The 45,976-nt window shown below is 72.1% G+C and carries 34 protein-coding genes and 1 pseudogene; 18 read left to right on the top strand and 17 right to left on the bottom strand.

The genetic code is table 11. The annotated features are described in order from the left end of the window. Positions 1–292: 292 nt before the first annotated feature. From ACZ5C2_RS36475 to ACZ5C2_RS36510, 8 genes are all read left to right on the top strand, one after another. Entirely contained in the window at positions 293–1,723 is a 1,431-nt protein-coding gene (locus ACZ5C2_RS36475) for a glycoside hydrolase family 16 protein (protein ID WP_468800965.1), read from the top strand. A 453-nt stretch (positions 1,724–2,176) separates the two neighbouring features. Continuing rightward, positions 2,177–3,325 carry a transaldolase gene (gene tal / locus ACZ5C2_RS36480; RefSeq protein WP_468800967.1) on the top strand — a complete coding sequence of 383 codons (1,149 nt, stop codon included), beginning with the start codon at positions 2,177–2,179 and terminating at the stop codon, positions 3,323–3,325. Next, positions 3,322–5,235, top strand: a complete 1,914-nt coding sequence (zwf, locus tag ACZ5C2_RS36485; RefSeq protein ID WP_468800969.1) for a glucose-6-phosphate dehydrogenase — start codon at positions 3,322–3,324, stop codon at positions 5,233–5,235. The genes tal and zwf overlap by 4 nt, the downstream gene beginning before the upstream one ends. After that, entirely contained in the window at positions 5,232–6,167 is a 936-nt protein-coding gene (gene opcA, locus ACZ5C2_RS36490; RefSeq protein WP_468800971.1) for a glucose-6-phosphate dehydrogenase assembly protein OpcA, read from the top strand. Before zwf ends, opcA begins: the two co-directional genes overlap by 4 nt. Beyond that, complete coding sequence (gene pgi / locus ACZ5C2_RS36495; RefSeq protein ID WP_468800973.1) at positions 6,160–7,803, top strand: glucose-6-phosphate isomerase; 1,644 nt, start codon at positions 6,160–6,162, stop codon at positions 7,801–7,803. The genes opcA and pgi overlap by 8 nt, the downstream gene beginning before the upstream one ends. A gap of 6 nt (positions 7,804–7,809) precedes the next feature. Continuing rightward, positions 7,810–8,694, top strand: a complete 885-nt coding sequence (gene gnd / locus ACZ5C2_RS36500) for a phosphogluconate dehydrogenase (NAD(+)-dependent, decarboxylating) (protein ID WP_468800974.1) — start codon at positions 7,810–7,812, stop codon at positions 8,692–8,694. A gap of 4 nt (positions 8,695–8,698) precedes the next feature. Beyond that, complete coding sequence (locus ACZ5C2_RS36505) at positions 8,699–9,283, top strand: histidine phosphatase family protein (protein ID WP_468800975.1); 585 nt, start codon at positions 8,699–8,701, stop codon at positions 9,281–9,283. Positions 9,284–9,689: 406 nt separating this feature from the next. Further along, positions 9,690–12,083, top strand: coding sequence for an ATP-binding cassette domain-containing protein (locus ACZ5C2_RS36510; RefSeq protein ID WP_468800977.1), 2,394 nt, complete (start codon positions 9,690–9,692; stop codon positions 12,081–12,083). Between the two features lie 26 nt (positions 12,084–12,109). On the opposite strand, the gene ACZ5C2_RS36515 is transcribed toward ACZ5C2_RS36510, so the two are convergent. Continuing rightward, the gene (locus ACZ5C2_RS36515) at positions 12,110–12,556 is read right to left on the bottom strand and encodes a PPOX class F420-dependent oxidoreductase (RefSeq protein ID WP_468800979.1); all 447 of its coding nucleotides are present in this window, start codon (positions 12,554–12,556) and stop codon (positions 12,110–12,112) included. 46 nt (positions 12,557–12,602) lie between these two features. Between ACZ5C2_RS36515 and ACZ5C2_RS36520 the strand changes: the two genes are divergently transcribed. Further along, positions 12,603–13,832 (top strand): serine hydrolase domain-containing protein, encoded by a 1,230-nt coding sequence (locus ACZ5C2_RS36520; protein WP_468800981.1) that lies wholly within the window; start codon positions 12,603–12,605, stop codon positions 13,830–13,832. An 11-nt stretch (positions 13,833–13,843) separates the two neighbouring features. On the opposite strand, the gene ribA is transcribed toward ACZ5C2_RS36520, so the two are convergent. Then, complete coding sequence (ribA, locus tag ACZ5C2_RS36525) at positions 13,844–14,503, bottom strand: GTP cyclohydrolase II (RefSeq protein WP_468800982.1); 660 nt, start codon at positions 14,501–14,503, stop codon at positions 13,844–13,846. A 41-nt stretch (positions 14,504–14,544) separates the two neighbouring features. On the opposite strand from ribA, the gene ACZ5C2_RS36530 reads away from it, so the two are divergent. Beyond that, a complete protein-coding gene (locus ACZ5C2_RS36530) occupies positions 14,545–15,333 on the top strand; it encodes a creatininase family protein (RefSeq protein ID WP_468800984.1) in 789 nt (262 codons plus the stop codon). Between the two features lie 242 nt (positions 15,334–15,575). Here the strand turns inward: ACZ5C2_RS36530 and ACZ5C2_RS36535 are convergent. The 5 genes and pseudogenes from ACZ5C2_RS36535 to ACZ5C2_RS36555 all read right to left on the bottom strand — a co-directional run. Next, a pseudogene (locus tag ACZ5C2_RS36535) lies at positions 15,576–16,481 on the bottom strand (lysylphosphatidylglycerol synthase transmembrane domain-containing protein); the annotation flags it as partial. Next, the gene (locus tag ACZ5C2_RS36540) at positions 16,478–17,527 is read right to left on the bottom strand and encodes a trans-aconitate methyltransferase (RefSeq protein WP_468800985.1); all 1,050 of its coding nucleotides are present in this window, start codon (positions 17,525–17,527) and stop codon (positions 16,478–16,480) included. The pseudogene ACZ5C2_RS36535 and the gene ACZ5C2_RS36540, both read right to left, overlap by 4 nt. Then, the gene (locus tag ACZ5C2_RS36545; protein WP_468801016.1) at positions 17,524–18,726 is read right to left on the bottom strand and encodes a glycosyltransferase family 4 protein; all 1,203 of its coding nucleotides are present in this window, start codon (positions 18,724–18,726) and stop codon (positions 17,524–17,526) included. The genes ACZ5C2_RS36540 and ACZ5C2_RS36545 overlap by 4 nt, the downstream gene beginning before the upstream one ends. Before the next feature lie 53 nt (positions 18,727–18,779). Beyond that, on the bottom strand, positions 18,780–19,178 hold the full coding sequence (locus ACZ5C2_RS36550) for a 6-pyruvoyl trahydropterin synthase family protein (protein WP_468800987.1): 399 nt from the start codon (positions 19,176–19,178) through the stop codon (positions 18,780–18,782). 115 nt (positions 19,179–19,293) lie between these two features. Next, positions 19,294–20,289 carry a zinc-dependent alcohol dehydrogenase gene (locus ACZ5C2_RS36555; RefSeq protein WP_468800988.1) on the bottom strand — a complete coding sequence of 332 codons (996 nt, stop codon included), beginning with the start codon at positions 20,287–20,289 and terminating at the stop codon, positions 19,294–19,296. 108 nt (positions 20,290–20,397) lie between these two features. Between ACZ5C2_RS36555 and ACZ5C2_RS36560 the strand changes: the two genes are divergently transcribed. The 3 genes from ACZ5C2_RS36560 to ACZ5C2_RS36570 all read left to right on the top strand — a co-directional run bounded on the left by ACZ5C2_RS36560 (position 20,398) and on the right by ACZ5C2_RS36570 (position 22,748). Then, positions 20,398–21,162: a CDP-alcohol phosphatidyltransferase family protein gene (locus tag ACZ5C2_RS36560; RefSeq protein ID WP_468800989.1), complete on the top strand. Its 765-nt coding sequence runs from the start codon at positions 20,398–20,400 to the stop codon at positions 21,160–21,162. Between the two features lie 180 nt (positions 21,163–21,342). Further along, entirely contained in the window at positions 21,343–22,308 is a 966-nt protein-coding gene (locus tag ACZ5C2_RS36565; protein ID WP_468800990.1) for an ATP-binding protein, read from the top strand. A gap of 47 nt (positions 22,309–22,355) precedes the next feature. Further along, positions 22,356–22,748 carry an SCO5389 family protein gene (locus ACZ5C2_RS36570; protein ID WP_468800992.1) on the top strand — a complete coding sequence of 131 codons (393 nt, stop codon included), beginning with the start codon at positions 22,356–22,358 and terminating at the stop codon, positions 22,746–22,748. 21 nt (positions 22,749–22,769) lie between these two features. Here the strand turns inward: ACZ5C2_RS36570 and ACZ5C2_RS36575 are convergent, their stop codons facing one another. Then, positions 22,770–22,997, bottom strand: a complete 228-nt coding sequence (locus ACZ5C2_RS36575; protein WP_468800994.1) for a hypothetical protein — start codon at positions 22,995–22,997, stop codon at positions 22,770–22,772. Positions 22,998–23,333: 336 nt separating this feature from the next. Here ACZ5C2_RS36575 and ACZ5C2_RS36580 point away from each other — a divergent pair, with 336 nt between their 5' ends. Both ACZ5C2_RS36580 and ACZ5C2_RS36585 read left to right on the top strand, forming a co-directional pair. Beyond that, entirely contained in the window at positions 23,334–26,189 is a 2,856-nt protein-coding gene (locus tag ACZ5C2_RS36580) for a type 1 periplasmic-binding domain-containing protein (RefSeq protein ID WP_468800995.1), read from the top strand. Positions 26,190–26,204: 15 nt separating this feature from the next. Then, positions 26,205–26,411 (top strand): hypothetical protein, encoded by a 207-nt coding sequence (locus ACZ5C2_RS36585; protein WP_468800997.1) that lies wholly within the window; start codon positions 26,205–26,207, stop codon positions 26,409–26,411. A 19-nt stretch (positions 26,412–26,430) separates the two neighbouring features. On the opposite strand, the gene ACZ5C2_RS36590 is transcribed toward ACZ5C2_RS36585, so the two are convergent. The 6 genes from ACZ5C2_RS36590 to ACZ5C2_RS36615 form a co-directional block, all read right to left on the bottom strand. Then, complete coding sequence (locus ACZ5C2_RS36590; RefSeq protein WP_468800999.1) at positions 26,431–26,871, bottom strand: hypothetical protein; 441 nt, start codon at positions 26,869–26,871, stop codon at positions 26,431–26,433. Between the two features lie 43 nt (positions 26,872–26,914). After that, entirely contained in the window at positions 26,915–29,041 is a 2,127-nt protein-coding gene (gene betT / locus ACZ5C2_RS36595; RefSeq protein ID WP_468801000.1) for a choline BCCT transporter BetT, read from the bottom strand. A 278-nt stretch (positions 29,042–29,319) separates the two neighbouring features. Continuing rightward, positions 29,320–30,891, bottom strand: coding sequence for a GMC family oxidoreductase (locus ACZ5C2_RS36600; protein WP_468801002.1), 1,572 nt, complete (start codon positions 30,889–30,891; stop codon positions 29,320–29,322). Positions 30,892–30,957: 66 nt separating this feature from the next. Further along, positions 30,958–32,424: an aldehyde dehydrogenase family protein gene (locus ACZ5C2_RS36605; protein WP_468801003.1), complete on the bottom strand. Its 1,467-nt coding sequence runs from the start codon at positions 32,422–32,424 to the stop codon at positions 30,958–30,960. Positions 32,425–32,932: 508 nt separating this feature from the next. Continuing rightward, positions 32,933–33,988, bottom strand: coding sequence for a tetratricopeptide repeat protein (locus tag ACZ5C2_RS36610; protein ID WP_468801004.1), 1,056 nt, complete (start codon positions 33,986–33,988; stop codon positions 32,933–32,935). Positions 33,989–34,235: 247 nt separating this feature from the next. Beyond that, complete coding sequence (locus ACZ5C2_RS36615; protein ID WP_468801005.1) at positions 34,236–37,721, bottom strand: CHAT domain-containing protein; 3,486 nt, start codon at positions 37,719–37,721, stop codon at positions 34,236–34,238. Positions 37,722–37,856: 135 nt separating this feature from the next. Between ACZ5C2_RS36615 and ACZ5C2_RS36620 the strand changes: the two genes are divergently transcribed. The 3 genes from ACZ5C2_RS36620 to ACZ5C2_RS36630 all read left to right on the top strand — a co-directional run bounded on the left by ACZ5C2_RS36620 (position 37,857) and on the right by ACZ5C2_RS36630 (position 39,986). Further along, on the top strand, positions 37,857–38,294 hold the full coding sequence (locus ACZ5C2_RS36620) for a hypothetical protein (protein ID WP_468801007.1): 438 nt from the start codon (positions 37,857–37,859) through the stop codon (positions 38,292–38,294). Beyond that, positions 38,291–39,211: a hypothetical protein gene (locus ACZ5C2_RS36625; RefSeq protein ID WP_468801008.1), complete on the top strand. Its 921-nt coding sequence runs from the start codon at positions 38,291–38,293 to the stop codon at positions 39,209–39,211. Before ACZ5C2_RS36620 ends, ACZ5C2_RS36625 begins: the two co-directional genes overlap by 4 nt. A gap of 400 nt (positions 39,212–39,611) precedes the next feature. Next, positions 39,612–39,986, top strand: a complete 375-nt coding sequence (locus ACZ5C2_RS36630; protein WP_468801009.1) for a hypothetical protein — start codon at positions 39,612–39,614, stop codon at positions 39,984–39,986. 290 nt (positions 39,987–40,276) lie between these two features. Here ACZ5C2_RS36630 and ACZ5C2_RS36635 read toward each other — a convergent pair whose 3' ends face one another. The 3 genes from ACZ5C2_RS36635 to ACZ5C2_RS36645 all read right to left on the bottom strand — a co-directional run bounded on the left by ACZ5C2_RS36635 (position 40,277) and on the right by ACZ5C2_RS36645 (position 45,835). Continuing rightward, positions 40,277–41,158, bottom strand: coding sequence for an NlpC/P60 family protein (locus ACZ5C2_RS36635; protein ID WP_468801011.1), 882 nt, complete (start codon positions 41,156–41,158; stop codon positions 40,277–40,279). A 153-nt stretch (positions 41,159–41,311) separates the two neighbouring features. Beyond that, positions 41,312–45,235 carry an nSTAND1 domain-containing NTPase gene (locus tag ACZ5C2_RS36640; protein WP_468801012.1) on the bottom strand — a complete coding sequence of 1,308 codons (3,924 nt, stop codon included), beginning with the start codon at positions 45,233–45,235 and terminating at the stop codon, positions 41,312–41,314. A 153-nt stretch (positions 45,236–45,388) separates the two neighbouring features. After that, a complete protein-coding gene (locus tag ACZ5C2_RS36645) occupies positions 45,389–45,835 on the bottom strand; it encodes a peptidase inhibitor family I36 protein (protein ID WP_468801014.1) in 447 nt (148 codons plus the stop codon). Between the last annotated feature and the right edge of the window lie 141 nt (positions 45,836–45,976).

The raw sequence follows: 45,976 nt of genomic DNA on the forward strand, positions 1-45,976 counted from the left end.
CCCCCCCCCCCCCCCCCCCCCCCCCCCCCCCCCCCCCCCCCCCCCCCCCCCCCCCCCCCCCCCCCCCCCCCCCCCCCCCCCCCCCCCCCCCCGGGCTGGCTCGCTTGCACCGATTCGCGTCATTCGGGATGTGAACTCTGTACGCCCGTAAGGACTTTATCGGTTACACCTCTTGACGGCCGAAGGGCCGCAGAGCACATTGGCGTCACTCTGAGAGCGCTCTCACACGCTGTTCCGGGCTCTCGAACGCACTCCCCCGCACCAACGATCCGTACCGAGAGGGCATCCCCACATGAGTGTCACCTCCGGCATGTACCGCACCCTCCGCAGACCCCGTCCGATGCGGCGGGCACTGCTCGCCGTCGTCAGTACGCTCGCTCTCGCGGCGGGCGCGGCGACCGTCTCGAGCACGTCCGCGAGCGCCTCCGTGCCGCCTCCGCCGTCGGGCTGGACCCAGGTCTTCGCCGACGACTTCGACGGCCCCGCGGGCAGCGGTGTCAACACCGCCAACTGGCGCTACTCCACCGGCACGGGCTACCCGGGCGGCCCGGCCAACTGGGGCACCGGCGAGATCGAGACGATGACGTCCAGCGCGGACAACGTCTCTCTCGACGGCAACGGCAATCTGCGCATCACCCCGCGGCGCGATGCCTCCGGCAACTGGACCTCGGGCCGCATCGAGACCAACCGCGCCGACTTCCAGCCCCCGGCCGGGGGCATACTGCGCGTCGAGGGCCGTATCCGGACGCCGGACGTCACCGGTGCCGCCGCCAAGGGCTACTGGCCGGCCTTCTGGATGCTGGGCGCCCCCTACCGGGGCAACTACTGGAACTGGCCCGCCGTCGGCGAGCTGGACATCATGGAGAACACCCAGGGCAACAACACGGTGTTCGCCACGATGCACTGCGGCACCGCGCCGGGCGGTCCGTGCAACGAGCACAGCGGCATCGGCAGTTCGACGACCTGCCAGGGCACGACCTGCCAGGGCGGCTTCCACACCTACCGGACGGAGTGGGACCGCTCGTCGAGCGTGGAGGAGATCCGCTTCTACCTCGACGGCAACAACTTCCACACCGTTCGGGAGAACCAGGTCGACGCGACGACCTGGACCAACGCGACGAACCACGGCTACTTCGTCATCCTCAACGTGGCGATGGGCGGCGGCTTCCCCGACGCGTTCGGCGGCGGTCCGGACGCGGGCACCCAGCCCGGGCACTCGATGCTCGTCGACTACGTGCAGGTGCTGACCTCCGGTGGCGGCGGCGACCCCGGCGACCCGGGTGAGCCCGGCGACCCGGGTGAGCCCGGCAGCCGCGACGCCTACGGCACCATCCAGGCCGAGTCCTACGACGGCCAGTCCGGCACGATGAAGGAGTCGACCTCGGACTCGGGTGGCGGCCAGAACGTGGGCGCGCTCGCGGGCGGTGACTGGCTGCAGTTCAAGGGCGTCGAGTTCGGCTCCCATCCGGCCCGGCAGTTCTCCGCGCGGGTGGCCAGCGGTGCGGGGTCCGGCGTGAGCGGGCTCGTGGAAGTACGCCTGGACAGCAGGAGCAACGCACCCATCGGCAGCTTCGCGGTGGGCAACACGGGTGGCTGGCAGTCCTGGCGGACGATCCCGGCGAACATCAGCAACGTGACGGGCACGCACGACGTCTATCTGACCTTCACCAGCGGTCAGCCCGCGGACTTCGTGAACGTCAACTGGTTCACCTTCGGCCACTGATCCCACCCCCCACACCGGCCCGCGCGGCCGGGCGGGCGAAGAGGGCTCCACACATGTGTGGGGCCCCTTTTCGCGTGTCCGGCCCCGCGCCCGGCGGGCGGGCCGCATGACCGGCACGGTTCCGCGGTACCCGCCGCCGCACGAGCGGGCCGTCAGACGTGCGCGGACCCACCCACGTAAAAGTCATACTTTTAATGGGTGTACGCCGGTTCAGACAGCGATACGGACCGACCCGGACGGCCCGGACGGCCCGGACAGACCAACGCTCACCCGTCGGGGCGTACCGACCTGCGAGCCGTGCTGCCGCCGTCCGTGCGGGCCCGCGTTGCGTTCGAGTCCGGAGGAGGCTGACGTGGTACCGGTTCACGCGAGTACGGATTTCCCCTGCCGACGACGCCGCCACCGGGGAATCACCTGCCGACGCACGCGGTTGACGCCATCGCGAGAAAGAAGATGATCACTGTGAGCGAAGCGACCGCGAGCGCGGGAGCACTGAAGCGACTGTCCGACGCGGGCGTGTCGGTCTGGCTGGACGGCCTGTCCCGGGAGCGTCTCACCTCCGGCGGTCTCACCGGACTCATCGAGGCCCGCGCCGTGACCGGTGTCATCAACGACCCCTCGGTCCTCCGGACCGCCATCCGCTCCGGGGCGGGCTACGAGGAGCAGCTCACCGATCTGGCCGTACAGGGCGTCACCGTCGACGAGGCCGTACGGATGATGACCACCGCCGACGTCCGGGCCGCCGCCGATGTGCTGCGGCCCGTGTACGAGGCGACCGGCGGCCGTGACGGCCGGGTCTCCCTCGAGGCCGACCCTCGTCTGGCGCACGACACGGCGGCCACCGTCGCCGAGGCGCGGCAGCTCGCCCGTCTGGTGGACCGGCCCAACCTGATGATCAGAATCCCGGCGACTGCGGCCGGCCTCCTCGCGATCACCGAAGTGATCGGCGCCGGCATCGGCGTCGACGCGACGCTGGTCTTCTCCCTGGAGCGCTACCGCGAGGTCATGGACGCCTACCTCGACGGTCTGGAGCGGGCACGGACCGCCGGGCTCGAGCTCGCGGCAATCCACTCCGTCGCCTCGTTCTGCGTCTCCCGCGTCGACACCGAGGTCGACAAGCGACTGACGGTGCTGGGCACGCGCGAGGCCCTCGCGCTCAGGGGCCGGGCGGCCCTGGCCAACGCGCGGCTCGCCTACGCGGCGTACGAGGAGGTGTTCGGCGGTGAGCGCTGGCTGGCGCTGGCCGGTGGGTCCCGGGCCAACAAGCAGCGGCCCCTGTGGGCGTCCACCGGGGTGAAGGACCCCGCGTACCGGGACACCCTGTATGTGGAGGAGCTGGTCGCGCCCGGCACCGTCACCACGATGTCCGAGGCCACGCTGAGCGCCACCGACGAGCACGGGGTGGTCCGTGGCGACACCGTCACCGGCGGTTACGCCCAGGCACGGGCCGATCTGGCCGCCGTGGAGCGGCTCGGGATCTCGTACGACGAGGTGGTGCGACAGCTCGAGAACGAGGGTGTCGCGAAGCTCGAGGACGCCTGGCAGGAGCTGCTGGACGCGGTGACGAAATCGCTCAACAGCAAGGGAGTTGACGCGGAATGACCGAGGAGACGACCGGACCGGGGACGGACACCCGCGACGGGACGGCCGATCGGGGGACAGGCGCCCCGGACGGCATGGCGGGACCGGCGGAAGACGCGCCCGACCGCGCGACCGCACCGGCGTCGGACACCCCCGACCACCCCACCGCACCGGCGTCGGACACGTCCGCCCACCCCACCGCACCGGCGCCAGAAACCCCCGACCGCCCCACCGGACCTGCGGCAGACACCCCCGGCGCCACGAACGAAACAGCGGGACACACCCCCGACAACCCGAACGGACGCACCCCCGGCACCACGAACGAAACGGCGGCAGACGCCCCGGTGACCGATGTGACCGCGTCGAAGGACCCGGCAGGGACCGTCGCCGCACTCCCCGCGCCCCCGGCCGGCCGGCCCAACCCGCTGCGCGACCCGCGCGACCGCCGGCTGCCCCGGGTCGCGGGCCCCTCCGGGCTCGTCATCTTCGGGGTGACCGGTGACCTGTCCCGCAGGAAGCTGATGCCGGCCGTGTACGACCTTGCCAGCCGGGGTCTGCTGCCGCCGGGCTTCTCCCTGGTCGGCTTCGCCCGCCGGGACTGGGAGGACCAGGACTTCGCCGAGGTGGTGCACGACGCGGTCAAGGAGCACGCACGGACCCCGTTCCGCGAGGAGGTCTGGCAACAGCTCTCCGAGGGCATGCGGTTCGTCCCGGGTGACTTCGACGACGACCACGCGTTCGAACAGCTGCGCAAGGCCGTCGACGAGCTGGACACCTCCCGGGGCACCAGCGGCAACCACGCCTTCTATCTCTCCGTGCCGCCGAGGTTCTTCCCGAAGGTGGTGCAGCAGCTGAAGAAGCACGGTCTGGCCGACGCCCCTGGGAGTTCCTGGCGCCGGGCGGTGATCGAGAAGCCGTTCGGCCACGACCTGAGGTCGGCCGAGGAGCTCAACGCGATCGTGCACGAGGTGTTCGAGCCGGAGCAGGTCTTCCGGATCGACCACTACCTGGGCAAGGAGACCGTCCAGAACATCCTGGCGCTGCGCTTCGCCAATCAGATGTTCGAACCGATCTGGAACCGGTCCTTCGTGGACCATGTGCAGATCACCATGGCCGAGGACATCGGCATCGGCGGCCGGGCCGGCTACTACGACGGCATCGGCGCGGCCCGTGACGTGATACAGAACCACCTCCTCCAGCTGATGGCGCTCACCGCCATGGAGGAGCCCGCCTCCTTCGACGCGGCCTCGCTGCTGACCGAGAAGCTGAAGGTGTTCCGGGCCGTTCGGCTCCCGGACGACCTCGGCCGGCACACCGTGCGCGGACAGTACGCGGGCGCCTGGCAGGGCGGGGCGAAGGTGCGCGGCTATCTGGAGGAGGAGGGCATCGACCGGGCCTCCGCCACCGACACCTACGCCGCGATCAAACTGGGTGTGGACAACCGCCGCTGGGCGGGCGTCCCCTTCTATCTGCGCACCGGCAAGCGGCTCGGCCGCCGGGTCACCGAGATCGCGGTGGTACTTCAGCGGGCCCCGCACTCCCCCTTCGACTCCACCGCCACCGAGGAACTGGGCCAGAACGCCATCGTGATCCGGGTCCAGCCGGACGAGGGCATGACGGTCCGGTTCGGCTCCAAGGTGCCGGGGACGTCGATGGAGCTGCGGGACGTGACCATGGACTTCGCCTACGGCGAGTCGTTCACCGAGTCCAGCCCGGAGGCGTACGAGCGGCTCATCCTGGATGTCCTTCTGGGGGATGCCAACCTGTTCCCCCGTCACCAGGAAGTGGAGGAGTCCTGGAAGATCCTCGACCCGATCGAGGAGTACTGGGCGTCGCACGGCAGGCCGGCTCAGTACACGTCGGGCAGCTGGGGGCCCGCGGAAGCCGACGAGATGCTCGCACGAGACGGACGGAGCTGGCGCACGCCATGAAGATCGACCTGACCGACACCACGGCAAGCAAGGTCAACAAGGCGCTGGTGCAGGGCCGCCGCGCCATCGGCACTCCGGCCGTGGGCATGGTCCTGACGATGGTGATCGTCACGGACGAGGAGAACGCCTACGACTCGATCAAGGCGGCCGAGGAGGCCTCGCACGAGCACCCCTCGCGCACCCTGGTCGTCATCAAACGGCACGCCCGCAACCCGCGCGAGCGCACCCACCCCCGGCTGGACGCCGAGGTCCGGGTCGGCTCCGAGGCCGGCACCGGGGAGACGGTGGTGCTGCGGACATACGGCGAGGTCTCCGAGCACGCCGACTCGGTGGTGCTGCCGCTGCTGCTGCCGGACGCGCCGGTGGTGGTGTGGTGGCCGGCGGACGCTCCGGAGAACCCGGCGCAGGACCCGCTGGGTGCCCTGGGCCAGCGCAGGATCACCGACCTGTACGCGGTGGAGAACCCCATGGCGGTGCTCCGGGCCCGGCGGCGCACCTACGCTCCCGGAGACACCGATCTCGCCTGGACCCGGCTCACGCTGTGGCGCTCCATGCTGGCGGCGGCGCTGGACCAGGCGCAGGCGACGGTGACCTCGGCGGCCGTGGAGGCCGAGGCCGACAACCCGGCCGCCGAACTGCTGGCGCGCTGGCTGGAGGCGCGGCTACGGGTCACCGTCGAGCGGGTGGTGACCGCCGGTCCGGTCGTCACCAAGGTCCGCCTGGGCACCGCGGACGGCGAGGTCGTCATCGACCGTCCCGAGGGCCCGCTGGCCACGCTGACCCTGCCCGGGCAGCCCGCCCGCCGGCTGGCGCTGAAGGTGCGGCCCACCTCCGAACTCATCGCCGAGGAGCTCAGGCGCCTCGACGCGGACGAGATGTACGCCGTCGCCCTGCGCGGCGAGGCCACCGTGGAGGTGCCCGTTGATGCCTGACGTCCCCGAGCCGACCCGGCGACCCGAGTGGGCCGCCCTGGCGGACCACCGCGCGGACGCGCTGCCCCAGCCGGATCTGCGCGCCCTGTTCGCGGACGACCCCTCCCGCGCGGAACGGTATGTCGTGCGGGTGGGGGATCTGCGCGTCGACTACTCCAAGCACCTGGTCGACGACGAGACGCTCGCCCTGCTGCGCGAACTGGCCGAGGCCACCGACGTGTCCGGCCGGCGCGACGCCATGTTCCGCGGCGAGAGGATCAACGTCACCGAGGACCGGGCGGTGTTGCACACCGCGCTCCGCGCCCCGCGGGACGCGGTGATCGAGGCCGACGGGGAGAACGTCGTCCCGGCCGTGCACGACGTGCTCGACCGCATGGCCGACTTCGCCGGCCGGGTGCGCTCCGGCGAGTGGACCGGGCACACCGGCAGGCGCATCCGCAATGTCGTCAACATCGGCATCGGCGGTTCCGACCTCGGCCCGGCGATGGCGTACGAGGCGCTGCGCGCCTACACGGTACGGGACCTGACCTTCCGGTTCGTGTCCAACGTGGACGGCGCCGACCTGCACGAGGCGACCCGGGACCTGGACCCGGCCGAGACGCTGTTCATCATCGCGTCCAAGACCTTCACCACCATCGAGACGGTCACCAACGCCACCTCCGCGCGGACCTGGCTGCTGGACGCCCTCAAGGACGAGGAGGCGGTCGCCAGGCACTTCGTCGCCCTGTCGACGAACGCCGAGAAGGTCGCCGGGTTCGGCATCGACACGGCGAACATGTTCGAGTTCTGGGACTGGGTCGGCGGACGCTACTCCTACGACTCGGCGATCGGGCTGTCGCTGATGATCGCCATCGGCCCGGACCGCTTCCGGGAGATGCTCGACGGGTCCCGGATCGTCGACGAACACTTCCTCAACGCGCCGGTCGAGGCCAACGCCCCGATGATCATGGGCTTGTTGGGAATCTGGTACAACAACTTCTTCGACGCGCAGTCGCACGCGGTGCTGCCGTACTCGCACTACCTGTCGAAGTTCACCGCCTACCTCCAGCAGCTGGACATGGAGTCCAACGGCAAGTCGGTGGACCGTCAGGGCCAACCCGTCGCCTGGCAGACAGGACCGGTGGTGTGGGGCACGCCCGGCACCAACGGGCAGCACGCCTACTACCAGTTGCTCCATCAGGGTACGAAGCTGATTCCGGCCGACCTGATCGGCTTTGCCCGCCCGGTCGCCGGCCTGAGCGGCGAACTCCGAGCCCAGCACGACCTGTTGATGGCCAACCTGCTCGCACAGGGGCAGGCGCTCGCCTTCGGCAAGACCGCCGAGGAGGTGCGGGCGGAGGGCGTACCCGAGGAGCAGGTGCCGCACCGCACGTTCCAGGGCAACCATCCCACCACCACGATCCTGGCCACCGAGCTGACCCCCTCGGTGCTGGGCCAGCTGATCGCGCTGTACGAGCACAAGGTGTTCGTACAGGGCGCGATCTGGAACATCGACTCCTTCGACCAGTGGGGCGTCGAACTCGGCAAGGTCCTCGCCAGGCGGGTCGAGCCCGCCCTCACGGCAGGCACCGACGTCCCCGGCCTCGACCCGTCCACGGCCGCACTGGTGGCCGCCTACCGCGAACGCAGGAAGTGAACTGACATGCAGATCGGTCTTGTTGGTCTCGGCAAGATGGGCGGCAACATGCGCGAGCGCATCCGCAACGCCGGCCACACCGTCATCGGGTTCGACACGGATCCCGAACGCTCCGACGTCGACCACCTGTCCGACCTCGTCGACCGGCTCGACGGACCGCGCGTGGTGTGGGTGATGGTTCCGGCGGGGGCCGTCACCCAACGCGTCATCGATCAGCTGGGGAGCCTGCTCAAGCCCGGTGACACCGTCGTCGACGGTGGCAACTCCCGCTGGACCGACGACGAGAAACACGCCAAGGAGCTGGGCGCCCGGGGCATCGGCTTCGTGGACGCGGGCGTCTCGGGCGGCGTGTGGGGCCTGGAGCACGGGTACGCGCTGATGGTCGGCGGCGACGAGGAGCATGTGGAGCGGCTGGAGCCGATCTTCCACGCGCTCAAGCCGGACGGTCCGTACGGCTATGTCCACGCGGGCAAGGTCGGGGCGGGGCACTTCGCGAAAATGGTCCACAACGGCATCGAGTACGCCATGATGCAGGCCTACGCCGAGGGCTGGGAGCTGCTCGAGAAGGCCGACTCGGTGGACAACGTCCGGGAGGTGTTCCGCTCCTGGCAACAGGGCACCGTCATCCGCTCCTGGCTGCTGGACCTGGCGGTCGACGCCCTCGACGAGGACGAGCACCTGGAGGGGGTGCGGGGCTACGCCGACGACTCCGGCGAGGGCCGCTGGACCGTGGAGGCGGCCATCGACAACGCCGTGCCACTGCCCGCGATCACCGCCTCCCTGTTCTCCCGGTTCGCCTCCCGCCAGGAGGACTCCCCGCAGATGAAGATGGTCGCGGCACTGCGGAACCAGTTCGGTGGCCACGCCGTCGAGTCGGCGAAGAAGGCCTGAGGGCGTGGGTGATCTGCTGCTGGCGCGGCACGGTGAGACGGAGTGGAGCAGAGACGGCCGGCACACCGGCCGCACCGATCTGCCGCTGACTCCGCGCGGTGAGGACCAGGCCAGGTCCCTCGCCCCGCTGCTGGCGGGCCGGACCTTCGTACTGGTCCTCACCAGCCCGCTGGTCCGCGCCCGGCACACCGCCGGGCTGGCGGGCCTTGCGGACGCCGAGCCGGAACCCGACCTGCGGGAGTGGGACTACGGCGGCTACGAGGGGATCACCACGGCGGACATCCGCCGCGCCCGGCCCGGCTGGGACCTGTGGACCGACGGGGTGCCGCCCGGCCGGGAGTTCCCCGGGGAGTCGACGGAGCAGGTCGGCGAACGCGCGGACCGGGTGCTGTCCCAGGTGGCCGGCGTGCTGGACGAGGGGGACGTGATGCTGGTGGCCCACGGCCATCTGCTGCGCGTCCTGACGGCCCGCCGTCTGGGCCTTCCCCCGGCCGACGGCCGTCTGTTCCGTCTGGAGACGGGCACCCTGAACCGGCTCTCCCTGGAACACGGCAGCCCGGTCGTCGCGGAGTGGAACACCCGGCCGTGACGTGACCACGAGCCCGGGCAAGCCCCACCCGAAGGGGCTCGGGGAACCGCGCGAGGGGGTCCGGGGCCAAAGCCCCCGAGGACGGGACGGGACGGACAGGGCGGGGCGGCAGGGGCGAGGAAACCCCGCCCACCGACCGGCGTGGTCCGTCCGAGCGCGAGTGGAGCGGACCCCTCCGGTCGAGCGGCGCATCCGCGACCGGTCAGGAATCGAGAAGCGCCGGTGGCCGGCTCCCGCCTAGCCTAGCCTTGGCACGGCAACCGAACGGGAACACCCGTTCGAGCAAGGGGGCGGACCGCAGCCGCCGAAGGACGACCGGGTGCGTCTGCCGAAGCCGGCGGACCGGGCCGGGCCAGGAACGCCGGCGGAGACCGCGAGTGCGGCCCCGCCCGACGGATGGAGAAGCATGAGCATGGCCACGAGGACAGACCAGCAGCCGGCCGCGCCGCACGCCGCCGACAGCCACGATCTGATCCGTGTGCACGGCGCGCGCGAGAACAACCTCAAGGACGTCAGCGTCGAACTCCCCAAGCGCCGTCTGACCGTGTTCACCGGCGTGTCCGGCTCGGGCAAGAGCTCACTGGTGTTCGACACGATCGCCGCCGAGTCGCAGCGGATGATCAACGAGACGTACAGCGCCTTCCTGCAGGGCTTCATGCCGACGCTGGCACGGCCCGAGGTCGACGTGCTCGACGGGCTGACCACGGCGATCACCGTCGACCAGCAGCGGATGGGGTCCGACCCGCGCTCCACGGTCGGCACCGCCACCGACGCCAACGCGATGCTGCGCATCCTCTTCAGCCGGCTCGGCAAACCGTACTTCGGCCCGCCCGGCGCGTTCTCCTTCAACGTCGCCTCGGTCCAGGCGAGCGGAGGATTCACGGTCGACCGCGGTGCCGACAAGACCAAGACCGAGAAGGTCTCCTTCAACCGCACCGGCGGCATGTGCACGCACTGCGAGGGAAGGGGCACGGTCTCCGACATCGACCTCGCCCAGCTCTACGACGACTCCAAGTCGCTCTCGGAGGACCCCTTCACCATCCCCACCTACACCGGCGGCGGCTGGGTGGTGCGGGTCATCGCCGAGTCGGGCTTCTTCGACCCGGACAAGCCCATCCGCGAGTACACCAAGAAGGAGCGGCACGACTTCCTGTACCGCGAGCCGACCAAGGTGAAGATCAACGGCATCAACCTCACCTACGAGGGGCTGATCCCCAAGCTCCAGAAGTCGATGCTCAACAAGGACCGGGAGGCGATGCAGCCGCACATCCGGGCGTTCGTCGACCGGGCGGTCACCTTCGCCACCTGCCCCGAGTGCGACGGCACCCGTCTCACCGAGGGGGCACGGTCGTCGAAGATCAAGAAGATCAGCATCGCCGACGCCTGCTCGATGGAGATCAGGGACCTGGCCGAGTGGGTCCGCGGCCTCGACGAGCCGTCGGTGAAGCCGCTGCTCACCGCGCTCCAGCACACCCTCGACTCGTTCGTCGAGATCGGACTCGGCTATCTGTCGCTCGACCGTGCGTCCGGCACCCTGTCGGGCGGTGAGGCGCAGCGCGTGAAGATGATCCGCCATCTCGGCTCCTCGCTCACCGATGTCACCTACGTCTTCGACGAGCCCACCATCGGCCTGCACCCGCACGACATCCAGCGGATGAACAACCTGCTGCTGCGGCTGCGGGACAAGGGCAACACGGTGCTGGTGGTCGAGCACAAGCCGGAGGCGATCGCCATCGCCGACCACGTCGTCGACCTCGGCCCCGGCGCCGGTACGGCGGGCGGCACGGTCTGCTTCGAGGGCACCGTCGAGGGACTGCGGGCCAGCGACACGGTCACCGGCCGTCATCTCGACGACCGGGCCTCGGTGAAGGAGACGGTCCGCAAGGCCACCGGCACACTCTCGATCCGCGGCGCGAAGGCGAACAACCTGCGGGAGGTCGACGTCGACCTCCCGCTCGGCGTGCTCACCGTCGTCACCGGCGTGGCGGGCTCCGGCAAGAGCTCGCTGGTGCACGGGTCGATCCCCGCCGACGAGGGCGTGATCGCGGTCGACCAGACCCCGATCCGCGGCTCCCGGCGCAGCAACCCGGCCACCTACACCGGGCTGCTCGACCCGATCCGCAAGGCGTTCGCCAAGGCCAACGGGGTGAAGCCGGCGCTGTTCAGCGCCAACTCCGAGGGCGCTTGCCCCACCTGCAACGGCGCCGGCGTGATCTACACCGACCTCGGGATGATGGCGGGAGTCTCCACCACCTGCGAGGACTGCGGGGGCAAGCGGTTCCAGGCATCCGTGCTGGAGTACCGCTTCGGCGGGCGTGACATCAGCGAGGTGCTCGCGATGCCGGTGGCGGAGGCCGAGGAGTTCTTCCGCACCGGCGACGCCCGTACGCCCGCCGCGCACAGGATCCTCGAGCGGCTCGCCGACGTCGGGCTCGGATACCTGACCCTGGGCCAGCCGCTCACCACCCTGTCCGGCGGTGAGCGGCAGCGGCTCAAGCTGGCCACGCACATGGGCGACAAGGGCGGTGTCTACGTCCTCGACGAGCCGACCACCGGGCTCCACCTCGCCGACGTCGAGCAGCTGCTCGGCCTGCTGGACCGACTGGTCGACTCCGGCAAGTCGGTCATCGTGATCGAGCACCACCAGGCGGTCATGGCGCACGCCGACTGGATCATCGACCTCGGTCCCGGCGCCGGCCACGACGGCGGCCGGGTCGTCTTCGAGGGCACCCCCGCCGACCTGGTCGCCGCCCGCTCCACCCTCACGGGTGAGCACCTCGCGGAGTACGTCGGCGCCTGAGGCGGGTCCCGCGCGGCCCCGGGGCGCTATGCTCCGGCGCCGCGCGGGATGCCGTACGCCCGGTCCACCCGCAGCCGCAGCACCAGCCGCCGGTCGCGGACCATCGCCGCGCGGTAGTCGTCCCAGTCGGAGTGCTCGCCGTTGAGGTCGCGGTAGAGCCGGATGAGCTCCTCCACCGTCTCGTCGTAGGGATCCCCGGCGACGGGTGACAGTCCTGCCGTGCCTTCCGCCACCGTGTAGGCCCACCGGTCGGGAGTGGTGACGTGGTAGGACGCCCGGGGGTCGCGCCGCAGGTTGCGGGTCTTGGCCCGGTCGTCCGTGAGCGAGACGCGGATGACGCGCTCACCTGGGTAGTAGGCGTGCATGACGTTCGACAGCTGGGGCCGTCCATCGCGTTTCAGTGTGACGAGCACTCCGCCGTGCTCCTCGGAGAGCAGGGCGAGCAGTGCGTTCTGTTCGGCGTCCTGAGTCATGACTCGATCAACGGTCCGCACCGGGCCGGCGTTCCCAAGGAGAGCGATGGGAGTACTGCGGCAGGAGGCCGAGCCCGAGGAGGCCGGGCTGGACGCGACGGCACTGGAGCGCCTGGACGGGCATTTCGCCCGCCTGGTCGACGAGGGGAAGCTGCCCGGATTCCTCGTCGCCGTCGCCCGGGGCGGACGCGTCGCGCACCTCACGGCGTACGGGGCGCGGGACGTCGCGGCCGGGCTGCCCGTGCGGAGCGACACGCTGTGGCGGATCTACTCCATGACCAAGCCGGTGACCGCCGTGGGCGCGCTGATGCTGATGGAGGAGGGGCGGCTGTCGCTGGACGACCCGGTGGGCCGCCACCTGCCGGCGTTCGCCGAACCCCGCGTGTACGAGAGCGGCTCCGGTGACCGGGTACGCACCCGCCCGGCCGCCGGCCCTCTCCTGATACGGCATCTGATGACGCACACCGCCGGGCTGACGTTCGCCTTCTATCACACCCATCCCGTCGACGCGCTGTACCGCGCGGCCGGGCTGGAGTCGTCGGTGGCACCGGGGAAGGACCTGGCGGGGACGACCGATGTGTACGCGAGTCTGCCGCTGCAGTTCGATCCGGGGACGCAGTGGAACTACTCGGTCGCCTCGAACGTCCTGGGGCGGATCATCGAGGTGGTGTCGGGCCGTCCGCTCGACGAGTACCTCACCGAGCGGGTCTTCCGGCCGCTCGGTATGACGGACGCCGGATTCCAGGTCACCGACGCCCAGGCGGAGCGCCTCGCGGAGATGTACGGGGAGGCGGACGACGGCGGCATCGAACCGATCGCGGGGCTTCCGCTGCGGGGACGCCCCCGTTTCCTGTCCGGCAGCGGCGGCATGGTGGCCTCCGCCCACGACCTGCACCGGTTCATGGAACTCCTGCGCCGGCGCGGCGAACTCGACGGCACGCGGCTGCTCGCCCCGGAGACGGTGGACCTGATGACCCGCAACCACCTGCCCGGCGACGCCGATCTGCGGGCCTTCGGCAGCCGCCCCGCGCACGACGAACCCGGCAACGAGGGCGTCGGTTTCGGCCTCGGCGTCTCCGTGGTCATCGACCCGTCGCGCACCCAGGCACCGTCGAGTCCCGGCAGCTACGGCTGGAGCGGGGTGGCCACCACCACCTTCTGGGTCGACCCGGACCGCGACCTGACCGTGCAGTTCTGCACTCAGGTGCGGCCCAGGTCGTCCCACACCGTCTTCCGGGACCTCAAGCGGCTGGTGCACGAGGCGGTGGCCCGCTGACCGGGCCGCCGTCAGGACAGGTGCGCCACCGCGTCCAGATGGGGCAGATGGTGGTCGAGGCGCTCCCGCTTGGTGCGCAGATAGGTGATGTTGCTCTCGCACGGCGGGATCAGCAGCGGCACCTGCTCGGTGACCTGGACGCCGTGCCGCACCAACGCCTCGCGCTTGCGCGGGTTGTTGGACATCAGCCGCACCGACCGCACACCCAGGTCCTGGAGCATCCCGGCGGCGACGGCGTAGTCACGGGCGTCCACCGGCAGACCGAGTGCGAGATTCGCCTCGACGGTGTCCAGCCCGTCCGCCTGGAGGGCCATCGCCCGCAGCTTGGCGAGCAGCCCGATGCCACGGCCCTCGTGGCCCCTCAAGTAGACGACCACGCCGGCCCCTTCGGCCACGACCGCGCGCAGTGCCGCCGCCAGCTGGTCTCCGCACTCGCAGTGCTGGGAACCGAAGGCGTCGCCGGTCAGGCACTCCGAGTGCAGCCGGGTGAGGACCCGGTCCCTGCCGAGATCGCCGTGGACCAGGGCGACTTGTTCGTCACCGCGGTCGTGGTCCAGATAACCGACCGCCTGGAACTTCCCGTACACGGTGGGCAGCGGCGCATTCACGACGCGTTCCACACCGGTCTGCCGCGGAGGCTTCTTGCCGAGTACGCCTACTTTTTCTGTCATGATTCTCGAGTTCCTAAGCAGAGACGAAAGGCCGTGACGATATGGGTGGTTCACACATGCGGTCGGCGGCATACGGCCCGGTGCACGGTCTGTTGCCGGCGGATACTACTGAGGATGTACGGACGCGGGGAGCCGACGTCTCACAGCAGATCGCGGTTCTTCCGGTAGGGAGTTACGAGCAGCACGGTCCCTTCCTGCCGCTGGCGACCGACACACTGGTCGCCTGTGCGATCGCGCGGGAGATCGCCGACGCCTACCCGGTACACCTCCTCCCTCCGGTGACGATGTCGTGCTCGCACGAGCACGCGGCCTGGCCGGGGACCGTCTCCGTCTCCTCCGTGACCCTGCACGCGGTGATCCGGGACATCGCCGACTCGCTCCGCCGGTCGGGCGTGGACACCCTGGTACTGGTCAACGGGCACGGCGGAAACTACGTCCTGGGCAACGCCGTTCAGGAATCCTCGGCCCGCGGCGAAAAGATGGCCCTGTTCCCGGCCCCGGAGGACTGGGAGACGGCGCTCGAGCGGGCCGGCATCGTCACCTCTCTCCTCACCGACATGCACGCCGGCGAAATCGAGACTTCCATCCTTCTGCACACTCATCCCGCATTGCTCCGACCCGGTTATGAGACCTCCGACCACGTCGCGGACGACCGACGCCATCTCCTGACCCTCGGCATGACGGCCTATACGGATTCCGGCGTCATAGGCCGCCCTTCCCTCGCCTCAGCGGAAAAGGGCAGGGAACTCCTGGCGAGTCTGACGGATTCCTTCGACGCGTACATTTCACTCCTGACGGACCCGAACACCCCGCCGCCCTCCGGCGCTTGAGGACGAGGCCGAGCGCCGCCCCCCAGCCCGTCCGGCGTGTGAGGACGAGGCCGAAGGCCGACAGGAGGTCCGGGGGCGACGCCCCCGGCGATGGGAGGGGAAGGGGCGGCCGGGGCGGAAGAACCACGGCCATCGCCACGCCGCACCCCGCCGTACCACCGCACTACCAGCACCACAGCCCCCGGCAGACTCGCCACCAGACTGAGCACCCCGTACACCACGGCAACCGTCAGGCCCACCCCCGCCCCCAGCCCCGCCGCCCCGAACGCCCACGCGGTAACCCCCTCCCGCGGCCCCCAGCCCCCCACATTCAGTGGCAGCCCCATGGCCAGCAGCGCCAGCACCGCAAGCGGCAGCAACTCCGTCACCGGCGCCCCCGCCCCGGCAACCCGCGCAGCGAGCACGAACATGGCAACGTACCCAGCCAGCACCACCGCGGAAGACACGAGAACACCAGGCGCGCTGCGCCGGGAGCACAGCCCTTCCCGCGCCTCCCCGAAGATCCCGCGCACCCCCCGCCCCGGCCCTCGCCCCCGCGCCGGTGCCCGATTCATCCGCAGAGCAAGCCCCACCGCACAGGCCCCCACCACCCCGAGCCCCACCACCGGCGCCACCTGCCGCACCGGCCCGAGCACCGGTGACGGCATGCTCACCAGCACCACTCCCCCGGCGACGAACAGCGCGAGCTGCCCCGCCGTACGCTCCAGCACCACCGCCCGCACCCCCCGCCCCATGTCCCCGGCCTCTTTCCCGTGCCGCACGGCCCGGTGCACATCCCCCAGGACACCCCCGGGCAGGGCCGCGTTGAGGAACAGGGCACGGTAGTAGTCCGCGACGGCCGCCCCCAGCGGCAGCCCGATGCCGATCCCCCGCGCCACCACCGCCCAGCGCCACGCGCTGAACGCGGTGGTCACCAGCCCGATCCCCAGCGCCGCGAGCACCGTGGGCCCGTCGATGCGCCGCAGCCCGTCCAGGAACGCCCCGGTACCGAGCCGCCAGAACAGCACCGCGAGGATCACGACACCGGCGAGGGTGCCCAGACGCGTACGTACGGTACGGGTGTTGAGCCGCGCGAACCGAACCCGGAACGCACCCCCACCCTCCCCGGACGCCCTCACCGCGGTGACTTCCACCGTCTCCGAACTCATCCGGCCCCGCCCACCGGGCGGCACAGAGCGAGCAGATCGGTGTGATGGACGACCACCCGCAACTCCTCCGCCGCACAGGCCTCCAGCCGCTCGGCCAGATAGCCGTCGGCGCGCGACGCCAGCTCCGGCCGCTCCTCCACCGCCGCACCGACCCACCCCCGGAGCCACTGTTCGGTCAGCGCCGCCTGCTCCGGCCCGAGACGCCAGGGGCTCGGGTTCAGCCGCACGGTCGCCCCGTGTCCGGCGAACGCCTCGGCCGCGGCCGTGACCGCGTCGGGCCCGAGCAGACCGCCCCGCCGCTGGTGGGCGTTGAACGCCTCGGTGATCTCCTCGTCCATCGCATGCGGCGCGGTCAGCTCCACACGCCCCGCCACCGACAGCGTCAGCAGGGCGGGACAGCCGGCCCCCGCGCAGGCGGCGGCGAGGGCACCGATCTCCTCGCGGGTGAGGACGTCGAGCAGCGCGGACGCGGTCACCAGTGAGGCGCCGGACAGCACGTCCGCCGTGAGCCGGGCGACGTCCCCGCGTCGGGTCTCGACGGTGACATGGCTGCCGTCGGCGGCGGAGCGAGGGGAGGCGGCGGCGGCGAAGTGCAGCAGATAGGGGTCCCGGTCGTGCAGGACCCAGTGCTGGGCGCCGTCGAGGTGGGGCGCGAGCCAGCGGCCCATCGAACCGGTGCCGCAGCCGATGTCGTGGATGACGAGACCGTCCGCCCGGCGCGGCAGGTTGACGAGCCGGCTGCGCAACGGGTCGAGCAGGTCGTACGAGCGGGCGGCGGCGTCGGCCGGTTCGCGCAGTTGGAGCCACTCGGGCGCGTAGCGGGCCGGTTCGTCGTCGCCGGTGTCCCGCAGCCTCAGGGTGGCCCGCTCCCCGGGGCGGGGCGCGGCGGGACCGGCGCCGGGGATGACGGGCGGTCCGGCGGTACCGGTGCTCTCGGGTTCCACGGTGCTCCCTGACCGGCCGGGGGCCGTGTCCGTGACGTCCCGGGGGCCGGGCTGGGCCGGGACCGTACCGCCGTGCTGGGTGGTGGTCGCCGGTTCGGTCATGCGGCCCTCCGGGGTTCGGTCGGGAGCCGGCGCAGTACCGCCGCCAGGCTCTGTGCGGTGCTCGCCCAGCCTGCCAGCGCGGCCCGCCGGCTGCGTGCCGCCGCCTTCAGCCGGCGGCGCACGTCCGCCTCGCCGAACCATCCGCGCAGTTCGGCGGCGATGGCGGCGGGGTTCTCCGGCGGGACGAGGATGCCGGGCACTCCCCCGTCGGGTGCGCGGCCGACTGCCTCGGGCAGTCCACCGACGTCGGTCGCCAGTACCGGGATGCCGCGCGCCAGCGCCTCGGTGACCGCCATGCCGTACGTCTCCGCGTACGAGGTGAGCACCATCAGGTCGGCGGCGGCGTAGCTCGCGTCGAGTGCGGCTCCGGTCCGCGGGCCCGTCAGCTCCAGCCGGTCCTGAAGTCCGTGCAGGCGGATGAGTTCTCGCAGATGGGTGACGTAGGCGGGGTCGTGGCCGAGACCGCCGACGAGCGAGCAGTTCCACGGGAGGTCGGCCACCGAGGCCAGGGCCTCCACGAGCCGGTGCTGCCCCTTGCGCGGTGTCACGGCGGCCACGCACACCAGTCGCGAGACACCGTCGGTGCCGGGCGCGAGGGGGGCGATGTCGGCGCCGGGCGCGGCGACATGGACACGGTCGGGTGCCAGTCCGTGGTGGGAGACGAGACGGCGTACGGCCCAGTCGCTGGTGGCGATGACGGCCGGGACCGCCCGCAGCACCGCTCGTTCACGGGCGTCCAGTTCGGCGGCGAGGGCCGCGTCGAGCCCGGTCTCGTCGCCGAGGGGGAGATGGACGATTACGGCCATGCGCAGCCGTCCCTCCTCCGCCTCCGGGACGACGATCCCGGGCACCCCGCAGGCGACCAGCCCGTCAAGCAGGACGACGCTGCCGTCCGGCAGTTCCCTCAGGGTGCGGGCGAGTTCCGCCCGGGCGGTGGCGTCGGGCAGGGGCCAGTCACCGGACACGGCGTGCCGCCGCACCTGCCAGCCGAACCCGGGCAGGTCCAGACAGGCACGGCGGTCGTAGGCGTTGCCGCCGCTCGGCGCGGCCGGGTCGTCGACGCCGGCCGGCATCACGAAGTGCACCGTGCGCAGGGACATGGGGATGATCCCGTCGTTCCGCGGAAAGGACGTCTGCCGGGGAACATAGCCCAGGCGGGCGGTCCCGGCCCGGTCGATGGCCGTGTCGGCCCGGTCGATGGCCGTGTCCGCCCTGCCGGCAGTCGTGTCCGCCCGGCGGACAGTCGTGTGGCTCACAGCGCACGCTCGTAACTCGCCCAGGCGATGTGCGACTCGTGCAGCGCGACGGCGATCTTCGCGATGCCCTTGGCGCCTTCGCCGAGGGCACCCTTGTGGATGCGTTCGGCGAGCCGGTCGGCGATGACCTTGGCCAGATACTCCGTGGAGGTGTTGATCCCCGCGAAGTCGGGTTCGCTGTCGAGATTGCGGTAGTTCAGCTCGCCGACGACGGCTCCGAGTTCCTGTGTGGCGAGGCCGATGTCGACGACGATGTTGTCCTCGTCCAGCTGCTCGCGCCGGAACGTCGCGTCCACGAGGAACGTGGCCCCGTGCAGACGCTGGGCCGGTCCGAAGACCTCGCCGTGGAAGCTGTGGGCGATCATGATGTGATCGCGGACGGTGATGCTGAACAACGGACGACCCTCCAGGTGCGGCGCGTCTGTTCCCCGTCCGGTCTCCGGCGGGGATTGCCGTGTAGTACGGCTGACTGTCTTCCCCTGTTCAGCGTCCGCTACGTCTTTTCTCAGGTCAGGCGTGTGTGCTGTGGTCCGGGTCGGTGTAGCGCACGCGGTGGCACAGCGCGGGGATCTCACCGGAGGCGAGCCGGGGCATGACGCCGGGCAGCTCCTCGAAGGCGGATTCGCCGGTGACGAGGGCGTCGAGCGCGGGGTCGGCGAGCAGGTCGAGGGCGAGCGCGAGCCGGTCGGCGTAGCCGCGGTGGGCGCGGGCCGGGGAGACGGTGCCGACCTGGCTGCCGCGGATGACCAGCCGTCTGGAGTGGAATGCCTCGCCCAGCGGCAGGCTCACCCTCCGGTCGCCGTACCAGCTGAGTTCGACGACGGTGCCCTCGGGGCGGAGCAGTTCGAGTGCCCGGTTCAGACCCTGTTCGGTGGCGCTGGCGTGGACGACCAGGTCGCACTCGCCGAGGGCGTCACCGGGCAGCGCGAATCCGACACCGAGGGCCTCGGCGGTCTTCGCGCGTGCGGGGTCCGCGTCGACGAGCTGGACGCGTGCGCCCGGGAAGCGTGCCAGCAGCGCCGCCACCGAGCAGCCGACCATCCCGCCGCCGACCACGGCGATACGGTCACCGAGCAGCGGCGCCGCGTCCCACAGGGCGTTGACGGCGGTCTCCACGGTGCCGGCGAGCACGGCCCGCCCGGCGGGTACGCCGTCGGGCACTGGGGTGACGGCGTGCGCGGGAACGACGTACCGCGTCTGATGCGGGTAGAGGCAGAACACCGTGCGCCCGGTGAGCTCCGCGGGTCCCTCCTCCACCACGCCCACATTGAGGTAGCCGTACTTCACCGGCCCCGGGAAGTCACCTTCCTGGAACGGCGCGCGCATCGCGGTGTGCTGGCTCTCGGGCACGCCACCGCGGAAGACGAGCATCTCGGTGCCGCGGCTCACCCCGGAGTAGAGCGAGCGCACCAGCACCTCGTCCGGGCCGGGCGCCGGCAGGGCGACCTCGCGGATCTCTCCTCGGCCAGGTGAGTCGAGCCAGTACGCACGAGCGGCGCGGTTCATCGAAGTCCTCCTGAACGATCGGGATCCTGCACGCGTACCGAGTGGTGCACAGGCCGCGCACAAGGTAGCGGCGTTGATCGACTCTGTCATACGGCCGGAGGATGCTCGGTGGCCCTGAACAACAGTTACGACGCGAGGCTCGTACAGCAGGAGACCGCCCTGGGGGCGGGCCTACAGATCCTGTTGCTGGCCCTGATCGGTACGGCGATCGGCATGGGCCCGGCGGGCTGGCTGACCGGCCTCGCGTTCGCGATCGCCACCTGGGCAGTACTGTCCCGGGCCCTGTACCGGTCCCGGCTGCGCTCCTTCGGCGCGGCGAACCGGGTCACCCTCGGCCGGGCCACCCTCGTCGGCGGGGTGACCGCGCTGGTCGCCGACTCGTTCCAGGACTCACCGCCCGTCTCCCTCTTCGTCGGTCTGACCGCCGTGGCCCTGATCCTCGACGGCGTCGACGGCAAGGTGGCACGCCGGACCGGTACGTCGACTCCGCTGGGCGCCCGCTTCGACATGGAGGTGGACGCGTTCCTGATCCTGGTGCTGAGTGTGTACGTGTCGATGGCGATGGGCCCGTGGGTGCTGCTGATCGGGGGCATGCGGTACGTCTTCGTGGCCGCCGCACGTGTCTGGCCCTGGCTGACCGCCCCCCTCCCGCCGAGCACGGCCCGCAAGACGGTGGCCGCACTCCAGGGTGTGCTGCTGCTGGTGGCGGGCGCGGCACTGCTGCCGCACGCGGTGAACGTGGGCGTGGTGGCCCTGGCCCTGGGGCTCCTGGTGTGGTCGTTCGGTCGCGATGTGCGGTGGCTGTGGCGCACGGCGCGGGTGGTGGCGGCTCCGTCCGCTCACGAGGTACGGCGGGAACTGGTCGCGAGCTGACGCCGGGGCAGCGAGCAGGCAGTACGCAGTCACTCCACTGGAGCACCACGCTCATCGAGCCTTTCCTGCTGTTCAACGGGGTGAGGAACGCCGGACACGGCACCGGGGAATTTGACGCGGTCCCGATCACACCCCTAAAACTACACACATGACATTCATTTTCAACAGTGCGAGGCGCTGGTGAGGATCGCGTTCGTCGGCAAGGGCGGCAGCGGCAAGACCACCCTGTCCGCCCTCTTCACCCGCCACCTGTCCCACTCCGGCGCCCCGGTCCTCGCCATCGACGGCGACATCAACCAGCACCTGGCGCAAGCACTCGCCCCCAGCGAGGACAGCCCGCCGACACCCCCTCCTCTGGGCCCGGGCATCCCCGACATCAAGGCCTTCCTGCGAGGCACCAACCCCCGTATCACCTCCCCCGAGTCCATGATCAAGACGACCCCGCCCGGCCGGGGCTCACGTCTCCTGCGCCTCCTCGGCGACGACGCACTGCACGCGCGGCACGTCTCCCGGGCAGCCGGCGGGATCCCGCTGATGGTCACGGGCGAGTTCGACGAGAGCGACCTGGGGGTCGCCTGCTACCACTCCAAACTGGGCGCGGTGGAGCTTTACCTCGGCCACCTCGTCGACGGCCCCGGCGAGTACGTCGTGGTCGACATGACCGCCGGCGCCGACGCCTTCGCCTCCGGACTGTTCACCCGCTTCGACATGACCTTCCTGGTTGCCGAACCGACCCGCAAGGGCGTCTCGGTCTACCGCCAGTACCGCGACCACGCCCGCGAATTCGGCATCCGCATCGCGGTCATCGGCAACAAGGTGACCGGCGAGGACGACCTCCTCTTCCTCAAGGAACAGGTCGGCGACGACCTGCTGACCCACCTGGTGCAGTCGGACTGGGTACGCGCGGCGGAACAGGGCCGGGCCGAGTCGGAGGCGCTCGACGCGCTGGAGCCACAGAACCGCCATGCCCTGACGGTCCTCCGCGAGACGGTGGACGCACAGACCCGTGACTGGGCCCGCCTGCACCGCCACGCCGTCGAGTTCCACCTCCGCAACGCACGCACGTGGGCGGACGCGCGCACGGGCGAGGACCTGGCCGCCCAGGTGGACCCCGGCTTCGTACCGGGTCCGGCCGCCCTCGCCTGACGCACACCACCACCCTTCACCCCCTCAGCGAGAACGGACTCTCCTTCATGTCCCTCGACGTCTCCCCCAGGCTTCTCGCCGAAGCCGAGCAAGGGAACATCCGCGAGCAGGACTTCGTGGACACCGTCCGCACATCCCTGCCCTATGCCTACGATCTGATCGCCTCCCTCGCTACCGAACTCAAGGCCGGGACAGCCGACTTCACGGACAACCAGACCCCTCCCCCTTCCGAGAAGGAACGCGGCCAGCTCCTCCGCGCCCTCGCCAGCGACGCGATCCGCGGCAGCCTGGAGCGCCACTTCGGCGTGGCCCTGGCCTTCCAGAACTGCCACCGGGTGGCGGCGTTCCGCCCCGAGGCGAGGGACGGTGACACACACGGCCGCTTCACGTCGGTCCGGTCCCAGATCCTGAACCAGTCCCCGGAGTTCAGGGACTGCTGACCCACCCGCCTCACCCGCCGGCTACTCGATCCCCGCGGCATCGAGTAGCCGGACCACGTCCTTGCGCCCACAGCCCAGCAGTCGCGCCCGATGAGCGGCCATCAGCACCAGGTGCGCGACGATCTCGGCCGCGTACCCGTTCCCGGTTTCGGCGTCGAACCACTCCTGGGGCTTCTCGACACCCAGGCCGTTCATCACCAGCCCGTGCTCGCGCCGGATCTCCGCCACCATGCCGGCGACCGCATCCATCAGCGTCCTCCCCGGCCGCTCGCACTCCAGGGCGAAAGCAGACTCATCGTGCACTCCGGTCGTCGCGCCGGGAAAGAGCGGGAGGTCCCCGTCACCGGTTCGAACGGACCGCCGCCCCCGCACGAGCCCTTGTCGCACAGCATCACCCGATCGTGTGACATCCCGCGCCGACGACATCACCAGCGTGACGGACGGCCGTTTCCCGGGAGCAGGTGTCAGCACCGGGCGATATCCTCTCAAGGCGCTTGCGACACATGTGTCTTACGACCACGGGGGGTGTCCATGCACGGCAGCGACCAGAACTTCCCTCAGGACTGCCCGGGGGGTCATCCGGGTATGTCGACCGAGGCCGGGATCGACGTCCAGCGACAACTGGAGTCGCTGATCCAGGACTTCCGGAGCAGCGATCCCCCGATGCCGGTGATCGTGCTGCACGCCGAGGACCCCGCCGACGACGACCGCGTCACCGAACTCGTCGACGAACTGCGCGAAGGACAACTGCGCCACGGTACGCGCCTGGCCGTCGCCCCGACCGGGCCGCAGCCGGAGAACCTCGACCCCACCGCCCAGGCCGTGCGGCTCCTGCGTGACCTCGGCGACTCCCGGAAGTGGGGCGACCGCTCCGCCGCCTACCGGCCCTACTCCTTCCCCCGCCTGGGCCTCGTCCGCACGCTCCAGGAGGCCACCGAGGACGAGGAGATGCGCCAGCACTGGCCGACCGCCCCGACCGGCACTCCGGACGGGAACGCCCAGCGGGAGCAGGCCCAGACGCATCTGCTGCGCATCCTGGCCCGGCAGCGCTGGCGCCCCCTCAGGCCCTCGCGCCGGCCCCGGCAGGTGCTGCTCAACGACGTGCAGCAGTTCCTCCCCATGGGCGTCCTGGGAGCGTTCACCGCGCTGCTCACCCGCCCCGAGTGGTACGTCGCCGTCCTGGCGGGCATCGGGCTGATGATCCTGCTCGCCGCCCTGAACCACGTCCCCGGACGCGCGCCCCTCTTCCTGTGGCTGCGCAGGGAGAGCCGGTGGTTCCTGACCACGACGTTCCTCCAGTCCGCCGCCCGCCGTCAGTCGACCAGCGTGCGGCTGCTGCGGCCCGTCCGTTCCTGGAGGGCCATAGCGGCCCGCGCCTACGACGTCGCCGAGGCCATGCGCGAGACCGGTCCGTTCCCCCTCCAGTTGTACGTGCTGGCACTCTTCGAGGACCTGCGGGACAATCACCGGCGCGGTAGCTGGGACCTGCGGGGGTTCAAACGGACCCGTCCGCCGGTGCTGTTCCTGCGCCGGGTGGGCCGGGAGAACGGCGGCATCGAACTGATCCGGGCGGTCAGCGACGTCCGCAGCCGGCGCAGCGAACTCGATCCGCTGCTGATCGTCGCGGGCGTGGCGGCGGACGACGCGGCACTGCTCGACCGGGGCACGGACGGGGACCCGCCGTTCAACCGACCGCAGCCCCAGCCCCAGGCCCCCCGCCTCCAGCAGCGGTTGCGGCACTGGTACGACGAGTGGGCCGGGAACCTCCGGGCCGATCAGTCGCCGAGCCGGACCAACGCCCTGCCCTGGGTGCTCAGGATCCCTCTCCCCCGTGACGAGCTGGTGCAGCTGCGGCACACGGACTGGCGGTGTGTCAGGGCGGGGCACCGGCCGCCCCTGGCCCGTGTGGTGTGGTCGGTGCACAGCCTGCTCCTGGTCCTCGCCCTCGCCGCCACCGCGGGCGTCGTCCACGCCCGCGAACTGCACCGGACGTACTGCTCGGCGGGCCTGCTGGCCGCCGACCGCGACACCGAACGGCGTCCCGCGCCCGGCGGCGGCGGCACGGAGTGCGTCGGCATAGCGCCCGGAGACGTCCGGTTCAGCGCGCACCTCACCGGCGGAAAGAACGAGGAAGGCAGGAGACTGCACGAGGTCGAGACACTGGTGCACGCCGAGAACGCCGAGGTGCTGCACGACCACCCCGACGCGTACGTCACCGTGGTGTACGCGGGACCGCTGAGCTCCTCCCCGGTGGACCCGTCACTGGTCAAGGGCGCCGAGGAGCTGGCCGGCGTGTACCTCGCCCAGCGCGTCGTCAATGAGAACTACACGGTGAAGCTGCGGGTGCTGCTCGCCAACGGGGGCGCGGACATGGGGCACCAGCGCGTCACGGCCGACGCGATCGCCGAATATGCCGACCGCGATCCCACCGTCGTCGGTGTCGTCGGCTTCGGCCGCGACCTGCAGAGCAGCCCGGACGCCACGCGCCGGCTCCACGCGGCGGGTCTCCCCGTAATCTCCGGCACCAATTCGGCGACCTACCTGCCGAAGGACTTCGCCAACTGGTTCAGCCTCGCGGCCCCCGACGAACACCAGGCGGACGCACTCGGTCTCGTCGCCCGGCAGCTGCGCACCCGGAACGGGACCTCGCACGCCCTGGTGCTGACCCGTGACGTCAAGGAGTCGCAGGACCGTTACACCAGCGAACAGGCGCTCTACGGCGGGGAGATGCTGAGACGGGAAGGCTTCCGGATGCTGCCCCCGAGGAGCTACCGGGTCGCCAACGGCAAGCCGGAACTGCGGCTGCACGCGGAGAGCATCTGCCGCGGGAAGGACGTCCCCTCGGTGATCTATTTCGCCGGACGGGTCGAGGACGTCGGACCGCTGATGACCCAGCTGGGCGTCGAACCGGGCTGCGCGAACAGGGAGATGTCGATTCTCACGGGCGACGACTTGAGCAAGGCCAGGTTCTCCGGCACGGGCGGCCGGGACGGCGTGGCCCCGCGGATCACCCTGTACCACGCGGCCCTGGCCGAGCTGCGGGAAGCGGCGTCCGGGACCGCCTTCTACCAGGACGCCGTCGACCACCTTCCCTGGCTAAAGGACGGCGAGGCCACGTACGACGCCCCCGACTTCGCCAGCGGGCAGACGGCCCTCGCGCACGACGCCACGCGTGCGCTGTACTGGGCGGCCAGCCTCGGAGACGTACGCCAGAGCCGCGCGGCGACCTGGGTCAACCTCAGAGGTGTCAAGCTCGACGGGATGGCCACCGGAACGATCGACCTCACCGACGCGCCCCTGTACGGCGAACGCCGCGGCCACAGCATCGTCCTCAAGCGGGTCCGGAGAACCCTGGAAGGCGTCTCGAAGGCGGAGGTCCTGTGCGGCAGACCGGCCGGCGACACCGAACCGCTCGGCGTGAAGGAGTGCTCGATCAAGTGAGCGGGAGCCGTTCGAGTGCCGACGACGGTGGTCGCCGCCCTCGTCTCCCTCACACGGCACGACGTCCTCAGGCAGGGCCTGCCTCTCCCGCCCGCCGACTACCTGTCGGTGACGTGGGAGGCTGGTGAGGTACGCGGACACGTTCCCCACCAAGTCCCGGCCCCGGTGTTCCTCTCCCCCGACGAGCCGTCCACGTCCGCCGTTTCGGCGAGGACAGGGTGACCGCCTTCCAGGGCGCCGTTCAGGCGTAGGGGTCGGGAATCACCTGGTCCGCCGTCTCGACGACCTCCTCGACACCCAGGATCTCTCTGCGTACGCCTCCGGCCTGAGCGATCAGCACGTCGGGGAGGTGCGTCTCGTGGAAGCGGAGGTACCCCACCGTGCCCACGGTCGTCGTACGGGCGCCCAGCCACAGAACGATCCTGCGTACCTCGTCGAATTCGTCGGGATGCACCTCCTGCCGCACGGTCAGCGCCCATCCGGAACCACCGGAGTGCAGGTCCCCGACCAGTGCGCCCCCGATCCGCCGCGCGGCCCCCCGGGCCTCCCACAGGGGGTACTCGTCACCGCCGCCCTGCCGTCCGCCTTCCTGCCCCAGGTGCCATCGGAGCAGGGCGAGCTCCTCGGGCGGGAGGGACCCCGGGAGGTCGAGGGCGAGTTGGAGTTCGTAGACGTCGGCCATGGCCTGAAGGCTACGAGCCCCGTACCGGTGTTCTTCACGGGGCCTACTCCTCCGGCAGGTGTGCGTCCGGGGCGTCCGGGCGGTGGTCGGGGAAGCTGGAGCGGGTGGCCGCGTCGTGGCGCACCCGCAGGTACTCCAGGTGCCGCTCGTACTGGTCGAGGCTGTCGGCGATGAGCTGTTCCCTGGTGTAGCCCATCACGTCGTAGTCCTGGTTGCCCTCGGCGAGCCGGACCTCGAAGCGGATGTAGGTGTCGTGTTCGCTGACCGACCGGGTGGCGAAGGCGGGGGTCGGCAGTTCGACGGGCCAGACATCGTAGCGGAACTCGTCGTCGGCACCGATCGGCACCCGCAGGCCGACATGGGTGAGGCCGGTCTCCTCGACGGTGCCTTCCAGGACTTCCGCCTGCGCTCCTTGCTGCCTCAGCTCCTCGGCGACTTCCCTGAAGGCGGGGCGGCACACGTTGTCGACGAATCGCGCGGCCGCCCGCCTTCCGGGGTACGCCATCGCCCGCGCCAGCCGGTGCCGCCAGTTCGGCGCCCCCGGCAGTCCGTGCTGCGTCATGCGTCCGGAGAGCGACCCGGGCAGCGTGGTGGCCCTCGCCTCCACCTTCATCCGCTCGGTACGCAACGCCAGATAGAGCCCGGCCATGACCAGGAACATGACGAAGGAGAAGGGGAGCCCCATGATGATGGTGGCGTTGGTGAGCGCCTGCACCCCGCCCACGATGAGCATGGCGAGGGTGAGCAGCCCGGTCGCCACGGCCCAGAAGATGCGCAGCCACGTGGGCGCGTCGGTCACCGGGGTGGGGAGGTCGGCGCTGAGGTTACCCATGACCAGGGCCCCGGAGTCCGCGGAGGTGACGTACAGCAGCAGCCCGACGAACGTGGCGAGGCCGGCGCTGAACAGGTATCCCGGATACTGCTCCAGCAGGCTGTAGAAGCCTTGCTCGGGAACGTTCATGGCCGTTTCGCCGAACTGGGCGTTCCCGCCGCGCACCACGAACAGGGCGCTGTTGCCGAAGATCGCCAGGAAGAGTCCGGTGAAGAGGAACGGGATGACCAGCGTCGCCGCGATGAACTCGCGCAGGGTGCGGCCGCGGGAGATGCGGGCCAGGAAGAGCCCGACGAACGGCGCCCAGGCGACCCACCAGGCCCAGAAGAAGAGGGTCCACGCGTCCAGCCACTCGGTGGGCTGGTCGTAGGCGAAGGTGTTCAGGGTCATCGACGGGAAGCCGCTGACGTAGTCCCCGACGTTCTGGACCACGGCGTTGAGCACCCGGAACGGCTCGCCGACGACCAGGATGTAGAACATCAGCAGGGCGGCGAGGAGGATGTTGAGCTGGGACAGCCTGCGGATGCCCTTGTCCACGCCGGACGCAGCCGACACGGTGGCCATCGCCACCGCGACGACGATCAGGGCGATCTGCGCGGCGAGCCCCTCCTCCACGTCGAAGAGGACTTTCAGTCCGTAGTTCAACTGCACCACGCCGATGCCGAGCGTCACGCCGATGCCGAACACGGTGCCGATGATGGCCGCCAGGTCGACGGCGTCACCGATCCGCCCGTGGATCCGGCGGCCGATGATCGGGTAGAGCGCGGAGCGGATCGCGAGTGGCAGCCGGTACCGGAAGGAGAAGTAGCCGAGTGCCATGCCCATCAGCGCGTACATGCCCCAGCCGGTGATGCCGTAGTGGAACAGCGTCCACACCACGGCCTCCCGGGCGGCCTCGAGCGTCTCCGGGTCACCCTGCGGCGGGGCGAGGTAGTGGCTGACGGGTCCGGAGACCGAGAAGAACATCAGGTCGATGCCGATGCCCGCCGCGAACAGCATCGCCCCCCAGGTGAAGAGGCCGTAGTCGGGCTTGGAGTGCTTGGGGCCCAGCTTGACCGTGCCGTACTTGGACACGGCGATGAAGACGACGAACAGCAGGTACAGGGTGGCGGCGACGAAGTAGTACCAGCCGAACCAGTGGGAGGTCTTGCCGACCGCCACGCCGATGGCGTCCTCTGCCCCGGAGGGCGTGATGATCGCCCAGAGCGAGATGGCGAGGACGAGGAGGGCCGCCCCGAAGAACACGACGGGTTTGAGCCGTGCCGGGCCGGTCGGCTCGTCCTCCGTCGGCATGCCCTCCGGCGCCGTTCCGGGGCCCTTCTCTCCAGCGGTCGACACGGTGGTGTTTCTCCTTCACTGAGGGCCGCCTGTACGTCCGTTCCCGGCGGCCTGCGGCATGTGCCGCGGCCCGCGGAGCCCGGAGGCCTCTTGACGTTGCGCGGGCGCACGGGGCGCGACCCGCGCGGGCTGCCGGTGTGCGCGGGAGAGAGGACAGTGGGCGGGCAGGTCCCGGCGACCAGGTGTCCCCGGCACGGACCGGCCGGACGTGTCGCCCTCCGGGCGGCCGCCACCGAGCACGCGCGCGGCGGCCGGCTGCGCGGGCTGCCGGGGGCCGGTCACGGTGCGGCTGCCCGGCCGGCGGGCCCGGGGCGGCCCGTGAGCAGGTCGGCGGCGCGTTCGGCGGCGAGCAGGACGGTCACCATGGGGTTGATGGTGGGCATCGTCGGGAACACCGAAGCGTCGACGACGCGCACGCCCTCGGCCCCGCGCAGTCTCAACTCCGGGTCGCAGACGGCCATCGGGTCGTCGGCCGCGCCCATCCGGCAGGTGCCGGCCGGATGGTAGACGGTGTGGGCCGCGCGGCGCCCGTACTCCGACAGGTCGGCGTCGGAGGTGACGCCCGGGCCGGGCGCGACCTCGCGCTCGAGCCAGTCCTTCAGCGGATCGGTCGCGGCGATCTCCCGGGCGACCTTGAGCCCTTCGACGACGGTGCGCTCGTCGTGCCCCTCGGGGTCGGTGAAGTACCGGAAGTCCAGGGCCGGGTGCTCGGCCGGGTTGGAACTGCGCAGCCACATACGGCCGGTGGAGCGGGCCCGCGGCACGTTCGGCGTCATGCACACCCCGTGCTCCGGTACGGGGTAGCCCAGGCGTTCGGTGTTGACGGTGAACGGCACCTGGTAGAAGTGGAACATCAGGTCCGGGCGCGGCTGCCCCTTCTCCAGGCGCAGGAACAGGCCGGCGTCCGAGTCCATCGCGGAGTTGGGCGGCAGTGGGCCCCTGGTCTCCCAGACCATCACGGACTCGGGGTGGTCCAGCAGGTTCTCCCCCACGCCGGGCAGGTCGACGTGGACGTCGATGCCCAGGCGGCGCAGGTCGTCGGCCGGGCCGATGCCGGACAGCATCAGCAGGCGCGGGGTGTCGATGGCCCCGGCGCAGAGCAGGAGTTCGCGTGTCGCGCGCACGGCGGCGGGTTCGCCGTCGGCGCCGCGCACGGCGACGCGGGTCAGCCTCCCCGACTCGTCGGTGAGCAGCCGGTGGGCCCAGGTCTCCAGCATCAGGGTGAGGTTGGGGCGGTTCAGGACGGGGTGGAGGTAGGCGACGGACGCGGAAGAACGCAGATTGCCCTCCGGTTCGTAGGCCAGGGAGAAGAAGCCGGTGCCGTCGGCGAACGGCTCGGCGTTGAAGTCGTCGACGACGGGGACCCCGGTGGCGCGGGCGGCGGCGGTGACGAAGTCCTTGGCAATGGGATTGCGGTCGGCCTCGGCCACCGGAACGATCCTGGTGAGCAGGCGGTCGCGGTACGGGAGGATCGTTGCCGGGTCCCAGCCCGTGCAGCCGGCGGCCACCCAGTCGTCGAGGTCCTGGGGCAGCGGCAGGAAGCTGATCAGCGTGTTGTGGGAGGAGCAGCCGCCCAGCACGCGGGCCCGTGAGTGCAGGATGTGGGAGTTGCCGCGTGGCTGTTCGACGGTGGTGTAGCCGTAGTCGAACTCCGTGCCGAGCAGGTTGATCCAGTTGCGCAGGCGCAGGATGCGCTCGTCACCGACATCGCTGGGGCCGCCTTCGACGACACAGACACGGCAGTCGGGGTCCTCGCTCAGGCGGGCGGCGAGGACGCAGCCGGCGGTGCCGCCGCCGACGATGACGTAGTCGTAGGCGGACTCGGCGCCGTGCGGGGTGGTGGCGGCCATGGAGTGCCTTTCTTCGCGGTGCCGTCGGGCGGTGGCGGAGGGGGTGCCGCGTCACGCTGTGCCGGGTCAGCCCTTGAACCAGCCGGAGGGCCCCGGGGCGAGGTTCTGGTAGATGTGCTTGGCTTCCTGGTACTCGCGCAGGCCCGTGGGGCCCAGCTCGCGCCCGACGCCGGAACGGCCGAAGCCGCCCCACTCGGCCTGCGGTACGTAGGGGTGGAAGTCGTTGATCCACACGGTGCCGTGCCGCAACCGCTGGGCGACGCGCTGGGCGCGGCTCGCGTCGGAGGTCCACACGCCGCCGGCCAGGCCGTAGTGGGTGTCGTTGGCCAGCTCCACCGCCTCGTCCTCGGTGCGGAACCGCTCGACGGTGACGACCGGTCCGAAGACCTCGTCCTGCACGATGTTCATGGACCGGTCGCAGTCGGCGAAGATCGTCGGCAGCAGGAAGAAGCCGCGGCTCAGCTCGGGGTCGTCGGGACGGGTGCCGCCGGTGACGAGCCGGGCGCCCTCCTCCCTGGCGGCGGCGATGTGCCGTTCGACCTTGTCACGGTGCTCGGCGGAGCTGAGCGGCCCGCTCTCGGTGCCCTCCTCCATGCCGTTGCCGAGGCGGATCGCCCGGGCGCGTCCGGCGAGGGCGTCGACGAACCGATCGTGCAGGGAGTCCTGGACCAGCAGCCGCGAACCGGCGGAGCAGACCTGTCCGGCGTGCAGGAAGGCGGCGTCGAGCGCGTGGTCCACGGCGGCGTCGAAGTCGGCGTCCTCGAAGACGATGTTGGGGTTCTTGCCGCCCAGTTCGAGGGCGATGTTCTTCGGCCCCTCGGCGGCGGCGGCCATGATGGCGCGTCCGGTGGCCAGACCTCCGGTGAAGGACACCAGGTCGACCTCGGGGTGGGCGGTCATGGCCGCGCCGACGGTCGCTCCCGGGCCGAGGACCAGGTTGGCGACGCCGGGCGGGGCGCCGGCCTCCTCGATCAGCCGCATCATGGCGATGGTGGTGAGCGGGGTGGTCTCGCTGGGCTTGAGGACGAAGGTGTTGCCCGCGGCCAGCGCCGGCGCGACCTTCCACGAGGCCTGGAGCAGTGGGTAGTTCCAGGGGGCGATGAGCGCGCACACCCCGACCGGCTGGTACACGACGCGGCTGAGGACGTCCGGGGCGACGTCCACGACCCGGCCGCCGTCCTTGCCGGCGAGTTCCCCGAAGTACCGGAAGCAGTTCGCCACGTCCTCCACGTCGAAGCGGCCCTCGGCCAGGGTCTTGCCGGTATCGAGGGTCTCGGTGCGGGCGATCTCGTCGATGTCGCGCAGCAGCAGGTCATGGACGCGCAGCAGGACGTCGGCGCGGCGGCGGGTGGGGGCGCCCGCCCAGTCCTCCTCGTCGAAGGCGCGCCGGGCGGCGCGCACCGCGCGGTCCACGTCGGTGGCGTCCGCCTCGTCGACGGTGGTGACGACGGAGGCGTCGAACGGGTTCACCACGTCCCGCCGCCCGCCGGCCGTCGCGTTCGTCCACTCACCGTCGATGTACAGCTCGCCCACCGCGGGGCCTCCTTCGCGTCCGACCGGTACCGATCGGTTCGCCGGTCGGCAGCACGGCCCATCGTGAGCTCGGCTGCCGCGGGGCGCATGGCGGGCATCGCAACCGGGTGGCCCCGGTGGCCCCGGTGGCCCCGGTGGCCCCGGACGGGCTAACGACCGGGCGGACCGGCCGGTGGTTAGCCCGTCCGGGCGGACCGGCCGGTGGTTAGCCGACCGGGCGGACCGGCCGGTGGTTAGCCCGTCCGGGCGGACCGGCCGGTGGTTAGCCGACCGGGCGGACCGGCCGGCAAGGACGGTCCGGTCAGGTCGGTGACACGGGTGGTACCGCGTCGGAGGCGCCGACCGCGCCAGGACCAGCGGCCGACGCTGCGCGGGCGCAGCCGTGCACGGCCAGGAACCGTTGTCCGGACCGTGGCCGCCCGCCCTCCCTCCACGCCCCGTCGGGGCGCCCCTGGCTCTCTCAGTGGCCGGCCCGCCCGCTCATGAGGTGATCGTCCCCCGACGGTGATCAGCGAGGGGCCGGGCCTTCGCGCAGCCAGGTCAGCCTTTCGTCGGCCGCCCGCAGACTGGGGTGTCCGGGGCCGTAAATGCGCTGGTAGTCGCGGACGCAGCGGTCGAGCAGCTCGGCGGCCTCGGCATGCCGGCCCACATCGATCAGTACGTTGGCGAGGTTGTCCCGGGTGGCGACCGTCGTGGGGTGGGCGTCGCCGTGCAGCGCGACGCGCCCGTCAAGGACCGCGCGCAGGATGGGCACGGCGTCCTCGTAGCGCTGCATGGCGTGCAGGACGGCGGCGAGGTTGTTGCGCGCGGTGAAGGTGGACTCGTGATGCGGCCCCACCGTCGCCTCCAGCGACCGCACGACGGCGCGGATGTGCTGTTCCGCCTCGGCGTACCGGTCCAGTCGGACCAGGACGGCGCCGAGGTTGCCCCGGGCTGCGACCGTGGTCGTGTGGTCGCGCCCGTACTGGTCCTCCAGCCGGGGCACGAGGGCGCGTAAGGCGCGCTCGGCCTCACCGTGGCGACCGCACTTGATCAGCGAGGCGGCGTGGGCGTTGGCGGAGGACAGGACATCGGGGTGGTTGTCCCCGAGCAGCCGGACACGGCGCTCCAGGACGTCCCGCATCAGCGGTTCGGCTTCGGAGGCGCGGCCGAGGTCCTCCAGGACGGCGGCGAGTCGGGTGGCACTGCGCAGCGCGTCGGGGTGGTCGCGGCCCAGCGTGTCCGACTGGGCGCGGAAGGTGTCGCGCCACGCCGTCTCGGAGAGGCGCAACTGACCGGTGGCGTGGAGGACGTCGGCCAGCTCGACGGAGGTGCACAGGGTTTCCTCGTGGCGGTCGCCGAGCACGGCCCACTGGGTGCGCACCACGTACTGGTAGAGCTCGACGGCTTCCTCGCCCCGTCCCGGGGTCGATCCCAGGACCCGGGCGAGTTCGCGCATGGCTGTGAGGGCGTCCGGGTGCTCGGGGCCCAGCCTGTCGATGGCGGACCGGGCACGCATGGCGTGGAATTTTTCGGGGGAGATCTCGACGCGGGCGATCTCCTGCTCCGGCCGGCCCTCCGTCACCTCCGTGATGGTGATGTGTCCTCCGGCCGGCCGCCAGGTGTTCCCGGATTCTCCCGCGGGCTGCGGCGCGTGCGGGTCCGGCCGGGACGGCCCGTCCGTGGGTTGGCGGTGTTCCTGCCCACTCTCCTGTTCCTGTCGAGGCGGTGTCGGTTGTGGCGGCGGTGCACCGGCGTCCTGGCCGTCCACCGCGTCTCGTCGCCGCCGCCATCGGGTCATCGTGACCGCCTCCTCGTTGCTGCCGGTGTCGTCAGGCGCCCGCGTGCACGTGTGCCGCCCACAGGCTGGGACTGGCCGCGAAGGCGGCGCGGCACCGCAGGACCGCTTGGTGCAGGGCGTCGGCCGTCCTCGCGTCGTCCAGCTCCGTCCCGCCATCGGGCCCTTGGGTGCACAGCTCCCGGTAGAGGAGGCGCATGACGCGGACGGCCACCGCGTCGTGCACCGGCCAGAGCGTCCCGACGGCGTGGGCATATCCCGCGAGCTGGAAGGCGGAGGTGATGTGGATGGCCTCGTCGGCCAGTTCGCCCCCGCCGCGTGCCGTCTCGCAGGCGGACATCACCGCGAGTCGCGCCGCCGGCAGTTCCAGGCGGGACACCTCACGAACCGTCAGGGGACGGGTCGTATGGTCGTGCACCAGGAGTCGCCCGTTGGAGGGGTCGGCGGGCTCGCTGACCCCGTGGCAGGCGAAGTGCACGCAGGGGTGACGGGGCAGGGCGTCCATCACCCGTTCGAAGGTGGCCTGCTCCTCGTACAGCACCTCGGTCGGCAGGAGGCCGCGCAGTACCTCCACCTCGCGCCGCGCGCCGCCGAGCGGTCGGGCACCGGGGGTGTCGGGGAGTGCCACGGCGAGCAGCGGGCCCTGCGGGTGGGGCGCGGCGGCCCGGGCCCGGGCGTACCGGAGAGCTCCGACGGTCGGCGTGTAGGAGGAGACCACCCGGTCCAGTACCGTTCGCGGTCCTTGCGCGTTCGCCGCCGGGGCGGACACGGTTCCGGCGTCCGGTACCGCCTCCGGCGCCTCGCCGTGGTGACCGGCGGCGTGCAGCGGCAGTGAGGCCAGCGCGCCCCCCGGTGACCACCACACGCGCTGCCACTCGCCGTCGGGCGTGGGCCCGCGCGCTCCGAGCCGGCCGAGCACCGGACCGGTGACGTGGTCCCAGGTCCAGGCCAGTACCTCGCTGACGGTCTGCTGGGCCGCTCGGTCGCGGGCGGGGTCGGTCGCGTCGGCGAGCGCCCGCTCGAGGCGGTCCGTCTGTTCGGCGACAGCACGCGGGGTGGCCCGCGGCAGGGGAACGAGGAGCACCTTGCCGTCCCGCAGCACCAGGGCGTCACTGCGGTACGCGCTGCAGTAGGCGAGCACGACCGGGCCCTTGTCGGCGCAGGCCAGCAGCGTTTCGACGGCCTGCGCGCGGAGGAAGTCGGAGAAGCCGGGCCGCGCGCGGATCTCGGCGACCAGGTGTTCCAGCTCGGCCGCGAGGGTGTGCCGCAGGTCGGTGGTGCCGGCGGGCAGCCGTCCCGGGGCGGTGTCCGCGGCGGCGGCGGTGGCATCGAGTGCGTCGAGCCGTTCCCGTAGGTCGGTGAAGCGTTCGGCGAGGGCGGGGTGGGCGTCGCGCAGCCGTCCGAGTCCGTCGCGGGTGGCCATGGCACGGCCCAGCAGGACGCCGCGGCCCTGTTCCAGCAGTTGCACCGCGCGCTCCGGCTGCCCGGCGTGGACGGCACACGCGGCTGCTTCGGCGGCCAGCCCCCGCACCCGGGACAGAGCGCGTTCCTGGTCGCTGCGGACCAGTCGGCCCGACGCGGCGAACGGCAGCAGTTCGAGGGCCAGTTCGTAACCCGGCAGGGCGTCGTCCCATCGGTTGCCGTCCGCGGCGGCGGCGCCCCATTCCCAGGCCGCGAGCACCCGCTCGTAGGCGGGCAGGGACCTGGTTCCGGCGGCCTGCCGGTAGGCGTCCTCCGCCGCTCGGAGCACTCCCGGGTCGCCGTCTCGGTGGTGCACGGCGCGCAGCGCGTCGCCGTACGCCTTCAGGTAGTTTCCGTGGGTCGAGGTGTGCTCGGTGACGGCCCATACGGCGCGGCCCAGTTCGCTGACCGCCTGCTCCAACTCACCGGGTCCGCCGGTGGCGTGGTGCTTGGTGAGGCGGGCGGAGCCGAGGTTGGAGAGGACCACGGCGAGCGCCGGATCGCCGTAGGGGACCTGCTGGGCGGCCTGCTCCAGCAGGGCGATGGCCTCGTCGAGGTCTGCCACGTCGGCGGTGGACTGGAACCGTGCTCGCAGGGCGTTGGCCAGGTGGTTCAGCCGGTCGGCGCGCGACTGGCCGGCCGCGGGCGCCAGGGCGAGCGCCCGACGGGCCACGTCGATCGCCTCGTCGGCGGCCGCGGTGTCCCTGGTCGCTCCGTGCCAGCTCTGCAGGACGACTCCCAGATTGGCGAGCCGTCCGGCCTGGAGGGCGGGGGGCGCCTGTGAGGCGTGGAGGGCTTCCCTCGCCAGGCGGGAGGCTTCCCGCAGGGAGGTCAGGTCGTCGGTCTGGAGGGCGCGCTCGCGCAGGGTGACGGCGAGGTTGGCCAGGGTTTCGGCGTGCTCGTCCGTGCCCGGTCGCTGCTCGGCGAGGGCGGTACGCAGGGTGGCGACGGCTTCGTCCAGCAGTGCCGCGTCACCGGTCCACTGCGCCAGTCTGTGCAAGGTGTTGCCGAGGCTGGTCCGTCTCATGGCGCGTAACGGGGCACCGGGGCGGAACAGTGTCAGGGCCTCGCGCAGCGAGGCCGCGGACTCCTCGAGCAACGTCGGCTCCCCGGTGGCCTCGGCGGCCAGGCGCAGAGCGATGCCCAGCCCGGCGAGCAGCTCGGCGCGGTCCGGGTGGCCGTGCGGGCATTCGGCCAGGGCTGTGCGGTGGACGCTCAGCATCGCGGACCTGTTGGTCTCCTCGGGATGGTGCTCGAACCACTGGCGCAGGGCCTGGGTGAGGTTGCGCAGGACGATCACGCGGGCGGGGCCGCCCGGCGGGGCGGCCTCCAGCGCGGTGCGCCACATGTCCAGTGCCTCGCGCAGGGCGCCGACGTCCCCGTCGTACAGGTACGCGCTGTACCGGAGTCCGGCCAGATTGCTCCGGTAGCCGGGACGGTCGTCCGATCCGTCCGGCAGCGTACGGAGCGCGCGTCGTTGGGCGTCCGTCGCGCGGCGGAGATCCGTCGCGGCGGAGCCGGCCGTGTCCGTGGCCCGAGACCCCGTGGCCGGTACTCCTTCACGGCCGACGGCAATCCTGTGTCGCAAGTGCAGCACCTCCCCGAGGGCGCCGAGCGACTGCGCCGCGGTCTCGGCCTCCTGGGGGAGGCGGGCCGCCCGGTCGAACGCCTCCACGGCCCGGTCGAGGTCGTCCGGCCGTCCGTACAGGTCGAACCGCTGCTGGTACGCGAGGCCCAGGAGCCGCACGTCCTGCGGGCGGACCGGTTCGCACACGGCCCGTTCCCGGCCCAGGTCGATCAGTGTCTCAAGGTCGTCGGGGCGCCGCAGCAGTGAGTACCGGGTCTGCAGGGCGGCCATCAGGTTGGCGGCCCGGACCGCGGTCCGTACGGTGTCCGGCGCCGTCGTCGGGGCGAGAAGCTGCCCGTAGAGGGCGATCGCCTCGTCGAGGGCCTGCCGGTCACCGGTCTTGAGGTGGTGCACCAGCAAGCGGCCGGCGCGCGCTTCGGCGTCCGCCCCGTCCGCCCCGTCCACCGCTCGCGCGGGACTGCCGTTCGACACGCCCACCCCCCGATGTCACGTCGGCGTGACCGCGGCCCTCGCCGCCGCGCGACCCGTCCTCACGATAGCGAACGAACCGTCAGGGCAGCGACGTACAATCGCGGCCGACCGTCATCCGGCGTCCTAGGGGGAACGGTGGAGATCGAGACCGGTGGGCGAAGCGAACCGCGCGGCGGACACGTCCGGCTGGGGGAGCTCTGCAGACGGCTGACTGACGAGTCGGAGTCGCTGGCGCTCGGTGAACGGGGGCTGAGGCTCGTCGAGTCCCTCACCTCCGCACTGCGTGCCGGTCGGCCACCCGCGGAACTCGACGATGTGTTCGACGAGTTGGAGGATGAGTTGCTCGCCGCCGGGCACAGCGCCGGCCTGGGCTCCTATCGCACCACACCGTTGCCGCCCCCGCCCGGCTTCCAGCAACTCCCGGTCGCCGGACGGGGCCACGCGCCGCTGCACGTACTGGCCTGCCCCCTGGGTCACTGCGGGCGCGTGGAGGCGCCGCCCGGTGACGGCGACGCACCGCACCCCGGCTGCCGGGTCTTCGAGCAGCCACTGCGCACGGTCCCCATCCGGTGACCAGCGCCTTTCTCAGTGCGCTGAGCGGCCGGATAGCCGAACGGTGGCTGGCCCTTCTCGCCCTGCCGGGACTGCTCTTCCTCGCCGCCGTCACCACGGCCATGGTCTTGGGCCACGCGCACTGGTCCGATCTCGGGCGGCTACGGGACCGGCTCGACACGCTTGCCGCCTCCCCCGCCTCCGACAGCGCCGGCACCGTCGTCCTGGTGGCGTTCGGCGTGCTGGCCGGTGCGGCGGTGGCCGGCGTGACCGCCCAGTCCCTGGGCGCGGGTGTGGAACTGCTCTGGTGCGCGGAGCCGCACGGGCCGCTGCTGCGTTACCTCGCCGACCGCCGGTCGCGCCGCTGGCGCGCCGCCGACGAGACCTTCCGCACCGCACTGGTGGCGGCGGGCCGGGCCCGGATCGAGGGAGCCGACGACGCCGACCGGCTCGCCGGCATCGCCGAGCGCCGTCACGCCGACCGCGGCCGTATCGCCGCGACACCGCCCCGTCATCCCTTCGCGATGGGCGACCGCCTCGCCGCCCCCGGGCAACGGCTGTGGCGTGCCCACCGGTTGGAGCTGGCGGCCGCCTGGCCGCACCTGTGGCTCCTGGCCGCCGACGGCACGCGTGCCGAACTGCAGGCCGCCCGCACCAGGTTCACCGCGTCGGCACGCCTGTGTGCCTGGGGCGTCGGCTATCTGGTGCTGGCGCTCTGGTGGTGGCCGGCGGCGCTGGTCGGGTGCGTCGCCGTCATCTCGGGCGTACGGCGCGGGCGCGCGGCCGCGGAGGCGTTCGCCGAACTGACCGAGGCCCTGGCCGACCTCCATGTACGCGACCTCGCGACGGCGCTGGGGGTCGAGTGCGAGGGGGCCGTCGACCGGGCGCTCGGAGAGCGCCTGACCCGGGTGCTGCGCAAGGATACGGACGCCGCGTAGGGCGGCGCCGGCTCCCTGTACGTCGCCGAGCCCGGACCGCGCCCAGTCCGGGTCACGGTTCCACCGACGCGAGCATGTACGCAGGACGCCCGTCTCGTTCTCACCGTGAGTCGTCGTCACCGGCGGCTGCCCTCTCACGTACACCTCCGCACCCTCGGTGCAGGACGCGAGCCGGACACCCGAGCGGGCCTGGCTCCTCGCCAACTCCGTACGCACCCGGGCCTCCTGGCCGACGACGGGAGTGGTTCACTTGCTGCCGGTTCCCGTGCCGGGATCGCCTGCCCGTAGACCGAAGGAAGCTGTTGCGATGACTGCGTCCGCTCCCCTGCCGCCGCCTCCCTCCACCCCGCCTGCTCCCGTCACCGGTCGTCGTGCTCCCGCCCGGTGGATCGTGTCGTGCGTGGCTGCCGTCGTCGCCGCCGGTGCGGGCATGGGCATCGGCTGGTTCCTGTGGGCCGGGCCGGACAGCGCGGCCTCCGGGACCGGTCTCGCCAACGCGGCGGCCGATGCGGCGGGTGCCTGCCAGGCCTGGAAGCGGGTTCCGGCGTTCAGCGCGCTGTACAGCGATGACAAGGACGCCTCGGCCCACTTCGACCGCGCCGTCGGTGCTGCCTCCCTGGCCCAGAGCGCGGCCCGACTGGACGACCGCTACAAGACTCTGGGCGAGGCCTTCCAGGAGATCACCATGCGCCTGCGGACCTACGAGGTGAAGGGCGCCGAGGCGGAGGCGGCCCACGAGAAGGTGAGCACCCTCTGCGCCGATCTGGACGGCTGAGATCCGCACACCGCCCGCCCGCCCCGCCGGTGCCGCACCGGCGTGGATCCGGCCGGGTGCTCCTCGGGATCGCCTCGTGAATGGCTTGGCCCGCGCAGTGGGCGCGAAGCCGCATGGCCGACGGAACCACGTACGAGTACCGGACCGTACGGACCGTTCGCGGCGCCGCACCGACGCGTTTCTCGCCCCCGGCACGAGAAGACCGCCGCCTCCCGCGAGGCAGCGGTCGCGCTCGTGCCGTCCGTGCTCCAGGCACCGTCCGTGTCAGAGCGGGCCCCGGCGCCGGAGGCTCACCGCGTCGGCGGGGCCGCCGCGCAGTCGGGCACGCCGTCGAGCCATGCCGCTCCCTGGATGTAGATGTTGGTCACCCACGCCTTGTAGTCGGGCAGGTACGACCACACGTCGTTGGTGTAGCCGTCGGAGGTGACCTCCTCCGCGTGCTTCTGGCACTGGACGCGGATGGTGGTGGAGTACGGGAAGGCGTAGACGCGGGCGGCGGCGAGGGAGGGCTCGGCCTTGGTCCACACGTCGGCGCCCCAGGTCTGGTGGATGTGACCGGTGACCTGCCCGGTGTTGACACGGACGGCGCCGAAGTAGCCGTTGAGGCGGACGTCGCTGACCATGAGCCTGGTGCCGGACTCCTTCGCCTCGACCATCTTGCCGGCGCCCAGGTAGATGGCGATGTGGTGCAGGTCCCGCGAGGTGCCCCAGGCGAGCAGGTCGCCCGGGAGCAGCGGGGCCAGGCCCTGGGCGGCGGTGAAGCGGGCGGCGGCGCGGTGCGTGTAGTACTGCTGGCCGGCGATGCCGTTGAGGATGTCGGAGCCCGCCGCCTCGGCGTACGCGTGGCGGACCAGGCCCGAGCAGTCGAAGCCGAGGCGTTCGGGGTCGTGTTCGCTGTCCGGGTCGGTCGGGTCGACCTGGCCGTACGTGGGGCCCGGCTGGGGTCCGTGCCCGCCGCCCCACGTGTACCAGGTGCCGGCCGCGACCTCGGCGCAGGCGGCGGCGATCGCGCGTTCGGCCGCCGCGGAGGCTCCGGGTGCGAGGACGCCGCACGCGTCGGCGGCCGTACGCTGCGCGGGCGCCTGGGTGTTCGCGGCGGCGGTCACCGGTGCCCAGAAGAGGAGGGCGAGTAACGCGATCAGTGTGCGGATGAGACTGGTCCGGCGGAGCATGCCAGGACCCCCGTTTCCTGTGGCTGGTGGGAGAAGTGCTCGCACAGGAGCCTGCCGACCGCGCCGCGCGCTTGTCGAGGAACCGGGTGTCGCCTCCCGCCGATGGGCAACGGGAAACACCCGGGAAACACCCTTGGAGCAGGTGAGTCGCCGTCAACCCCGCCCGTCGCAGGCCGTCCCGTCGCCGGTGAGGCGGACACCGGGCAGGAGCTTCGCGCGCGCGTCCGCGTCGACGCTCGCGCCCAGCCGGCAGATCCGCGCCAGCCGGGCGCCGGGGTCGAGGTCCCACAGCCGTACGGTGCCGTCCGTGCCGGCGCTGGCCACCGTGCCCCCGCCGGGAGCGAAGGTCACGCTCCACACCGCGTCGGTGTGGCCCGTCAGGGTCGCCCACGGACGCCGAGCGGCGACGTCCCACAGCCGCACCGTACGGTCGTTGCCGCTGCTGGCGAGCCTGCGGCCGTCGGGTGCGAAGGCGATGCCCCGGACGGATCCGATGTGACCGGTCAGGACGGCGTCCGGACGGCGTTCGCGGACGTTCCACAGTCGTACGGTGCCGTCGTTGCCGCTGCTGGCCAGGGTGCGCCCGTCCGGGGTGAAGGTCACGCTGCGCACCGCGCCGGTGTGGCCTCTCAGTGTGCCGAGCGGACGGTGCGAGAGGGCGTCCCAGAGCCGTACGGTCAGGTCGTCGGCGGCACTCGCCAGGATCCTGCCGTCGGGACTGAAGGCGACGCCGTTGGCGTAGTCCCGGTGGCCGGTCAGCGTCGCCAGCGGCGCGCGCTCCGCCACGTCCCACAGGCGTACCGTGCGGTCGGCGCCGGCCGAGGCGAGACTCCGGCCGTCGGGCGCGAAGGCGAGGGAGTAGACCTGCCCGGTGTGGCCGGGCAGGGTCGCCAGCGGCGCACGTGCGGCGACGTCCCACAGCCGGATCGTGCCGTCGGAGCCCGCCGACGCCAGGGTCCGCCCGTCGGGGGCGAAGGACACCGAGACGACCGCCTCGGTGTGCCCCCGGAGCGTCGCCAGGAGCCGGCGCCCGCCCACCTCCCACAGGCGTACCGTGTGGTCGGCGTCGGCGGTGGCCAGCAGTCGCCCGTCGGGGCTGTACCGGGCCTGCCAGACCTGTGTGAACGGACGGGTCGTCAGCACCGGGCCGCCGAGGCTCCACAGGACCACGGACCGGTCGAAACCGGCCGTGGCGAGCAGGGTGCCGTCGGAGGTCGCGGCCGCCCCCATCACGTAGTCGGTGTGGCCGGCGAGCACGGCGGTCTGCCGGCCGCCGCGCACGTCCCACAGCCTGGTCGTCCCGTCGCCGGCCGCGCCGACGACCGTGGCGCCGTCGTGCGTGTACGCGACGGCGTTGATGTCGTCGTTGCTTCCGGACAGCGTCGCGTCGAGCCGGCCGCCGCGCACGTCCCACAGTCGTACGGTCCGGTCGACGCCCCCGGAGGCCACCTCCCGGCCGTCCGGGGAGAACGCCGCACCCAGCACCTCGTCGGTGTGCCCCTCGAGCACGGTGAGGGGCCGGGCCCGGTCGGTGGCCCACAGGCGCACGGTCCGGTCGGCTCCGGCGGAGACCAGGGTCCGGCCGTCGGGGGCGTGGTCCAGGGCGTTGACCGTTCCCTCGTGCCCGCGGAGGGACGCGGTGAGGCGGGGTGTGCGCGCGGTGTCCCACACCTGGATCGGCCCCTTGGCGGTCGCGACGGCGAGCCGGTCTCCACGGGGGTCGAAGGACAGCGCCCGGGCGCCTTCCGTGCTGTCGGCGAGCACGGCCTTCCTGCGGCGCCCGTCGATGTCCCAGAGGCTCACGGGCCCGCGTGTCGACGTCGCCGCGAGGGTGCGGCCGTCGGGGCTGAAGGCGATCGAGCGGACGGGCCCGGACAGGGTGAACGTGGCGGTCGTGCGGCGGTCGGACACCCGTCGCAGGGTCACCGTCCCGTCGGAACTGGCCGTCGCCAGGGACCGGTCGTCCGGGGCGAAGGCCACCGCGTTGACCGGCCCCCGGTGACCGCCCAGCCGGCCGGAGAAGGGCTGGGACTGGGTGCTCAGCAGCGCGCCGCGCGCCTCGACGGTGACGTGGGCCCGGTAGGCCTCCCCGGCCAGCAGCATCGACGCCTCCGGCTGCCCCCCGGCGAGCGACGCGGACCGCACGGCGAGTGCCTGGGAACGCGCCACGCGTTCCTGACCGAGGGCGTTCTCGCGCTGCTGGTAGGCGAGGCCTCCCGCGGTCAGGGCGAGCCCCAGCAGGACGGCCAGCGTGGCGAGCATCGACTGCCGGAGCCGGACCTGGCGTCTGGCCTGCCGCTCGTGGCCTTCCTGCTCGGCCAGGCTCGCCCGGAGGAACACCTCCTCGCCGGGGCCGAGCCGACTCCAGCCGTCCAGTTCGTCGGCCCAGGAGAGCACGGTGCTCAGCCGGGTGCCGCGGTACAGCGCGGACGGGTCGTGGCTCTCGCGCTCCCATTCGGCGGCGGCGTGCGCGAGTTGCTGGTGCAGGAGCAGCCCGGCGCGGTCGGCGTGGATCCAGTCCCGCAGCCGTGGCCAGGCGTGCAGCAGGGCCTCGTGGGTGATCTCGACCGTGTCGCTGTCCGTGGTGACGAGCCGGGCGCGTACGAAGGCGTCGAGCGCGGCGGAGGCGCCGTCCGCGTCGGCGAACTGCTCCCGCAGGGCGGCCGTGTTCATCCGGCGGCGGGTGGCCCCGCCGCCGTCCGCGACGTACACCAGCCGGGACAGGACGCGGCGGATCGTCCTCTGCTCGGCCGGGTACAGCCGGGCGAAGACGTTCTCGGCGGTCCGCGCGATCGCGCCCCGGATGCCGCCGGCCCGCTCGTACCCGGCGACGGTCAGCGCGAGCCCTTCGCGCCGCTGCCAGGTGGCCAGCAGGGCGTGGGAGACGAGGGGGAGCACGCCGGAGGGTGTTACGTCGGCTCCGGAACCGGCACCGTTCCCGCCGGCCGGCGGTGGGCCGTCCGGCAGCGTGCCGGCCTGCTCTTCGCGCAGCCCCGCGTCGCGCAGGAGCAGGGGCACCAGGCCCGGTTGGAGCGTCAGTCCGGCGAGCCGCGCCGGACGGACTATGGACTCCCGCAACTCCCCCACGGACATGGGCGGCAGGACGAACAGTCCGTCGGTGAGGACCGGGGTCAGTTCGGGAAGGTCGAGGCAGTCACCGGTGAAGTCGGCCCGGACGCCGAGCACCACGACGGCGCGGCCGTGTGCGCTCTCCTCCGGCCGGGGGGCCGACAGCGCGCAGAGCACCCGGACGAAGGAGCGCCGCTCGTCCTCGTCCGCGCAGAGGGTGAAGAGTTCCTCGAACTGGTCGACGATCAGCACCAGCCGGCAGGGCGGGGGCCGGCGCCCTCCGGGCGGTGGCGGCGGGGCGTCCACCATCGCGCGTACGCCGTCGAGCACCGCGTCGGGATTCCCGCGCACCTCCTCGACGGTGACGGCGAGGTCCCCGCCCACCGCTTTCGCGGTGCGCTCCAGCAGTTCGTCCAGGGGCCGTGAGGTGGGGGTGAACGTCACCACCGGCCACCGGTCGGCGCCCGGCATGGGGAGGTCGCCACGCCGCAGGGCGGGCACCAGTCCGGCGTTGAGCAGGGACGACTTGCCCGCGCCCGAGGGGGCGACGAGCATCAGCGGGCCGCTTCCCACCCGTTCGAAGACGCGTTCCACCAGGGCGGCCGTCGCGCGCTCCCGGCCGAAGAACCAGTCCGCGTCCTGCGGGGTGAACGCCGACAGGCCGCGGTACGGACACGCCCCGTCGGACTGCCGCCCGGAAGCGGCGGCCTCGGTACCGCTCCCGCTGTCGGCGGACGGTCCCTCCCGTACGAGCCTCAGCAACTCCCCCTCGGCGCCGAGGACTCGGTCGCAGATACGGGCGATGTCGGCGGTCGCCCGTTTCGTGCCGGTCTCGATCTTGCTGAGGTAGCCCTTGCTGTAATGCGTCTGACGTGCCAGGTCGGTCAGCGACAGGCCACGCGCCTGTCTGAGTCGTCTGAGTTCCGCGGGGAAGGAGTGGGTGGTCAGCGCGTTCCGGTCCCGCTCGTTCCCGTGGTCAGTTTCATGCCCGTACTGCGGATCTCCCACGGAGTCCCCCATGCGGTGCGGCCGTGAGACGGTGGAAATCCAGGCTACTGCCGGGGCGGTCGGGGCATCCCCACCTTTCACCCGATGTGGCGAAAACACGGACGTCCGGAACCGTGGCGCGGTTCCGGACGTCTGCTGCGGGGGTCGGGCGGGTCAGGTCAGGTTGACCGCGCAGCCGCCGTTCACCCACCGGTGCGACCTGATGTTGTTGTTCACCGTCGGACCGGTGTTGAAGAAGTTGTCGGAGAGGTTGTCGGCGTACAGCTCGCCCGGCTGGAGGCAGGCGTGGCCTCCCGCGTAGTTCTCCAGGAAGTAGAACGCGACGATCGACAGGTTGCCGGTGAACCCGCGGTTCATGACCGACGAGGCCCTGTCGTTGGCGGAGCCCCAGTTGCTGCTGTCGCCCGGCGTGGCGATCAGCTGGGTGCCCTGGCAGTCGAAGCCGTCCCAGGCGTACATGTTGCCGTTGCGCGGGCCCCACTTACTGTCGCAGCCGGGGCCGGCGACGGTACTCTCCGACGCCTGCGCGGCGGTGGCGGGTACGGCGAGGCCCAGGGCGGCGAGCCCGAGGACCGCCGCGCTGACGATGAACTTGCGCATGCTGTTTCCCCTCGTTGGTGTCACAGTCGGTACGTCGGTGGTGCGTCGGGGGGGGGGGGGGGGGGGGGGGGGGGGGGGGGGGGGGGGGGGGGGGGGGGGGGGGGGGGGGGGGGGGGGGGGGGGGGGGGGGGGGGGGGGGGG

The organism is Streptomyces sp. NPDC031365 (assembly GCF_055569765.1).

Coding starts and splice junctions, on each gene's coding strand:
- ACZ5C2_RS36515 (WP_468800979.1), bottom strand. CDS start 12,556: ATGACTCAGGACGCCGAACAGAACGCACTGCTCGCCCTGCTCTCCGAG.
- tal (WP_468800967.1), top strand. CDS start 2,177: ATGATCACTGTGAGCGAAGCGACCGCGAGCGCGGGAGCACTGAAGCGA.
- ACZ5C2_RS36510 (WP_468800977.1), top strand. CDS start 9,690: ATGAGCATGGCCACGAGGACAGACCAGCAGCCGGCCGCGCCGCACGCC.
- ACZ5C2_RS36555 (WP_468800988.1), bottom strand. CDS start 20,289: ATGAACCGCGCCGCTCGTGCGTACTGGCTCGACTCACCTGGCCGAGGA.
- ACZ5C2_RS36580 (WP_468800995.1), top strand. CDS start 23,334: ATGTCGACCGAGGCCGGGATCGACGTCCAGCGACAACTGGAGTCGCTG.
- ACZ5C2_RS36600 (WP_468801002.1), bottom strand. CDS start 30,891: ATGGCCGCCACCACCCCGCACGGCGCCGAGTCCGCCTACGACTACGTC.
- ACZ5C2_RS36575 (WP_468800994.1), bottom strand. CDS start 22,997: ATGGATGCGGTCGCCGGCATGGTGGCGGAGATCCGGCGCGAGCACGGG.
- zwf (WP_468800969.1), top strand. CDS start 3,322: ATGACCGAGGAGACGACCGGACCGGGGACGGACACCCGCGACGGGACG.
- pgi (WP_468800973.1), top strand. CDS start 6,160: ATGCCTGACGTCCCCGAGCCGACCCGGCGACCCGAGTGGGCCGCCCTG.
- ACZ5C2_RS36590 (WP_468800999.1), bottom strand. CDS start 26,871: ATGGCCGACGTCTACGAACTCCAACTCGCCCTCGACCTCCCGGGGTCC.
- ACZ5C2_RS36540 (WP_468800985.1), bottom strand. CDS start 17,527: ATGACCGAACCGGCGACCACCACCCAGCACGGCGGTACGGTCCCGGCC.
- ACZ5C2_RS36530 (WP_468800984.1), top strand. CDS start 14,545: ATGGGTGGTTCACACATGCGGTCGGCGGCATACGGCCCGGTGCACGGT.
- gnd (WP_468800974.1), top strand. CDS start 7,810: ATGCAGATCGGTCTTGTTGGTCTCGGCAAGATGGGCGGCAACATGCGC.
- ACZ5C2_RS36645 (WP_468801014.1), bottom strand. CDS start 45,835: ATGCGCAAGTTCATCGTCAGCGCGGCGGTCCTCGGGCTCGCCGCCCTG.
- ACZ5C2_RS36520 (WP_468800981.1), top strand. CDS start 12,603: ATGGGAGTACTGCGGCAGGAGGCCGAGCCCGAGGAGGCCGGGCTGGAC.
- opcA (WP_468800971.1), top strand. CDS start 5,232: ATGAAGATCGACCTGACCGACACCACGGCAAGCAAGGTCAACAAGGCG.
- ribA (WP_468800982.1), bottom strand. CDS start 14,503: ATGACAGAAAAAGTAGGCGTACTCGGCAAGAAGCCTCCGCGGCAGACC.
- ACZ5C2_RS36635 (WP_468801011.1), bottom strand. CDS start 41,158: ATGCTCCGCCGGACCAGTCTCATCCGCACACTGATCGCGTTACTCGCC.
- ACZ5C2_RS36475 (WP_468800965.1), top strand. CDS start 293: ATGAGTGTCACCTCCGGCATGTACCGCACCCTCCGCAGACCCCGTCCG.
- ACZ5C2_RS36570 (WP_468800992.1), top strand. CDS start 22,356: ATGTCCCTCGACGTCTCCCCCAGGCTTCTCGCCGAAGCCGAGCAAGGG.